This window comes from Streptomyces sp. ISL-36, assembly GCF_018614205.1.
Classification (GTDB): domain Bacteria; phylum Actinomycetota; class Actinomycetes; order Streptomycetales; family Streptomycetaceae; genus Streptomyces.
This window is the reverse complement of sequence record NZ_JAGGOS010000001.1, coordinates 1-54,775: the sequence shown is the minus strand read 5'-3', so window position 1 is coordinate 54,775 and position 54,775 is coordinate 1. Positions and strand designations below refer to the sequence as shown.

At 71.3% G+C, this 54,775-nt stretch carries 51 protein-coding genes, 1 tRNA gene and 1 riboswitch; of the genes, 18 read left to right on the top strand and 34 right to left on the bottom strand.

Annotation, left to right across the window (positions count from 1 at the left end; all coding sequences use genetic code 11):
- Positions 1 to 228: acyl-CoA dehydrogenase family protein (locus J7E93_RS00260; protein WP_215064911.1), on the bottom strand; the 228-nt coding region annotated here is incomplete at its 3' end.
- Between the two features lie 123 nt (positions 229 to 351).
- On the opposite strand from J7E93_RS00260, the gene J7E93_RS00255 reads away from it, so the two are divergent.
- Positions 352 to 1,680 (top strand): UDP-glucose/GDP-mannose dehydrogenase family protein, encoded by a 1,329-nt coding sequence (locus J7E93_RS00255; RefSeq protein WP_215064909.1) that lies wholly within the window; start codon positions 352 to 354, stop codon positions 1,678 to 1,680.
- A 257-nt stretch (positions 1,681 to 1,937) separates the two neighbouring features.
- On the opposite strand, the gene J7E93_RS00250 is transcribed toward J7E93_RS00255, so the two are convergent.
- The 4 genes from J7E93_RS00250 to J7E93_RS00235 all read right to left on the bottom strand — a co-directional run bounded on the left by J7E93_RS00250 (position 1,938) and on the right by J7E93_RS00235 (position 6,006).
- Complete coding sequence (locus tag J7E93_RS00250) at positions 1,938 to 2,873, bottom strand: membrane dipeptidase (RefSeq protein ID WP_215064907.1); 936 nt, start codon at positions 2,871 to 2,873, stop codon at positions 1,938 to 1,940.
- A gap of 258 nt (positions 2,874 to 3,131) precedes the next feature.
- The gene (locus J7E93_RS00245) at positions 3,132 to 4,334 is read right to left on the bottom strand and encodes a dipeptidase (RefSeq protein WP_215064905.1); all 1,203 of its coding nucleotides are present in this window, start codon (positions 4,332 to 4,334) and stop codon (positions 3,132 to 3,134) included.
- The gene (gene purE, locus J7E93_RS00240) at positions 4,331 to 4,870 is read right to left on the bottom strand and encodes a 5-(carboxyamino)imidazole ribonucleotide mutase (protein ID WP_215064903.1); all 540 of its coding nucleotides are present in this window, start codon (positions 4,868 to 4,870) and stop codon (positions 4,331 to 4,333) included. Before purE ends, J7E93_RS00245 begins: the two co-directional genes overlap by 4 nt.
- Complete coding sequence (locus J7E93_RS00235) at positions 4,867 to 6,006, bottom strand: 5-(carboxyamino)imidazole ribonucleotide synthase (protein ID WP_215064901.1); 1,140 nt, start codon at positions 6,004 to 6,006, stop codon at positions 4,867 to 4,869. Before J7E93_RS00235 ends, purE begins: the two co-directional genes overlap by 4 nt.
- A gap of 165 nt (positions 6,007 to 6,171) precedes the next feature.
- Here J7E93_RS00235 and J7E93_RS00230 point away from each other — a divergent pair, with 165 nt between their 5' ends.
- Positions 6,172 to 6,687: a GtrA family protein gene (locus J7E93_RS00230; RefSeq protein WP_215064899.1), complete on the top strand. Its 516-nt coding sequence runs from the start codon at positions 6,172 to 6,174 to the stop codon at positions 6,685 to 6,687.
- Between the two features lie 48 nt (positions 6,688 to 6,735).
- Here J7E93_RS00230 and J7E93_RS00225 read toward each other — a convergent pair whose 3' ends face one another.
- Positions 6,736 to 8,001 carry an ATP-binding protein gene (locus J7E93_RS00225; RefSeq protein WP_215064897.1) on the bottom strand — a complete coding sequence of 422 codons (1,266 nt, stop codon included), beginning with the start codon at positions 7,999 to 8,001 and terminating at the stop codon, positions 6,736 to 6,738.
- Positions 8,002 to 8,066: 65 nt separating this feature from the next.
- Positions 8,067 to 8,744, bottom strand: a complete 678-nt coding sequence (locus tag J7E93_RS00220; protein WP_215064895.1) for a response regulator transcription factor — start codon at positions 8,742 to 8,744, stop codon at positions 8,067 to 8,069.
- 426 nt (positions 8,745 to 9,170) lie between these two features.
- On the opposite strand from J7E93_RS00220, the gene J7E93_RS00215 reads away from it, so the two are divergent.
- A complete protein-coding gene (locus J7E93_RS00215; RefSeq protein ID WP_215064892.1) occupies positions 9,171 to 10,691 on the top strand; it encodes a peptide MFS transporter in 1,521 nt (506 codons plus the stop codon).
- A gap of 104 nt (positions 10,692 to 10,795) precedes the next feature.
- Here J7E93_RS00215 and J7E93_RS00210 read toward each other — a convergent pair whose 3' ends face one another.
- The 6 genes from J7E93_RS00210 to J7E93_RS00185 form a co-directional block, all read right to left on the bottom strand.
- A complete protein-coding gene (locus J7E93_RS00210) occupies positions 10,796 to 12,127 on the bottom strand; it encodes a hypothetical protein (RefSeq protein WP_215064891.1) in 1,332 nt (443 codons plus the stop codon).
- Positions 12,128 to 12,141: 14 nt separating this feature from the next.
- Positions 12,142 to 13,269, bottom strand: coding sequence for a hypothetical protein (locus J7E93_RS00205; protein ID WP_251065808.1), 1,128 nt, complete (start codon positions 13,267 to 13,269; stop codon positions 12,142 to 12,144).
- Positions 13,266 to 14,231 (bottom strand): hypothetical protein, encoded by a 966-nt coding sequence (locus J7E93_RS00200; protein ID WP_251065807.1) that lies wholly within the window; start codon positions 14,229 to 14,231, stop codon positions 13,266 to 13,268. The genes J7E93_RS00205 and J7E93_RS00200 overlap by 4 nt, the downstream gene beginning before the upstream one ends.
- A complete protein-coding gene (locus J7E93_RS00195; protein ID WP_215064890.1) occupies positions 14,231 to 14,935 on the bottom strand; it encodes a peptidase in 705 nt (234 codons plus the stop codon). Before J7E93_RS00195 ends, J7E93_RS00200 begins: the two co-directional genes overlap by 1 nt.
- A 222-nt stretch (positions 14,936 to 15,157) precedes the next feature.
- A complete protein-coding gene (locus tag J7E93_RS00190) occupies positions 15,158 to 15,655 on the bottom strand; it encodes an ATP-binding protein (protein WP_251065806.1) in 498 nt (165 codons plus the stop codon).
- Between the two features lie 90 nt (positions 15,656 to 15,745).
- Positions 15,746 to 16,129: an STAS domain-containing protein gene (locus J7E93_RS00185; protein WP_215064889.1), complete on the bottom strand. Its 384-nt coding sequence runs from the start codon at positions 16,127 to 16,129 to the stop codon at positions 15,746 to 15,748.
- 210 nt (positions 16,130 to 16,339) lie between these two features.
- Between J7E93_RS00185 and J7E93_RS00180 the strand changes: the two genes are divergently transcribed.
- Positions 16,340 to 17,254, top strand: coding sequence for an RNA polymerase sigma factor SigF (locus tag J7E93_RS00180; protein WP_215064888.1), 915 nt, complete (start codon positions 16,340 to 16,342; stop codon positions 17,252 to 17,254).
- Between the two features lie 74 nt (positions 17,255 to 17,328).
- Here the strand turns inward: J7E93_RS00180 and J7E93_RS00175 are convergent, their stop codons facing one another.
- The 7 genes from J7E93_RS00175 to hutU form a co-directional block, all read right to left on the bottom strand.
- Complete coding sequence (locus tag J7E93_RS00175) at positions 17,329 to 18,819, bottom strand: endonuclease/exonuclease/phosphatase family protein (protein WP_215064887.1); 1,491 nt, start codon at positions 18,817 to 18,819, stop codon at positions 17,329 to 17,331.
- A 121-nt stretch (positions 18,820 to 18,940) separates the two neighbouring features.
- Entirely contained in the window at positions 18,941 to 19,630 is a 690-nt protein-coding gene (locus tag J7E93_RS00170; protein WP_215064885.1) for an aspartate/glutamate racemase family protein, read from the bottom strand.
- Positions 19,631 to 19,756: 126 nt separating this feature from the next.
- Positions 19,757 to 20,347: a hypothetical protein gene (locus J7E93_RS00165; protein ID WP_215064883.1), complete on the bottom strand. Its 591-nt coding sequence runs from the start codon at positions 20,345 to 20,347 to the stop codon at positions 19,757 to 19,759.
- A 154-nt stretch (positions 20,348 to 20,501) separates the two neighbouring features.
- Positions 20,502 to 21,752, bottom strand: a complete 1,251-nt coding sequence (hutI, locus tag J7E93_RS00160) for an imidazolonepropionase (protein ID WP_215064881.1) — start codon at positions 21,750 to 21,752, stop codon at positions 20,502 to 20,504.
- 17 nt (positions 21,753 to 21,769) lie between these two features.
- Positions 21,770 to 23,134, bottom strand: a complete 1,365-nt coding sequence (locus J7E93_RS00155; RefSeq protein WP_215064879.1) for a formimidoylglutamate deiminase — start codon at positions 23,132 to 23,134, stop codon at positions 21,770 to 21,772.
- Positions 23,125 to 24,315: an allantoate amidohydrolase gene (locus J7E93_RS00150; RefSeq protein WP_215064917.1), complete on the bottom strand. Its 1,191-nt coding sequence runs from the start codon at positions 24,313 to 24,315 to the stop codon at positions 23,125 to 23,127. The genes J7E93_RS00155 and J7E93_RS00150 overlap by 10 nt, the downstream gene beginning before the upstream one ends.
- A gap of 17 nt (positions 24,316 to 24,332) precedes the next feature.
- Positions 24,333 to 25,997, bottom strand: coding sequence for a urocanate hydratase (gene hutU, locus J7E93_RS00145; protein WP_215064877.1), 1,665 nt, complete (start codon positions 25,995 to 25,997; stop codon positions 24,333 to 24,335).
- Between the two features lie 139 nt (positions 25,998 to 26,136).
- On the opposite strand from hutU, the gene J7E93_RS00140 reads away from it, so the two are divergent.
- The 7 genes from J7E93_RS00140 (at position 26,137) to J7E93_RS00110 (ending at position 31,742) form a co-directional block, all read left to right on the top strand.
- Positions 26,137 to 27,465 carry a diaminopimelate decarboxylase gene (locus J7E93_RS00140; protein WP_215064875.1) on the top strand — a complete coding sequence of 443 codons (1,329 nt, stop codon included), beginning with the start codon at positions 26,137 to 26,139 and terminating at the stop codon, positions 27,463 to 27,465.
- Between the two features lie 23 nt (positions 27,466 to 27,488).
- Positions 27,489 to 27,953 (top strand): SRPBCC family protein, encoded by a 465-nt coding sequence (locus J7E93_RS00135; RefSeq protein ID WP_215064873.1) that lies wholly within the window; start codon positions 27,489 to 27,491, stop codon positions 27,951 to 27,953.
- A 101-nt stretch (positions 27,954 to 28,054) separates the two neighbouring features.
- Positions 28,055 to 29,413, top strand: a complete 1,359-nt coding sequence (locus J7E93_RS00130) for an APC family permease (RefSeq protein WP_215064871.1) — start codon at positions 28,055 to 28,057, stop codon at positions 29,411 to 29,413.
- A gap of 136 nt (positions 29,414 to 29,549) precedes the next feature.
- Positions 29,550 to 30,080, top strand: coding sequence for a hypothetical protein (locus tag J7E93_RS00125; protein WP_215064870.1), 531 nt, complete (start codon positions 29,550 to 29,552; stop codon positions 30,078 to 30,080).
- Positions 30,077 to 30,835, top strand: a complete 759-nt coding sequence (locus J7E93_RS00120; RefSeq protein WP_215064868.1) for a transcriptional regulator — start codon at positions 30,077 to 30,079, stop codon at positions 30,833 to 30,835. The genes J7E93_RS00125 and J7E93_RS00120 overlap by 4 nt, the downstream gene beginning before the upstream one ends.
- Positions 30,835 to 31,269: a roadblock/LC7 domain-containing protein gene (locus tag J7E93_RS00115; RefSeq protein WP_215064866.1), complete on the top strand. Its 435-nt coding sequence runs from the start codon at positions 30,835 to 30,837 to the stop codon at positions 31,267 to 31,269. The genes J7E93_RS00120 and J7E93_RS00115 overlap by 1 nt, the downstream gene beginning before the upstream one ends.
- Positions 31,270 to 31,370: 101 nt before the next feature.
- Positions 31,371 to 31,742 (top strand): hypothetical protein, encoded by a 372-nt coding sequence (locus J7E93_RS00110; protein WP_215064864.1) that lies wholly within the window; start codon positions 31,371 to 31,373, stop codon positions 31,740 to 31,742.
- 18 nt (positions 31,743 to 31,760) lie between these two features.
- On the opposite strand, the gene J7E93_RS00105 is transcribed toward J7E93_RS00110, so the two are convergent.
- A complete protein-coding gene (locus J7E93_RS00105) occupies positions 31,761 to 32,621 on the bottom strand; it encodes a MurR/RpiR family transcriptional regulator (RefSeq protein ID WP_251065804.1) in 861 nt (286 codons plus the stop codon).
- A gap of 95 nt (positions 32,622 to 32,716) precedes the next feature.
- On the opposite strand from J7E93_RS00105, the gene J7E93_RS00100 reads away from it, so the two are divergent.
- Positions 32,717 to 33,148, top strand: a complete 432-nt coding sequence (locus tag J7E93_RS00100) for a hypothetical protein (RefSeq protein WP_215064860.1) — start codon at positions 32,717 to 32,719, stop codon at positions 33,146 to 33,148.
- A gap of 416 nt (positions 33,149 to 33,564) precedes the next feature.
- On the opposite strand, the gene J7E93_RS00095 is transcribed toward J7E93_RS00100, so the two are convergent.
- Positions 33,565 to 34,962, bottom strand: coding sequence for a cystathionine beta-synthase (locus J7E93_RS00095; protein ID WP_215064858.1), 1,398 nt, complete (start codon positions 34,960 to 34,962; stop codon positions 33,565 to 33,567).
- 104 nt (positions 34,963 to 35,066) lie between these two features.
- Here J7E93_RS00095 and J7E93_RS00090 point away from each other — a divergent pair, with 104 nt between their 5' ends.
- The 3 genes from J7E93_RS00090 (at position 35,067) to J7E93_RS00080 (ending at position 38,859) form a co-directional block, all read left to right on the top strand.
- On the top strand, positions 35,067 to 36,122 hold the full coding sequence (locus J7E93_RS00090; protein ID WP_251065803.1) for an SGNH/GDSL hydrolase family protein: 1,056 nt from the start codon (positions 35,067 to 35,069) through the stop codon (positions 36,120 to 36,122).
- 209 nt (positions 36,123 to 36,331) lie between these two features.
- Positions 36,332 to 37,552, top strand: a complete 1,221-nt coding sequence (locus tag J7E93_RS00085) for an acetyl-CoA C-acetyltransferase (protein WP_215064856.1) — start codon at positions 36,332 to 36,334, stop codon at positions 37,550 to 37,552.
- 464 nt (positions 37,553 to 38,016) lie between these two features.
- A complete protein-coding gene (locus J7E93_RS00080) occupies positions 38,017 to 38,859 on the top strand; it encodes a hypothetical protein (protein ID WP_215064913.1) in 843 nt (280 codons plus the stop codon).
- Positions 38,860 to 38,969: 110 nt separating this feature from the next.
- On the opposite strand, the gene J7E93_RS00075 is transcribed toward J7E93_RS00080, so the two are convergent.
- Positions 38,970 to 39,299 carry a hypothetical protein gene (locus tag J7E93_RS00075; RefSeq protein WP_215064854.1) on the bottom strand — a complete coding sequence of 110 codons (330 nt, stop codon included), beginning with the start codon at positions 39,297 to 39,299 and terminating at the stop codon, positions 38,970 to 38,972.
- Between the two features lie 101 nt (positions 39,300 to 39,400).
- Between J7E93_RS00075 and J7E93_RS00070 the strand changes: the two genes are divergently transcribed.
- Positions 39,401 to 39,631 carry a DUF4287 domain-containing protein gene (locus J7E93_RS00070; protein ID WP_215064852.1) on the top strand — a complete coding sequence of 77 codons (231 nt, stop codon included), beginning with the start codon at positions 39,401 to 39,403 and terminating at the stop codon, positions 39,629 to 39,631.
- A 146-nt stretch (positions 39,632 to 39,777) separates the two neighbouring features.
- On the opposite strand, the gene J7E93_RS00065 is transcribed toward J7E93_RS00070, so the two are convergent.
- Together J7E93_RS00065 and J7E93_RS00060 are read right to left on the bottom strand one after the other, a co-directional pair.
- The gene (locus J7E93_RS00065; protein ID WP_215064850.1) at positions 39,778 to 40,659 is read right to left on the bottom strand and encodes a Bax inhibitor-1/YccA family protein; all 882 of its coding nucleotides are present in this window, start codon (positions 40,657 to 40,659) and stop codon (positions 39,778 to 39,780) included.
- Positions 40,660 to 40,790: 131 nt separating this feature from the next.
- Positions 40,791 to 40,872, bottom strand: a tRNA-Leu gene (locus J7E93_RS00060).
- 400 nt (positions 40,873 to 41,272) lie between these two features.
- Here J7E93_RS00060 and J7E93_RS00055 point away from each other — a divergent pair.
- Positions 41,273 to 42,043: an ABC transporter ATP-binding protein gene (locus tag J7E93_RS00055; protein ID WP_215064848.1), complete on the top strand. Its 771-nt coding sequence runs from the start codon at positions 41,273 to 41,275 to the stop codon at positions 42,041 to 42,043.
- Positions 42,044 to 42,121: 78 nt separating this feature from the next.
- Entirely contained in the window at positions 42,122 to 44,656 is a 2,535-nt protein-coding gene (locus tag J7E93_RS00050) for an ABC transporter permease (protein WP_215064846.1), read from the top strand.
- 67 nt (positions 44,657 to 44,723) lie between these two features.
- Here the strand turns inward: J7E93_RS00050 and J7E93_RS00045 are convergent, their stop codons facing one another.
- From J7E93_RS00045 to J7E93_RS37725, 9 genes are all read right to left on the bottom strand, one after another.
- Positions 44,724 to 45,947, bottom strand: a complete 1,224-nt coding sequence (locus J7E93_RS00045) for a phospholipase D-like domain-containing protein (RefSeq protein WP_308367404.1) — start codon at positions 45,945 to 45,947, stop codon at positions 44,724 to 44,726.
- Between the two features lie 114 nt (positions 45,948 to 46,061).
- Positions 46,062 to 47,375, bottom strand: coding sequence for a cyclopropane-fatty-acyl-phospholipid synthase family protein (locus tag J7E93_RS00040; protein WP_215064840.1), 1,314 nt, complete (start codon positions 47,373 to 47,375; stop codon positions 46,062 to 46,064).
- Between the two features lie 227 nt (positions 47,376 to 47,602).
- Positions 47,603 to 48,994 carry an NAD(P)/FAD-dependent oxidoreductase gene (locus tag J7E93_RS00035; protein ID WP_215064838.1) on the bottom strand — a complete coding sequence of 464 codons (1,392 nt, stop codon included), beginning with the start codon at positions 48,992 to 48,994 and terminating at the stop codon, positions 47,603 to 47,605.
- A 368-nt stretch (positions 48,995 to 49,362) separates the two neighbouring features.
- Positions 49,363 to 50,277, bottom strand: a complete 915-nt coding sequence (locus J7E93_RS00030; RefSeq protein ID WP_215064837.1) for a Ppx/GppA phosphatase family protein — start codon at positions 50,275 to 50,277, stop codon at positions 49,363 to 49,365.
- Positions 50,274 to 50,810 carry a DUF501 domain-containing protein gene (locus tag J7E93_RS00025; protein ID WP_215064835.1) on the bottom strand — a complete coding sequence of 179 codons (537 nt, stop codon included), beginning with the start codon at positions 50,808 to 50,810 and terminating at the stop codon, positions 50,274 to 50,276. Before J7E93_RS00025 ends, J7E93_RS00030 begins: the two co-directional genes overlap by 4 nt.
- A 196-nt stretch (positions 50,811 to 51,006) precedes the next feature.
- Positions 51,007 to 51,480 (bottom strand): septum formation initiator family protein, encoded by a 474-nt coding sequence (locus J7E93_RS00020; RefSeq protein ID WP_215064833.1) that lies wholly within the window; start codon positions 51,478 to 51,480, stop codon positions 51,007 to 51,009.
- Positions 51,481 to 51,581: 101 nt separating this feature from the next.
- Entirely contained in the window at positions 51,582 to 52,868 is a 1,287-nt protein-coding gene (eno, locus tag J7E93_RS00015) for a phosphopyruvate hydratase (RefSeq protein ID WP_215064831.1), read from the bottom strand.
- 290 nt (positions 52,869 to 53,158) lie between these two features.
- Positions 53,159 to 53,860 (bottom strand): transglycosylase family protein, encoded by a 702-nt coding sequence (locus J7E93_RS00010; RefSeq protein ID WP_215064829.1) that lies wholly within the window; start codon positions 53,858 to 53,860, stop codon positions 53,159 to 53,161.
- 3 nt (positions 53,861 to 53,863) lie between these two features.
- Positions 53,864 to 54,036, bottom strand: a riboswitch (cyclic di-AMP (ydaO/yuaA leader).
- Between the two features lie 258 nt (positions 54,037 to 54,294).
- The coding region (locus J7E93_RS37725) for a LysM peptidoglycan-binding domain-containing protein (protein ID WP_215064827.1) at positions 54,295 to 54,775 on the bottom strand (481 nt) is incomplete at its 5' end.

Below are 54,775 nucleotides of genomic sequence, written 5' to 3'. Positions count from 1 at the left end.
CGTCGCCAGCGCGTCCGCCCCAGCACCCCCGTACGACTCCGGCACGTGCACCGCCTGCAGATCCGCCGCCACCAGCGCCTCCAGCGCCTCCTGGGGGAACCGCGCCTCCTCGTCGACCGCCGCCGCGAACGGCACGATCTTCGCCTCCGCCAGCGCACGGACCGTCTCCCGGAGCATCTCGTGCTCCTCCGACGGGCGATACAGGTCGAAATCAGCAGAACCCGCCACGCTCATTCACTCCCACGCATGCTAACTACCGTTAAGTAACTGAAATGGTAGGGCGTGACCAGGCACCGGGCCAGGCCCCGACTATGCTCGGGCAGGCATTCCGCCCGACCTCCTGGAGACCGCATGGCCCTCAAGATCACCGTGATCGGCACCGGCTACCTCGGCGCCACGCACGCAGCGGCCATGGCGGAGCTCGGCTTCGAAGTCCTCGGCCTCGACGTCGTCCCCGAGAAGATCGAGATGCTGGCCGCCGGCCGGGTGCCGATGTACGAGCCCGGGCTCGAGGAGCTGCTCGCCCGGCACGTCGCCGGCATCGAGGGATCCACCGGGCGGCTGCGCTTCACCACCTCCTGGGAAGAGGTCGGCGACTTCGGCGACGTCCACTTCGTCTGTGTGAACACCCCGCAGAAGCACGGCGACTACGCCTGCGACATGCGCTACGTCGACGCGGCCTTCGCCTCGCTCGCGGGCGTGGTGCGGTCGGGCTCGCTGGTCGTCGGCAAGTCGACCGTGCCGGTCGGCTCGGCCGAGCGCCTGGCGGAGCTGCTGCCGGAGGGCGTCGAGCTCGCCTGGAACCCGGAGTTCCTCCGGGAGGGCTTCGCCGTGCAGGACACCCTGCGCCCGGACCGCCTCGTGGCCGGCGTGCGCAGCGAGCGCGCGGAGAAGGTGCTGCGCGAGATCTACGCCGGGCCGATCCAGGCGGGCTCGCCGTTCGTGGTCACGGACTTCCCGACGGCGGAGCTGGTGAAGACCGCGGCGAACTCCTTCCTCGCGACGAAGATCTCCTTCATCAACGCGATGGCGGAGGTCTGCGAGGCCGCCGGCGGTGACGTCGCCAAGCTGGCGGAGGCGATCGGCTACGACGAGCGGATCGGTTCCAAGTTCCTGCGGGCCGGGATCGGCTTCGGCGGCGGCTGCCTGCCCAAGGACATCCGCGCCTTCATGGCGCGGGCGGGCGAGCTGGGCGCGGACCAGGCGCTGACCTTCCTGCGGGAGATCGACTCCATCAACATGCGGCGGCGCGGCCAGATGGTCGACATGGCGCGCGACGCCCTCGGGGGCGGCTCGTTCCTGGGCAAGCGGGTGGCGGTGCTCGGCGCCACCTTCAAGCCGGACTCGGACGACGTACGGGACTCGCCCGCGCTGAACGTGGCCGGACAGATCCATCTCCAGGGCGGTCAGGTCACGGTCTACGACCCGAAGGGCATGGAGAACGCCCGCCGGCTCTTCCCGACGCTGGAGTACGCGGAGTCGGCGCTGGAGGCCGTGCGGGGCGCGGACGTGGTGCTGCACCTGACGGAGTGGCGCGAGTTCCGGGACGCCCTGGACCCGGCGGAGCTGGGCGAGGTCGTGACCTCGCGGGTGATCCTGGACGGCCGCAACGCGCTGGACGCGACGCTGTGGCGCGAGGCGGGGTGGATGTACCGCGCGATGGGCCGTCCGCGCATGTGAGGAAGGGCCGGGACATGCCGGTGCCCCGCCGCCCCCGGACAGGGGGCGACGGGGCACCGGCGTGTCAGGGCACCGGCGTGTAGGCAAACGCCGCGCCAGGCGACCGGCGCGTCAGGGCACCCGGCACGTCAGGGCACCGGCGTGTAGGCACCCGCCGCGTCAGGCGACCGGCACGTCAGGGCGACCGCCGCGTCAGCGCACCGGCGCGTCAGGGCACACGCCGGTGCAGGGCACCCGCCGCGTCAGCGACCGGCACGTCAGGGTGACCGGCGCAGCCGTGCGGCCCGGGAGAGGAACTCGGCCTCGCGCAGTGCGCGGGTGGCGTTGACGTGGGCGAGGCCGGCCAGGTCGTCGGCGTCCCAGCCGCGGCGCAGCAGCTCGGCGAAGAGCGGCGCGTAGCCGGCCGTCGGGTCCGCCGCACCGGAGAGGCCGACGCAGAGCGGGCCCGCCAGGGCGTGGACGCGGTCCAGTGCGTCGGCCGCGACGGCGGGATCGTCGGCCACCGGGACCATGCAGACGGCGCCGTTCCGGCCGAGCAGGCGCAGGGCGTCGTCCGGCAGGGTCTCGGGATCGGCACGGGTCAGCACGGCTGGGGCCTTGCTGACGGCGAGCGTCTGGCAGACGGTGTCGAGGTCGGCGCCGGAGAGGTCCACGAGGACACCGAGGCGGTTCATCTCCCGTACGGCCTCGCGGGCGAAGCGGTCGAACCGGGTGAGGTTCACCGCCCGGACACCGAGCACCTGGTACGACCGGAGGATGGCCAGCGAGCCGCCCAGCGCGCCCCAGCTCACCGGGCCGAGCAGAGCGGCGACCCGGCCGCAGTTGCGGGCGTCGGCCATCTCCGCCGTGGAGTGCGCCAGGCGCAGCTCCTCGGGGCAGGCGGCGACGACGGCGCGGATCGCGTCGATGCGGCGCAGGGTCCCGACGACCCCGTCCTCGGCGTCGCCGTGCAGGGACCAGAACTGCGCCCCCGCCTCCGCCGTACGGACGGGCGGGAGATCCTCCGGGGCCAGTTCGTCGGCGTCGAGCTCCTCCGACAGGGCGGCCCGCCCCTCGACGACGGGGTGCGCGGCGAGCAGCGCACGGGCGCCTTCCCACTCGTCGGGAGCCGGGGGAGGCGCAGGGGCGTCCCGCTCACCGGCGGCGGAGCAGGTCGCAGAGAGGGCAGGGGGATCGTCGAGCAGATCTGCCATGGTGGCGACTCCGAACTCGGTGCGGCAGTACCACCTCGCCGAGTTCGGTGAGGCAGTACCGTCCACCGTGCCACCGGCATCGTCCGGGTTCGCGGTGGACTGGTCCGTTCGGGCCCCCGGAACACTCGACGGGCCTCGTCGCACGCGCGACGAACCGCGCGCGACGAACCTCACGGCATGCGTCACGGGGCACGCGCGACGGGACGCGTGCCGGGACGTGCGACGGCCCCGCCGAAGCGGGGCCGGCGCCACGCTCCGTCAGGAGGACGGTCCGTCGAGGGACTCGATCGTCGCGTTCGAGGGCCCCTTCGTCGCCCGCAGGTCGCGGGAGACCGCCTCGGCGTCCCGCAGTGCCCTGACCGCGTTGGACCAGGTCAGCCGGGCGAGGTCGGCGCGGGACCAGCCTCGGGTGAGCAGCTCCGCGATCAGGTTCGGATAGCCGGCGACATCGTCGAGGCCGTCCGGCGTGAACGCCGTACCGTCGTAGTCGCCGCCGATGCCGATGTGGTCGATGCCGGCGACCTCACGCATGTGGTCGAGGTGGTCGGCGACCGTCGCGGCGGTGGCGATCGGGCGCGGGTTCTCCGCCTCGAAGGCGCGGTGGATCTTCATCGCCCGCGGGGTGGTGTCGAGGTGGTGCAGCCCGTGCGCCCGCATGTTCTCGTCCGCGCGGGCCGTCCACTCCACGGCTTCGGGAAGGATGAACTTCGGTACGAAGGTGGCCATCGCGACGCCCCCGTTGGCGGGGAGCGCGGCGAGCACGTCGTCGGGGATGTTCCTCGGGTGGTCGCAGACCGCCAGCGCGGAGGAGTGCGAGAAGATCACCGGCGCGACGGAGGTGGCGAGCGCGTCCCGCATCGTCGTCGCGGCGACGTGCGAGAGGTCGACGAGCATGCCGATCCGGTTCATCTCCCGGACGACCTCGTGGCCGAAGGGCGAGAGCCCGCTGACACCCGGCTCGTCGGTCGCCGAGTCCGCCCACGCCGTGTTGTCGTTGTGCGTGAGCGTCATGTAGCGCACGCCGAGGGTGTGCAGCGCGCGCAGGGTGGCGAGGGAGTTGTTGACGGAGTGGCCGCCCTCGGCGCCCTTCAGGGAGGCGATCCGGCCCTGCCGCCGGGCCGACTCCATGTCGTCGGCGGTCAGGGCGGGCGCGAGCTCCCCCGCGTACCGGACGAGGAGCTGGTCGACGATGTCGATCTGCTCCAGGGTCGCGCTGACCGCCTCGTCCCCGGTCAGGTGGCAGGGGACGTACACCGACCAGAACTGGGCGCCGACGCCGCCCGCCCGCAGCCGGGCCAGGTCGGTGTGGAGCGCGCCGGTCTGGTCGGCCGCGATGTCGAGGCGGTCCAGGTCGTAGCGGACATGCTCGCGCAGCGCCCACGGAAGGTCGTTGTGACCGTCGACGACGGGCGCGGACCTGAGCAGTTCGCGCGCCTCCGCGAGGCGGTCAGCGGCGGTCACCGGGCGAATCCGAAGGACTCCGAGCCCTCGACCTTGGTCCGCAGCCGCTTGCCCTTCTCGCTCGCCTGGTCGTTCAGCTCCTGCTGGAAGTCGCGCATCCGGCCGAGCAGTTCGGGGTCGTGGGCGGCGAGGATCCGGGCGGCGAGCAGGCCCGCGTTGCGCGCGCCGCCGACGGACACCGTCGCCACCGGCACACCGGCCGGCATCTGCACGATGGACAGGAGCGAGTCCATGCCGTCGAGGTACTTCAGCGGGACCGGCACGCCGATCACCGGGAGCGGGGTGACCGAGGCGAGCATGCCCGGCAGGTGGGCGGCGCCGCCCGCGCCCGCGATGATCGCCTTCAGGCCGCGCTCGGCGGCCTCCTCGCCGTACGCGATCATCTCGCGCGGCATGCGGTGCGCGGAGACGACGTCGACCTCGTACGCGATCTCGAACTCGTCCAGGGCCTGTGCCGCGGCCTCCATGACGGGCCAGTCGGAGTCGGATCCCATGACGATGCCGACGAGGGGGCTCGCGTCGTGGCTGGTGCTCATTCGGTGATCGTTCCTCGCAGATAGCCGGCGGCGTGGCGCGCGCGCTCCAGCACGTCGTCCAGGTCGTCGCCGTAGGTGTTGACGTGCCCCACCTTGCGGCCGGGCTTCACATCCTTGCCGTACATATGGATCTTCAGCTGAGGGTCGCGGGCCATGCAATGCAGGTACGCGTAGTACATGTCCGGGTAGTCCCCGCCCAGCACATTGCACATGACCGTCCACGTCGCGCGCGGGCGCGGATCGCCGAGCGGCAGGTCGAGGACGGCCCGGACGTGGTTGGCGAACTGCGAGGTGATCGCGCCGTCCTGGGTCCAGTGGCCGGAGTTGTGGGGGCGCATGGCGAGCTCGTTGACGAGGATCCGCCCGTCGGTGGTCTCGAAGAGCTCGACGGCCAGATGGCCGACGACGTCGAGCTCCTTGGCGATCCGCAGCGCCAGCTCCTGCGCCTGGCCCGCCAGCTCGTCCGAGAGGTCCGGCGCCGGTGCGATGACCGTGTCGCAGACCCCGTCGACCTGCCGGGACTCGACGACCGGGTAGGCGACGGCCTGGCCGTGCGGGGAGCGGACGATGTTCGCGGCGAGCTCGCGCGCGAAGTCGACCTTCTCCTCCGCGAGGACCGGCACACCGGCCTGGAACGGGTCGCGGGCGTCCTCCTCGGTCCGGACGAACCAGACGCCCTTGCCGTCGTAGCCGCCGCGCACGGTCTTGAGGATGATCGGGAAGCCGCCCACCTCGGCGGCGAAGGCGGCCGCGTCCGCCGGATCGGCGACGATCCGGTGGCGTGGGCTCGGCGCCCCGATCTCGTCGAGTCTGGCGCGCATCACCCCCTTGTCCTGGGCGTGCACCAGCGCGTCGGGCCCCGGACGGATGGGGATGCCGTCCGCCTCCAAGGCCCTCAGGTGTTCGGTCGGGACGTGTTCGTGATCGAAGGTGATCACGTCACATCCGCGCGCGAAGTCACGCAGCGTAGCCAGGTCGCGATAGTCGCCGATGACGACCTCGCTCACCACCTGCGCCGCCGAATCCTGCGGGCTGTCACTGAGCAGCTTGAACTTGATGCCGAGGGGGATGCCCGCCTCGTGGGTCATACGGGCGAGCTGACCGCCACCGACCATGCCGACTACCGGGAACGTCACCCTCTTAGGGTATCCGCACGACGCGGCGACCTTCGGCCGCCTGTGCTTTGCCACAGTCGACCCCTCCCCTGTCCCGCTGGTTTACGACGTCCCCAGGCGGCTGCCGGACGGGCTGGTTAGCATGGCTTGGTTGACATCGTCCGAATGGCAGGGGCTGCAATCACCATGAGTAAACGAAGCGTGCTGCGCGTGCGGCTCGACCAGCTCGCACGCGAGTTCGCCAAGTTCGGCGCGGTGGGTGGTGTCGGGCTCTTGGTGGACCTCGGAGTGTTCAATCTCGTGCGCCACTTCACGGAAGTGCCGGTGGTGCGGGCGAGCATCATCGCCACGGTCGTGGCGATCGTCTTCAACTACCTCGGCTTCCGGTACTTCACATACCGGGACCGCGACAAGAGCAGCCGTACGAAGGAGCTGAGCCTCTTCCTGCTCTTCAGCGTCGCCGGGCTGGTGATCCAGAACGGGATCCTGTACGCGGCGACGTACGGGTTCGGCTGGGACACCCCGCTGCAGAGCAACTTCTTCAAGTTCTTCGGCATCGGCGTCGCGACGCTGTTCCGTTTCTGGTCGTACCGGACCTGGGTGTTCCGTACGCTGCCGGCCAAGGAAGCCGTGCAGACCGCCGAATCGTTCCTGGAGCAGACGCCTCGCCAGGCGTCCAGGAAGCAGCCGGACCGGGTCTGACCCTCCCCCGCTCCCCCTCCCCGCCTCACCTTCAGCGCCCGGCCGCCCCTAGCGGACCGGGCGTTCCTGGTCCCTGCGGCTTCTGACCTCGCGGCCCAGGAAGAGCGCGAACACCGGGGGCTGCTGCTGCAGCAGCTCCAGCCGGCCGCCGTCCGCCTCCGCCAGGTCGCGGGCCACGGCGAGGCCGATGCCCGTGGAGTTGCGGCCGCTGATGGTCCGCTCGAAAATACGCGCGCCGAGATCGGCCGGGACGCCCGGGCCCTCGTCGGTGACCTCGATCACGGCCTGGTTGCCGGTGACCCGGGTACGCAGGGCGACGGTGCCGCCACCGTGCATGAGCGAGTTCTCGATCAGCGCGGCCAGGACCTGGGCGACGGCGCCCGGGGTGCCGACCGCGCGCATGCCCTGCTTGCCGGAGTGGACGATGGCCCGGCCCGCGCTGCGGTAGGCGGGGCGCCACTCCTCGATCTGCTGCTTGACGACCTCGTCGAGGTCGAAGGCGATGGCGGAGCCCGTGCGCGGGTCGCGGGCGTTGGTGAGCAGCCGCTCGACGACGTCGGTGAGCCGCTCGACCTGCGTCAGCGCGATCGTCGCCTCCTCCCTGACCGTGTCGAGGTCGCCCGCGACCGCCACCTCCTCCAGGCGCATGGAGAGGGCCGTCAGCGGCGTACGGAGCTGGTGGGAGGCGTCCGCGGCCAGCCGGCGCTCGGCGGTGAGCATCCGGGCGATCCGCTCGGCCGAGGCGTCCAGGACGTCCGCGACCCGGTCGAGCTCCGGCACCCCGTACCGCTTGTGGCGCGGGCGGGGGTCGCCCGAGCCGAGGCGCTCGGCGGTCTCGGCGAGGTCCGTCAGCGGGGACGCCAGCCGGTTCGCCTGCCGTACGGCGAGCAGGACGGCGGCCACGACGGCCAGCAGCGCCACGGCCCCGATGATCAGGAGCGTGCGGCCGACCTCGGCCGTGATCGTGGAGCGGGACTCCTCGACGGTCACCGTCTCGCCGCGCTCGCCCTGCGCGGTGGAGCGGATGACGCTGCCCTCGGGCCGGACGCCGATCTCGATGGGCTCGCGGCCGGGGATCTCGATCAGGGCGTACCGCTTGGCGCCGCTCTGCTCGGAGAGGATGTCCGGGTTGACGGGCTCCCCGCCGATGAGCCGGCTGTCGACGATGGAGACCAGGCGCAGGGCCTCGGAGTCCACGCTCTCCTGGGCGCTGCTGGAGATGGTCCGCGTCTCGACGATGACGAGGGAGACCCCGAACACCGAGATGACGACGAGCACCACGGCGAGCGTGGAGTTGATCAGACGGCGACGCACGGGGGCCCTCCGGGCGGGCGGGGTGACACGACGGACGCGTCGAGCCTACGGGGCCCCGCCGCTCGTCAGCTCTTCTCGAAGCGGAAGCCGACGCCCCGGACCGTGGCGATGTAGCGCGGGTTGGCGGCGTCGTCGCCGAGCTTCTTCCTGAGCCAGGAGATGTGCATGTCGAGGGTCTTGGTCGACGACCACCAGGTGGTGTCCCAGACCTCGCGCATCAGCTGGTCCCGGGTGACGACCCGGCCCGCGTCGCGGACGAGGACCCGCAGCAGGTCGAACTCCTTCGCCGTGAGCTGGAGCTCCTCGTCGCCCATCCAGGCGCGGTGGGACTCGACGTCGATGCGGACCCCGTGCGTCGCGGGCGGGGCGGCCGGCTCGGTGGCGCCGCGCCGCAGCAGGGCCCGGACCCGGGCGAGCAGCTCGGCGAGGCGGAAGGGCTTGGTGACGTAGTCGTCGGCGCCGGCGTCGAGCCCGACCACGGTGTCGACCTCGTCGGCGCGGGCGGTCAGGACCAGGATCGGAACCGTGTGCCCCTCGGAGCGCAGCCGCCGGGCGACCTCCAGGCCGTCCATGCCGGGCAGGCCCAGGTCGAGGACGACGAGGTCGACCCCGCCCTGGAGTCCGGCGTCGAGGGCGGTGGGTCCGTCCTCGCGCACCTCGACCTCGTACCCCTCCCGCCGCAGGGCGCGGGCCAGCGGTTCCGAGATGGATGCGTCGTCCTCGGCGAGCAGTACACGGGTCATGGGGTGATGGTAGTCCGCACGGGGGACGGCCCGGGGCAAGATCCACAGGGTGCCCGTCTACCCTGGGGATCAAGGCGGCCAACCTGCACATGACCTTCGATTGACGGTCAGTGGTTCCATCGTCACCTGTGATCCATCTCTCAAGTCCTTCCATATCCGCCACTGTCGTGTCGTATGGTGGCGAGACGTCTGTAGCGGTAAACGGGGACCTTTGGCACGCTTCGTGCGCCAAAGGTCTCTTCTCTGCGCGAGGTCGGCTCCGCCAACCTTGAGGACGGTGAACGACCTGTGGGCCGGGTCCCGTGGCATGAAGGTGCGCGCGGGGCGTGGATCCCGGCGAGGTGCAAACACTTCCGTCGGTGCCGGCCTCCCCCACCGGGCGCACCACGCTCACAAAGCGCGCGTCCCGACAGAGCAAGGATCGACATGGCGTCCAGCCTGACGAAGGCTTCGTCCGGAACCCCCGGTTCCGAGAAGACGTTCTTCGGCCACCCCCGCGGCCTGGCCACTCTCTTCATGACCGAGATGTGGGAGCGCTTCTCCTACTACGGCATGCGCGCCCTTCTCGTGTACTACATCGTGTCGGGCGGCGTCGACGCCGCCAAGGGCAGCCAGGGCGGCGGCCTGGCGATGGACGCGGCGATGGCCACGGCCATCTACTCGGTGTACGTCTCCATGGTCTACCTGATGGCCATGCCCGGTGGCTGGTTCGGCGACCGCGTCTGGGGCGCCCGCAAGACCGTCGCCATCGCCGGCTTCGTGATCATGGGTGGTCACGTCGCGCTGGCCCTCCCCGGCCAGGCGATGTTCTTCGTCGGACTGGCGCTGGTCGCGGTGGGCTCCGGTCTGCTGAAGGCCAACATCTCCACGATGGTGGGCCACCTCTACGACGGTCCCGAGGACCCGCGCCGTGACGGCGGCTTCACCCTCTTCTACATCGGCATCAACCTCGGTGCCTTCGTCGCTCCGTTCGTGATCGGCACGGTCGGCAAGGAAGTCAACTGGCACCTCGGCTTCGCCCTGGCCGCCGTCGGCATGGGTCTCGGCCTGGTCCAGTTCCTCTTCGGCACGAGGCACCTGAGCCCGAAGAGCAGCCTGGTCCCGAACCCGCTCTCCTCCGAGGAGCGCCGTGGCATCCTGACGAAGGTCGCCCTGGTGACCGCCCTGATCGCCGTCTTCTACGGCGCCGTGGTCGCCCTCGGCATGTACACCCTGAACTGGGCGCTGGTCCCGCTCACCCTCGCCGGTCTGATCATCCCGATCGCCGTCCTGGTCCGCATCAAGCGGGACAAGGACCTCAGCGCGGGCGAGCAGTCCAAGATGAACGGCTACATCTGGTTCTTCGTCGCCGCGGCGATCTTCTGGATGATCTACGACCAGGGTGGCTCGACCCTGTCGCTCTTCGCGGACGACAAGACCGCGGGCAGCGTGTTCGGCTTCGGCTTCTCCGCCACCTGGTACCAGTCGCTCAACCCGCTCTACGTGATGGCGCTGGCCCCGGTCTTCGCCTGGCTGTGGCTGTGGCTGGCCCGTAAGAACCAGGAGCCGAGCACCATCGTGAAGTTCGCGATGGGTCTGGTCCTCGTCGGTGCGTCCTTCTTCGTCTTCATCGTCCCGATGAACATGGCGGGCGACGGCACGCTGGTCTCCCCGATGTGGCTCGTCACGATCTACATGATCCAGACCATCGGTGAGCTGTGCCTCTCTCCGGTCGGCCTCTCCGTCACGACGAAGATGGCGCCGCAGAAGTACGCCTCCCAGATGATGGGTGTCTGGTTCCTCGCCGTCACCGCGGGCGACTGCACCACCGGTCTGCTCTCGCTGGCCGGTGTGGACCTCAACGGCACGGGCATCATCGCGATGCAGGCCACCCTCGCGGTGGCCGCCGGATTCGCGATCTACATGTACCGCAAGAAGGTCCAGACGCTGATGGGCAACGTCCACTGACGTCCCCGTTCGCACGGAGGGCCGCCGCACCGGGTTTCGGTGCGGCGGCCCTCCGCCGTTTCGGCACTGGGGAGTGTCCGGAGACCTTCCGGACACGACCTGGGTCAGCGCCGCAGCCGCGCCCACGGGGTGAAGGTGAACACCGCGCCGCCGAGGAGGATCACCGTGCCGGCCACCAGGGCGAGCGCGCGCAGGGCGCCCTCGTCCTCCGCGCCGGTCTCGGCGAGCCCGCCGCCTGAGCCGCCGGAGCCGGAGCCGGAGCCGGAGGCCGTGCCGCCGCCGCCCGAGGCGCCGCCGGCCTGCTTGGTCGTGTCGAGTTCCAGGGACGCCTGGACGCTGCCCTTGACCTCGCAGGGGATGACGATCGGCGAGCCGCCCAGCGAGACGTTGATGGTCAGCTTCCCGGGGCTGAGCGTGGCTTTGCCGCTGGCCCCGGGCTTGTAGGTGCCGGTCATGTCGGTCAGGTCGACCGGCTTGCCCGCCTCCAGGGGCGCGGGGTTGGGCGGTCCGGTGACCGTGACCGTACCGCTGTCGGCGCCGCCGATCTTCACGGCCATCGAGGGCTTGAGGGCCCCCTTGGGGAGGGCGGCCGGGCTGTCCATGACACCTTTGGCGGTCTTGACGGTGAGGGCGTAACTTCCGCCGCTCTTCTTTGCGTTGATGGTCACCTTGGACGTGATGTTCGCCGGGCCGGGGGCCTGGCAGGAGAACTGGACCGCGACCTCCTTGCCGGCGAAGTCGGTCTGCCCTCCGCCGCCACCGGAGGAGCCGCCGGAAGTGGTGCCACCGGACGTGGAGCCGCCGGCCGTGGAACCGCCCGAGGTGGTGCCGCCCGAGGTGGTGCCGCCGGACGTACTCGTACCGCCACCCGACGTGCTCGTACCGCCGCCCGACGTGGTGCCGCCCCCGCCGTCCGTCACCTTGATCGTCGCGCCGACCGCCACCGTCTCCTTCGGCGAGCACTTCGTGTCCGTCGACATCGGCTTGGAGACGTTGATGTTGTACTTGTCCGGCGTCAGCGTGATCTCGCCCGCCTTCTCCAGCTTCAGCCTGCCCTTCATGTCCGACAACACCATCGGGCTGTTCTTCGGGATCGGCGGGTTCTGCCGCGGCCCCTCCATGGCCAGCGTCCCGCTCGCCGCGCCACCCACCTTGATGACACCGGTCGGCTTCACCGTGTCCTTCTCCAGGTCGATGACGTCGGGGTTCTTGGAGGCGGCCTCGACCGTCTTCCACACCACCTCGACCTCGTCGCCGACCTTCGCCTCCGCCGGCGCCGTGATCTGCACCTTGGTCGTGCCCTGCACCGGCGGCAGACCGGAGATGGACGGCGGGATGCACTCCGTCCTGAACGAGACCTCGGCGGCCTGGGCGGGGCTGGCGGCCAGCAGGATCCCCGCGCCGCCGAGCATCAGCGCGACTCCCGCCGCGCTCATCCTCCGTTGCGTGCTCACGAATGTCCCTTCGTCGTCGGGCTGTTCTCTGACGGTGCGGAGTCCGGGGTGAACCACGGCAGGACCGTGGTGGTGGGGCCGTCCCGGTCCGGGGCGGCTCCGGGGGCGTGTGCGGCGGTACGGCGCCGGCGGTGGCCCGTACCGGCGCCGGTGGCGCCCGGCCTGACCCGGTCCACCACCGCCATACCGATCCGGAAGAGCGCCGCCGGGACGACCACGGCGAGCAGCAGCCAGAACAGCGTCACACCCCAGGGCCGGCCGACCCCCCACGGCTGGTCGACCAGGACTTTGCCGGCGTACTTCACCGACACCTCGTAGTCGCCGTGCGCGCCCGCGGACAGCTCGACGGGGAGCCTGATCAGGGCCTTCCTGCCGGGCTCGATGGTGCCGCGCCACTGGCGTTCCTCGTACTGCGGCGCGAAGACGCCGTGGCTGGTGCCGACCTGGAAGACCGGGTCCCTGACGGGGGTCTGGCCGAGGTTGCCGACGGTGAAGACGACCTCGCGCCGGGCGGGGGCGCCGAACCAGACCAGAACGCCGCTGGACCCGTCGAGGCGTACGGAGGCGAGCACGGCGAGCCGGCCCTCGCCGGACGCCTCGGGCAGCGGGGCGGTCGGGTGGCCGGCGACTGTGAACTCCACGTCGACGACGTCCTGTTGGCCGGTGAACCCGGCCACGTGCACCACGCACGGGCAGGGCTTGGGCGGCTCGGCGACCGGCATCTTCTGGCTGAAGCCGCCCGTGGCGTCCACGGTGGCGGCCCGGCCCTCGGTGTTGGCGCAGGAGTTGGTGCCGCCGATGACGCCCTTGCCGGGGGCGGACTGACCACAGATCAGCAGCATGAGCAGTGCCCCCGGTTTCCACCCGGCCCCGCTCACGGTGATCTCACCGCCCTTGCCACCCTCCTGCTGCGACAGGGCCACGGTGGGCCCGGGTGCGCGTGCGGGTGCGGGTGTGGCGGCGGCCGGGGCGGCGGGGAGGAGGGCGAGAACGAGCGCGGCGAGGGCGACGACGAGGCCGAGGGGGGCGAGGGCGGGGCGCACGGCCGTACCGTCCCCGCGCGGACTCGGGTACCGGACACCGGAAGCCGGCCGCCCGCCGGCCGACGTGACCGTCACGCTCATCGCTTCGCTCCTGCCGTCGCCTCGGTCATCTGGCGCTCCCCCGACCGTTCCGCGGACCTCGACTCCGCCTCCGGGTCCGGGTCCGGGTCCGGCTCCGGGTCCGGGTCCCGGTCGCGGTCCGACCTCGGCTCCGGGTCCATGCCCGGGCCCGGGCCCACGTCCGAACCCGGCTCCGGGCCGGGCCGCGCCCTTCGGCGGATCCTGTACGTCACCACCGCCGCCGCCGCGAGGAGCACACCGGCCACGGCGACCGGCGGGCCCAGGGGCAGGAACAGCCGCTCGGCCCGGGCCGTCGCGGGAGCGGCGCCCGGGGCCGTGGCCCGCAGGTGGACCGTCACCGAGTCGAGGGCGGGCGGGTCGGACCACGGTTCGCTGCGGGTGATCCGTTCGCCGGGCCGGAGGGTGAGCGGCAGGGCGCGGGCAGGGCGGTCGAGGACGGTCCCGAAGGCGCCTTCGGCGCGGACGGACAGACGCGGGGCGAGGAGCGTGTTGCCCCGGTTGACCAGGGTGTAGTGCAGGGTGCCCGAGCCGTCGAGCCGTACCTTCTCGACGGTGAGCGCCGCCAGGCTCGGCCCGCTCACCCGCAGGTGCACCGCCACCCGCACCTCCCGCCCGGCCGCCTCGGCGCGCACGGCGCCCCGGTGTTCGCCGGGCGCGGTGTCGGCCGTCACGGTCAGGGCGAACGGCACGTCGGCCCGGGTCCGCGCCGGTACCGTCACCGTCCTCGCGGCGAAGGCGAGCGGAGTGCCGCCCTGCCCGCTCAGCCGGACCGTGAGCGGTTTCGCGCCCGGGTTGGTCAGGGAGAGGGTGTCCTCCAGGACGCTGCCGGCCGGGCCCTCGAGGTAGACGTACGGCCGGCCCGCGGCGGGGGTCGCCGTCCACGCCGGCGAGGGCGCCGCCGCCGCCGTTCCGGACAGGCCCATGAGGGCGGCGGCCGCGATCCCCGCCCACGCCCCCCGCATCAGCGCGCCGTGCGCCGCGTGAGCCAGAGCACCCCGGCCGCGCCGGTCAGCAGCACCGTGCCGCCGAGGGTGCCGAGCGCCGTCGCGGAGTCGAGCGGGCCGGTCCTGGGCAGTTCGCCGCCGCTCGCGGGCGGGGTGTCCCCGGAGCCGCCCCCCGAGTCACCGGAGCCGCCGGAGCCGCCCGCGGCCGTGACCTCCAGCTCCAGCGAGGGCTTGGGGCTGTTCGTCGGCTTGCAGACGGCGGCGTCCATCCCCAGGGCGTGGACGGTGAGCACCCCGGCCGTGAAGGTGACCTTGCCGCTCTTCTTCGGGGTGTACGTGCCGGTCAACCGGCCGATCTTGATGGGGGTGTCGGGCGGGATCGCCGCCGTGTTCGGCGTTCCCTTGACCTTCACCGTGCCGTCGTCCGCGCCGCCGAGGACGAGCTCGGCGCGTGGGGTCATGACGCCCTTGGGCAGTTCGACGGGGCTGTCGGAGACGCCCTTCTCGAAGGACATGGTGATCGTGTAGGCGTTTCCGCTCCTGACGGCCTTGATGTCGACGGGCGAGACGGCGCTCTTGGGCCCGATCTTCGTCTCGCAGGCGTAGTTCACGTCGACGACGGCGGCCTGTGCGGCGGGGGCGGAGGCCAGCACCGCCGAGCCCGCCGCCGCCGCTACCGCCGCCGCTGCCAGCGCGAGAGCTGTTCTCCTCCGGTACGGCACCTCAAGCACCCCTCACCGCAAAGTTACTGACGGCTTATCAGATTGGGCGTCAAGGTACGCCTGGGGCGTTGAGGAGGGAAGACACAAGGACGGCCGAATACGTGCTCCGTCGACGAGGACCGCCGACGGCCGCACAGGTGCCGCCCCGTCGCATACCAGGGGGCAGCGGGTTCCGACCGTACGAGGGACGAGGGCCGATTCGGGCGGAGGCGGCGGAAGAACCTACGCGGGTGCGGCCAGTTCCGCCCAGACCGTCTTGCCGGGCGCACCGGGCCTGCGCTCGATACCCCAGTCCAGGCAGAGCCGCTGCACGATGAACATGCCGTGGCCGCCGGGCCGTCCGGAGCGGTGCGGGGTGCGGGGTGCGGGCTGCCCCGCGCCGCGGTCGGCGACCTCCAGGCGCAGCACCTTGGCCCGGCGCAGGACGCGCAGCAGCTCGGGGCCCTCGGCGTGCAGGCACGCGTTGGTGACCAGCTCCGAGACGACGAGCAGGACATCCTCCGCGGCGGCCCTGGCGTCGGCGGTGGAGGCCGGCAGCCAGCCCCAGTCGTAGAGCGCCGATCTGGTGAAGTCACGGGCGAGCGGAACGGTGCCACTGGTGGCACCGAGCGCGAGCGTCCGTACGTCGACATCGGCCCCGGTGGCGGCATCGGCGGCTGCGCCCGCGACGGGGTGCACCGACCCCTCGGCCTCCCTGCCACCGGCAGCAGCAGTGTCCATCAGCGCTTTCACCTCACCGATTCAACCGATACACCCGACACAACGGACCAAACCGGGGCTCTCCTGCCCGGCCTTTTCGAGCCAACACCTTCACTCGGTCGGGGAGCCGTCGGAGAGCGCCGCCTCGAGCGAGTCGTGCACGGTGAAGACGACGTCCGCACCGGTGATCTCGAAGACCCTCGCCACCACCGGACGCATTCCGGCGAGATGGACCCCTCCTCCCGCGGCGTCGGCCTTCAGCCGGGCGCCGAGCAGGACGTTCAGCCCCGTGGAGTCACAGAATTCGAGGCGTGAGCAGTCGACCACGAGCCGTGAGCGGCCCGCGTCGAGCGCGTCGTCGAGTGGCGCACTCAACACCTCCGCGGTGTGGTGATCGAGCTCACCCACCGGAGTGAGGATCTCGCTCGTCCCCACGGTCCGGACCTCGACGCGCAGCCGTCCCGACTGCGTGCTGCCGATGCTCTGGCGGTCCATGGCCGTGCCTCTTCTCGCTCTCGCGGATGCCGGTTGACGTCGTCGCACCCTACAAGTTCGACACTCCTTCGCGCACCCGAACACCGCTACAGACCCTCGCAAACAGGACAAATGACACTTGCAACGAGCCAGGTCGAGCGGGTAGGCCTAGTAGGGAACATCCGACACGGCCGGCTTTGGAGGCGCCGCAAACCGCAGCAGGAAGAAACGATGGAGGAGACCATGTCACCCCGGCTCGACGCTCCGCGTACCCACGACGCGCCGTCGACAGCAACTCCGCCCCCCACCCTCGGCCTGCCCGAAGGCCTTCCCGAGGACCTCACCGAAGGCCTCACGGACATCGGGCCCTTCGACCGCGCCGACCCCCTCGACGCGCGGGCGCTCTCGAAGACCCTGTTCGCCCGGCTCGACGCCCTCGAAGAGGGCACCCACGAGTACGCGTACGTCCGCAACACCCTGGTCGAGCTCAACCTCGCCCTGGTCAAGTTCGCCGCCTCCCGGTTCCGTACCCGAAGCGAACCGATGGAGGACATCGTCCAGGTCGGCACCATCGGCCTCATCAAGGCCATCGACCGCTTCGAGCTCTCCCGGGGCGTCGAGTTCCCCACCTTCGCGATGCCGACGATCGTCGGCGAGATCAAGCGCTTCTTCCGCGACACCTCGTGGTCCGTGCGCGTGCCGCGAAGGCTCCAGGAGCTCCGCCTCGACCTCGCCAAGGCCGGCGACGAACTGGCCCAGCGACTCGACCGCGCGCCGACCGCCGGTGAGCTCGCCGAGGAGCTCGGCCTGAGCCGCGAAGAGGTCGTCGAGGGCATGGCCGCCAGCAACGCGTACACCGCGAGCTCGCTGGACGCCCAGGCCGAGGAGGACGACAGCGAGGGCGCGCTCGCCGACCGGATCGGCTACGAGGACCACGGCCTGGAGGGCATCGAGTACGTCGAGTCCCTCAAGCCGATGATCGCCTCGCTGCCGTCCCGCGAGCGGCGGATCCTCTCCCTCCGCTTCGTCGCCGGCCTGACCCAGTCGGAGATCGGCGAGGAACTGGGCATCTCCCAGATGCACGTCTCCCGGCTGCTCTCCCGCACGCTGGGCAGGCTGCGCAAGGGGCTGACGCTGGAGGAGTGAGCTCCGCCACCCCCAAGCGCCTTGCGGAAAGGGCCCGTTCCTCCACGGACGGGCCCTTCCGCGTTGTCGCCTGCCTACGCGGCGGGCAGCCGCACGTGTGCGGAGATCGGGTAGTGGTCGGACGACCCTGCGTCGGCCGTCACCCCGCACGAGACGATCTGGGCGGCGGCGGGGGCGAAGATGTAGTCGATCTTGATCTCGCGCCCGTCGAGCGGCTTCGTCGTCCTGCCGTCACGGGGCCGCTCCGCCCAGAGACCCTCGTCGCACTCGCGGTCGGCCGCGTAGAGGCCGGTGAGGGCCTCCTTGGGGCCGTCGGGCGCCGTCGAGTCCGGCGGTACGACGTTGAAGTCGCCACCGAAGACGGTGCGGTAGCCGGCCGGGGTCTCGGAGTGCACGATGCTCTCCAGCTCCTTCGCCTGCTTCACGCGGTACGTCCCGTCGGCGTCGTCCGTCGCCAGGCCGGAGCTGAGGTGGGCCGAGCAGAACTGGACGGCACGCGCCGCGATCGTGGCGCACAGGACCGCGCGCTGCTCCATCCTCGTCCAGGTCGTGCCGACGGTCCGGTTGACCGGCGAGGTCAGCGCGTAGGCCTTGGACCAGGTGCTCGCCTCGGGCACGGCCAGGCCGATGCCGTACGCGCCCCGGTCCACGTTGTAGACGCCGCCGGTGCCCGTCTTGGCGCAGCTCCTGGCGGCCTTGACCGTCGAGCCGTCGACGGCGTACTGGATGGGCGCGAACCGGACGTGCCATCCGGTCTTCGTCGCCGCCTCCAGCTTGGCCTCGATGGCGCCGGTGTGCTTCTCGCATATCTCCTGGAGGAAGAGCGCGTCGTAGTCGGCGGCCGCTCCTCCCAACCGGGCCACGATCTGGTCGCCGAGTACATCGCCGGTGACACGGTTGTTGCCGCACGCCTCGTTGGCGTTGGCGCAGACGTTCCACGACATGACCTTGAAGTCCTCGGCCGTGGCGGGCGTCGTGGGCGCGGGACGGGCCGGGCCCCCGAGGGCGTCGAGGTCGACGAGCGTGAAGCGCTCCCACGAACCGGGCGTGGTGGCGCCGCGGGCGCGGAGCATGGCCTGGTCCGTGCCCGAGTCGTTGATCTCCGCGGTCACGTACAGGCCGTTCGCCTTGGACTTCAGGGCGTACGTGCCGTTCGACTGCACCTCCAGGTGGAACTTCTGCCAGTCGCCGAGGGTGGTCCCCCGGGCGCGGAGCAGACCCGCGTAACCGCCGGTGTAGTTCACCTCGGTGGTGACATAGAGCCCGTTCGCCTCGGAGCGCAGGGCGACGGTCACCCCCTTGTCGTCGGTGTGCAGGGTGAACTTCTCCCAGGAGCCCAGGCTTTCCGGCCCGCCGGCCGTGCGGGCCCGCAGCTTGCCCGCCTGAGTGCCCGGGTCGTTGATCTCCGCGGCGACGAACAGGCCGTTGGCCTCGGAGCGCAGGGCGTACTTGTGCCCCGCCGTGAGCGGGGAAGCCTCCGCCGCGCGGGCTTCGCCCGGCGGGAGAGCCACCACGGCGAACAAGGCGGCGCAGAACGCCGCGAGATGGCACACAAGTCGTTTCATTCAAGATCCTTCGGTCGGAGGAAAGGCGCAGGAGCTTAACCCGCCCGGCGACCGGACCGGCCATCCCCACCTGGCCGATCCTTCGAGACCGGCTGCTGGGAGGAGGCGTCCTGAGCCCTTGTCAGCCGAGGGCGTCCACGATCGCAGCCTCGGCATGGATCCGGGTGGTCGGGAAGATCACCACCGGGCTGTCCTGGGGGCGCACCAGCAGCTCGATCTCGGTGCAGCCGAGGATCACCCCCCGGGCACCGGCGGCGACGAGCCGGTCGATGACCTGCCGGTACGTGGCCCGGGACTCCTCGCGCACGACGCCGAGGCACAGCTCCTCGTAGATGATCCGGTGCACGGCGGCGCGGTCGTCGGCGCCGGGCACGAGGACGGTGAGGCCGTGGGAGGCGAGCCGGTCGCGGTAGAAGTCCTGCTCCATGGTGAAGGCCGTCCCGAGGAGGCCGACGGTGGTGAGGCCCTGGGCGCGGACGGCACGGGCGGTGGCGTCGCCGAGGTGGAGCAGGGGCACCTCGACGGCCCGCTCCACCTGGTCGGCGACCTTGTGCATGGTGTTGGTGCAGATGAGAAGCAGTTCGGCACCGGCCGCTTCGAGCCCCTGCGCGGCGGTGGCGAGCACGTCGCCGGCCTTCTCCCACTCTCCGGCGACCTGGAGCCGCTCGATCTCGGCGAAGTCGACGGAGTACAGGACACACCGCGCGGAGTGCAGCCCGCCGAGCCGTTCCCGGACGAGCTCGTTGAGAAGCCGGTAGTACTCGGCGCTGGACTCCCAGCTCATGCCCCCGATGAGGCCGATGGTCTTCATGGGCCTCAGGCTAGGGGCAGGGGGCCGGTGACGACCGAGGGTCCTCGGCAGGCCTCGGGGTGACCCTGCCGGCCTCTGCCTCGGTGAGCTCTCGGCCGGGGACGCCGTCCTGGCACGGGACGCGGCTCACCAACCGATCCGCGCCTCCCCCAGCACCTCGCCACCCACCCGAGCGGCGAGCATCCGAGCCCGGTCCGGACCGCACCGTTTGTCGACGTGCACGAACACCGTGTGCAGAGCCGTCCACCGGAGCAGCTCGGGGTCGTCACCGTGGAACACGACCTGAACCCCGTCGTACTGCGCCGACCCCACGAGACCGCGCTCCGCGTCCTCCGGCCACAGACCGTGCCAGTCCATCGAGGCCGACATCGTGCCGACAGCGCTCAGGAAGGGCCTTTCGACGTCCCCTCGGGGCACCCATGCCGACATGCTCAGCGGAAGCTCCGCCTCCAGCTCGGCCTCGTCCGCCGCCGCGACGTCAATGTCACAGGACAGATAGTCGCCGGTCACCGGATCCCGACGGGCCTCCGCATGGTCGAAGGCCGCCCCCGGCACGATCGAGGCCATCCGGCGAGCCTCCCCGGGCGTACGCAGCTCGGCCTGCACCCACATGTCGTCATCGATCCGCGCCAGGTACCCGCACAGGCGCGTCGCAAGCGCGTGCGCCTCCGCGGCGTCGGTCGTTTCGAAGACGGGGTACGCCCTGGAGTGGCCCATGGTCCGCACCGTCACATGCCCTCGCCGACGGGCGCCACCTGATTTCGCCCGCGCTCCCACCGATCCCGCTCTCCGGCGTCTCTCCGGCGTCGCGGGACTTCCGAGCCACGGCAGGTTCTCGACACTCGCGTGACCATGAGCCGGGAGCGCGGCCTCAGGAGCTGATCCGCGTTCCCCGGCGCCACACCTCGCTCACCAGCGGGACCCCCGGCCGGTACGCCAGGTGTACGTGCGAGGGGGCGTCCAGGATCGAGAGGTCCGCGAAGGCGCCCGGGGAGAGGCGGCCGATGTCCGTGCGGCGGAGGGCTGCCGCGCCGCCCGCCGTGGCGGACCAGAGGGCCTCGTCGGGGGTCATCCGCATGTCCCGTACCGCGAGCGCGATGCAGAAGGGGACGGACGAGGTGAAGGACGAGCCCGGGTTGCAGTCCGTGGACAGGGCCACGGTGACGCCCGCGTCGAGGAGGCGGCGGGCGTCGGGCCACTCGGCGCGGGTGGAGAACTCGGCGCCGGGGAGGAGCGTGGCGACCGTCGAGGAGTGCGCGAGGGCGTCGACGTCCGCGTCCGTCAGGTGTGTGCAGTGGTCGGCGCTGGCCGCGTCGAGCTCGACGGCGAGCTGGACACCGGGGCCGTACGAGAGCTGGTTGGCGTGGACCCGGGGGTGCAGGCCCTTCGCCTTGCCCGCGGTGAGGATCGCCCGCGCCTGGTCCCCGTCGAAGGCGCCCTTCTCGCAGAAGACGTCGATCCAACGGGCGTACGGGGCGCAGGCGTCGAGCATCTCGCCCGTGACGAGGGCGACGTAGCCGGCCGGGTCGTCGGCGTAGTCGGGAGAGACGATGTGGGCGCCGAGGTAGGTGACCTCGTCGGTGTGGGCGGCGGCGATGCGCAGGGCGCGGGCCTCGTCCTCGACCGTGAGGCCGTAGCCGGACTTGGTCTCGAAGGTGGTGGTGCCCTGGCGGAGCGCCTCCGTCAGGTAGTGGGTGACGTTGCGCTCCAGATCCGCGTCCGAAGCGGCCCGCGTGGCCGCCACCGTCGTGCGGATGCCGCCCGCCGCGTACGCCTGACCGGACATCCGGGCGTTGAACTCGGCGGTGCGGTCCCCCGCGAAGACGAGGTGCGAGTGGGAGTCCACGAACCCGGGGATCACCGCCCGTCCGCCCGCGTCGACCCGGTTGTCAGTGGCGGGTGCTTTTCTTGATTCACCGACCCAGACCACGCGGTCGCCGTCGATGACGACGGCCGCGTCCTGGATCAGGCCCAGGGGGGTTCCATCACCGAGGGAGGGATCGTTGGTGACGAGACTGGCGATGTTGACGATGGCGGTGGCGGCCGTCGCCACGGCGCTGTTCGCGCTCGTGGGGGCGGAGATCGCCGCCGGGCTGTTCGTCGCCGCGGGGCCCGTGTTCATGGTGAGAGGTGTCTCCTTCAGCCGCGCAGGGCGGCGATCGAGTCCGCGAGGGCCAGGGGCACGTCCGGTACGGAGTCGTGGACCCCGTCGCGCACGACATGACGGCCGCCCACGACGGTGTGCCGGACGTCCGAGGCCGACGCTGCGAATACCGCCGTCTCGGCTGCCAGACGCGGCACCGGTCCCGCTGTCCTGACCGAGTCGAGGGCGATCGTCGTGAAGTCGGCGAGCGCGCCCGCCTCCAGGCGGCCCGCCTCGTCCCAGCCGAGGGCGGCGTGGCCGTCGGCGGTCGCGGCCCGGAGCAGGGCCGCGGCGGTCCAGTGGCCGCGGGTGCGGGAGCGCAGGCGCTCGTTCAGCTCCATGGCCCGCGCCTCCTCCAGGAGGTCGATGACCGCATGGCTGTCGCTGCCGAGCGACAGCGGGGACCCCGCGCGCTGGAGGGCGACCGCCGGGCCGATGCCGTCCGCGAGGTCGCGCTCCGTCGTCGGGCACATGCAGGTGCCCGTCGTCGAGGTGCCGAGCAGAGCGATGTCGGCGTCGGTGAGGTGGGTGTTGTGGACGCCGGTCGTCCGCGGGCCGAGCACGCCGTGGTCCGCGAGGAGCTGGGTGGGGGTGCGGCCGTGGGCGGCGAGGCAGGCGTCGTTCTCGGCCGTCTGCTCCGAGAGGTGGACGTGGAGCGGGGCGCCCTGTTCCGCGGCCCAGGAGGCGACCGTGGCGAGCTGGTCCGCCGGGACGGCCCGTACGGAGTGGATCGCCGCCCCGATCCGTACGCCGTCGCCCGCGCGGCCCTTGAGCTGGGACACCCGATCCGCCCAGGCGTCGGCGGTGCCGTCGGAGAAGCGGAGCTGGTGCTGGTCGGGGGCGGCGCCGAAGCCGGAGGACAGGTAGGCCGTGTCGAGGAGGGTGATCCGGATGCCCGCTTCGGCCGCGGCCGCGATCAGCGCCTCGCCCATCGCGTTGGGGTCGGCGTAGGGGGTGCCGCCGGGAGCGTGGTGGAGGTAGTGGAACTCGCCGACGGCCGTGATGCCGGCGAGCGCCATCTCCGCGTACACCGCCCGTGCCAGGGCGTGGTACGTCTCCGGTGTGAGGCGCGAGGCGACCTGGTACATCACCTCGCGCCAGGTCCAGAAGGTGCCGGAGCCGACCTGGACCGTGCCGCGCAGGGCGCGGTGGAAGGCGTGCGAGTGGGCGTTGGCGAGGCCGGGGATCGTCAGGCCGCGCAGGGCGACGGCGCCGGGCGGCGGGGCGTCGACCCCGGTCCGTACGGCGTCGATGCGGCCGTCGGCGCCTCCGGCGGAGCCGCTGCTCGACACGGTCAGGGCGACGCCCGGCTCGACGTGGGTGTCGAGCCAGGCGTGCTCCAGCCAGTACGTCACGCGCACGCGAGGCCCTCCAGTACGTCGGCGAGTGCGAGGACCCCGGCCACGCAGTCGTCCTCGGCCGCGAACTCGGCCGGGGAGTGCGAGACACCCGTGGGGTTCCGTACGAACAGCATGGCGGTCGGGACTGCGGCGGAGAGGATTCCGGCGTCGTGTCCCGCGCCCGTGCCGAGAATCGGGGTCTTCTCCCCGAGGATCCCGGCCAGCTCGTCCCTGAGCGCGTGGGCGAACTCCACGACCGGGGTGAACGACTCCTGGACGACGGTGAGGTCGATGCCGTGGCGGGCGGCGTGGTCGCGGGCGGCGGTCTCGACGCCGGCCGTCACCCGGTCCAGGGCTCCCTGGTCGGCCGCGCGGGCGTCCAGCCAGCCGCGGACGAGGGACGGGATGGCGTTGACGCCGTTGGGCTCGACCGCGATCTTGCCGAAGGTGGCCACGGCGCCGGCGAACTCGGCCTCGCGCCGGGCGGCGAGGACGGTCTCGGCGTAGGTGAGCATCGGGTCGCGGCGGTCGACGAGGCGGGTGGTGCCGGCGTGGTTGGCCTCGCCGGCGAAGTCGTACCGCCAGCGGCCGTGCGGCCAGATCGCGGAGGCGATGCCGACGGAGTCACCGGACAGGTCCAGTGCCCGGCCCTGTTCGACGTGGAGCTCGACGAAGGCGCCGATCCGGGCGAGACGCTCGGGGTCGGGGCCGATGGCCTCGGGGTCGAGGCCGGCCGCCTCCATGGCCTGGGGGAGGCTGATCCCGTCGGCGTCGCGGAGCTCGTACGCCTTCTCCTTGGTCAGCTGTCCGGCGGTGAGGCGGGAGCCGACGCAGGCCAGGCCGAAGCGGGCGCCTTCCTCGTCGCCGAAGTTGGTGATGGCGAACGGCTTGGTGAACACCACTCCACGGCGGCGGAGTTCGTCGAGCGCCGCGAAGGCGGAGACGACGCCGAGGGGGCCGTCGAAGGCGCCCCCGTCGGGCACGGAGTCCAGGTGCGAGCCGGTGACGACCGCGTCGCCGGCCGTCGGGTCGCCGAGCCAGGCCCACTGGTTGCCGTTGCGGTCGACCTCGTAGTTCAGACGGCGGGCCTCGGCCTGCATCTGGAACCAGAGCCGGCAGTCGGCGTCGGCGCCGGTCCAGGCGTAGCGGCGGTAGCCGCCCGAGGCGTCGCTGCGGCCGATCGGCCGCAGCGAGCGCCACATGGCGTGGAAGGTGTCGCTCACGCAGAGCCGTCCTCGCGCATGGGCACGCGCACGCCCTTTTCGTCCGCGACCGACTCCGCGATGTCGTAGCCCGCGTCGACGTGACGGATGACGCCCATGCCCGGGTCGTTCGTCAGGACACGGCGGATCTTCTCGCCCGCCAGCGGGGTGCCGTCGGCGACCGTGACCTGGCCGGCGTGGATGGAGCGGCCCATGCCGACGCCGCCGCCGTGGTGCAGCGACACCCAGGAGGCGCCCGACGCGACGTTGACCATGGCGTTCAGCAGCGGCCAGTCGGCGATCGCGTCGGAGCCGTCGAGCATGGCCTCGGTCTCGCGGTACGGGGAGGCCACCGAGCCGCAGTCGAGGTGGTCGCGGCCGATGGCGAGCGGGGCCGCCAGCTCGCCCGAGGCCACCATGTCGTTGAAGCGCTCGCCCGCGCGGTCCCGCTCGCCGTAGCCGAGCCAGCAGATGCGCGCCGGCAGGCCCTGGAAGTGGACGCGCTCGCCGGCCATCTTGATCCAGCGGTGGAGGGACTCGTTCTCCGGGAAGAGCTCCAGCATCGCCTTGTCCGTCTTGGCGATGTCCGAGGCCTCACCGGAGAGGGCGGCCCAGCGGAAGGGGCCCTTGCCCTCGCAGAACAGCGGGCGGATGTACGCCGGCACGAAGCCGGGGAAAGCGAACGCCCGGTCGTACCCGGCGAGTTGGGCCTCGCCTCGGATGGAGTTGCCGTAGTCGAAGACCTCGGCGCCCGCGTCCATGAAGCCGACCATGGCTTCCACATGGCGAGCCATCGACTCGCGGGCGCGGGTCGTGAAGCCCGCCGGGTCCTTCGCCGCGTACGTCGCCATGTCGTCGAAGGCGACGCCCACCGGCAGGTACGAGAGCGGGTCGTGGGCCGAGGTCTGGTCGGTCACGATGTCGATCGGGGCGCCTTCGGCGAGCATCTGCGGCAGCAGCTCCGCCGCGTTGCCGAGCAGGCCGATGGAGAGCGGCCGGCGGGCGTCCCGGGCCTCGACGGCCAGCGCGAGGGCGTGGGCGAGGTTGTCGGCCTTGACGTCGAGGTAGCGGTGCTCGATACGGCGCTCGATCGCGCGCGGGTCGACGTCGATGCAGATCGCGACGCCGTCGTTCATCGTCACGGCGAGCGGCTGGGCGCCGCCCATGCCGCCGAGGCCGGCGGTGAGGGTGATCGTCCCCGCCAGGGTGCCGCCGAACTTCTTGGCCGCGACGGCGGCGAAGGTCTCGTAGGTGCCCTGGAGAATGCCCTGCGTGCCGATGTAGATCCAGGAGCCGGCCGTCATCTGGCCGTACATGGTGAGACCCAGCTGCTCCAGGCGGCGGAACTCCTCCCAGTTGGCCCAGTCGCCGACCAGGTTGGAGTTGGCGATGAGCACGCGCGGCGCCCACTCGTGCGTCTGCATGACGCCGACCGGGCGGCCGGACTGGACGAGCATCGTCTCGTCCTGCTTCAGGGTGCGCAGGGTGCGGACCATGGCGTCGAAGGAGCGCCAGTCGCGGGCGGCCTTGCCGGTGCCGCCGTAGACGACGAGCTTGTCGGGGTGTTCGGCGACCTCGGGGTCGAGGTTGTTCTGCAGCATGCGGAGGGCGGCCTCCTGCTGCCATCCCAGGGCACTCAGTTCCGTACCGCGCGGGGCCCGTACGGGGCGGGGTCCTGACATGGGGGTGCCTCCTCCGGCAACTTCTCCGATGTGACGCCATGACGACGTGACGATGTGATGTAGATATTCACATCCTGGCCTGATGAATAGTTGTAGTCAACAGCTGCGGCTGCACCCGTGCCGGTGATGGGATGGACACATGGCTTCCAACCGCCGCGATCGAGCCGTCCGGGCCGCCGTCGAGCAAGGCCTCCTCTCCCCCGCCGAACCCGTCGTCGCCCTCCTCGACACCGCCGGCATCCGCGCCTCCGCCGCCGCCCTCGTCTCCGCCTTCGCCGCCGTCACCGACGCCCCCGTCCTGCACGCCTTCGCCGTGAAGGCCGCCCCCCTCGTGCCCGTCCTGCGCCTGCTGTACGCCTGCGGGCTCGGCGTCGAGGTCGCGAGCCCGGGCGAGCTGGCCCTCGCCCGGGCGGCCGGCCTCCCCCCGTCCCGCACCGTGCTCGACTCCCCCGCCAAGACCGCCGCCGAGCTGCGCCGGGCCCTGGCCCTCGGGATCGCCGTCAACGCCGACAACCTCCAGGAGCTCGCCAGGATCGACACGCTGGTCGCCTCCGCGCCGACCGCCAGCCCGATCGGCCTGCGGGTGAACCCGCAGATCGGGGCGGGCACGATCGGCGCCCTGTCCACCGCGACCGCCACCTCCAAGTTCGGCGTCGGACTGCGCGACGAGGGCGCCCGCGAGGCCGTCGTCCAGGCCTACCTCGACCGGCCGTGGATGCGCAGGCTGCACACCCACACCGGCTCCCAGGGCATCCCGCTCGCCCTGATGGCCGAAGGCGTCGCCGCCGCCCACGCGCTCGCCGAGGAGATCAACACCAAGGCAGGCCGGCAGCAGGTCGACACGATCGACATCGGCGGCGGACTGCCGGTGAACTTCGTCTCCGACGAGGAGACGCCCACCTACGCGGAGTACGCCGAGCTGCTCGCCGCGACCGCTCCGGGGCTCTTCGACGGGCGCTACGGCCTCGTCACCGAGTTCGGCCGCTCGCTGCTCGCCAAGCACGGCACGATCCTGGCCCGCGTGGAGTACACGAAGACCTCCGGCGCCCGCCCCATCGCCGTCACCCACGCGGGCGTGCAGGTGGCCACCCGTACCGTCTACGCCCCCGACTCCTGGCCGCTGCGCGTCCTCGCCTACGACGGGGCCGGGCTGCCCCGCACCGGGCCGGAGATCCCGCAGGACGTCGTCCAGGACGTGGCAGGGCCCGCCTGCTTCGCGGGCGACATGCTCGCCACCGCCCGGGCGCTGCCGCTGCTCCGGCCGGACGACATCATCGCCGTACCGGACACCGGCGCGTACTACTTCGCCCACCACTACGCGTACAACAGCCTGCCCCGGCCCGGAGTCCACGGCTTCACCGTCACCGACGCCGGCGCGGTCTCCTTCGCGACGGTCCGCAGGCCCCAGACCCTCGACGAGATCGTCGCCGAGTCCGGCGGGGAGCGGCCCGACGCGTTGCTGGAGTGACGTCCCGGTGGTTCCGTGGAGCCATGGCCACCAAGAGCGTCGTCGTCGAACGCCGGATCCAGGCGTCCCCCGGGCCGGTCTGGGAGACGCTGACCGACCTGAAGGACATGGAGCGGGTGCTCAGCGGGGTGAGCCGGGTCGAGGTGCTCACGGAGGGCGTCTTCGGGGTCGGCACCCGCTGGCGCGAGACGCGGAAGATGCTCGGCAAGGAGGCCACGGAGGAGATGACCGTGACCGAGAGCGAGCCGCCCGACCGCTATGTGACGGTGGCCGACTCCCACGGCATGCGCTACGTCTCGGAGATCGCGCTGCGCCCCGACGGGGCCGGGGCGACGACGGTACGGATGACGTTCTCGGCGAGCCCCTCCGCCGGCCGCTCCATGGGCCCGCTGGCCAGGCTCGTCAGCGGCCTCGGCGCCAAGGCCGTGAGCCGGGCCCTCGCCAGGGACCTGGACGACGTGGCCGCCTCGGTGGAGCGCCGGGGCTGACCGCGTACGCCGACCGGACGTACGAGTGACAGCGCCGTGGGCATCAGCCCGACGCCCGCGGGGCAGGGACCTTCCCATCGGCAAACGGGAAAGGGGTCCCCATGGCCACATCCGCGTCCACCACCGAACCCACCGAGCCCTCCCAGCCCCCGCTCAAACGCGCCATCGGGCCGAAGCTGCTGATCCTCTTCGTCATCGGCGACATCCTGGGCACCGGCATCTACGCGACCACCGGCAAGGTCGCGGGCAAGGTCGGCGGCGCGCTCTGGCTGCCGTTCGTGATCGGTTTCGTCGTCGCGCTGCTGACCGCCGCGTCGTACGTCGAGCTCGTCGGGAAGTACCCGAAGGCGGCGGGCGCCGCGCTCTACACGCAGAAGGCGTTCAAGGTCCCCTTCCTCACCTTCATCGTGGCGTTCATGGTGATGTGCTCGGGGCTCTCGTCCGCGAGCGCGGCGGCCCGCGCCTTCAGCGGGGACTACTTCCAGGAGTTCACGGACGCGATCCCGCCCACCCTCATCGCCATCGCCTTCATCGTCGCCCTCGCCTGCCTCGCGCTGCGCGGAGTCTCGGAGTCCGTGAAGACCAACGTCGTCCTCACCCTGGTCGAGCTGACCGGCCTGCTCATCATCCTCGCGATCGGCGCCTGGGCCGTCCTGTCGGGCGACGGGGAGCCCTCCCGGCTGGGCGAGTTCGAGGCGTCCGGCAGCGGATACGCCCTGATGACCAGCGTGCTGGGCGCCACCGCGCTCGGCTTCTTCGCCTTCGTCGGCTTCGAGGACTCGGTCAACATGGCGGAGGAGACCCAGGATCCGGTCCGCACCTTCCCCCGGGCCATCTTCACCGGGGTCGCCGTCACCGGCACCATCTACGTCCTGGTGGCCCTCGTCTCCTCGCTGCTCGTGGACCACGGGACCCTGGAGAAGTCCAGCGGACCGCTCCTGGAGGTGGTGAAGGCCGGCGGGGTCGACTTCCCGCCGAAACTCTTCGCGCTGATCGCCCTGTTCGCGGTCACCAACTCGGCCCTCATCAACATCATGATGGCCTCCCGGCTCTGCTACGGCCTCGCCAACGAGCGGGTCCTGCCGCGTGCGATGGGCAAGGTCCTCAGGAACCGCCGTACGCCCCTCACCGGGATCGTCTTCGTCACCCTGCTCGCGATCGGCCTGGTGTCCACGGGTGAGATCGAGGGCCTCGGCGACACCACCGCCTTCCTGCTGCTCTGCGTGTTCGCCGTGGTCAACGTCGCCGTCCTGGTGCTGCGCAAGGACCGGGTGGACCACGCGCACTTCCGTACGCCGACGGTGCTTCCCGTCCTCGGCGCGATCACCGCGCTGATCCTGGCCAGCCCGCTCGCGGACCGCTCGGCGGACGTGTACATCCGGGCCGGCGTCCTGCTCGCCATCGGGATCGGGCTGTGGATCGTCAACAAGATCGTCCTGCGGGTCCGGCAGGAAGGCTGACCTCCCGAGGGTCGAATTCAGGCAAGCCCCGGGCATGTTCCGGTGGAAAATGCCAGAACTCCTGCCCCGGACCGGAACGTTGAGTAACGTCACGGTCACTGCCGTAGCCGCACGCCGCATCGGGAGGGGAACCCGCGTGCCCGGAATCGACGAGTGCCTGCTGGAAGCCATGAGCTTGCCGGGCGCGCGGGGTGCCTCCCTGGTCGACTGGACCAGCGGGCTCGCCCTCGGCACGGCGGGTGACTCGCCGGTCGGCGACCACGAGACGACCGCCGCGGAGACGGCCGAACTGGCGCGCGCGGCGGCGGAGTACGACTCCTTCGCGCGCGACAGCGCACCCGGCGCGCCGCACGGGGCCGCGTCACGCGAGGGCGCGTTACCCGGGGGCGCCCTGTCCGGGGGCGCGTTACGCGGGGGCGCCTCATCCGGGGGCGCCCTGTCCGACGGACCGCCCGAGGGGCAGGGGCCGGCCGTCGAGGGATTCGAGGGGCCGCCCGTCGAGGACGTCATCGTCACCACCCGCGGCGGGTACCACATCCTCCGCTTCGTCGAGACGGCCTTCGACAGCAGCGTCTTCCTCCACCTGTGGCTCGACCGCGACCGGGGCAACCTCGCTCTCGCCCGGATCCGGCTGCGCGAGCTCGCCGAGAAGCTGGTCCTCGGATGACCGTCTCCCCCATGCTCGGCCGCCTCGCCGCCGAGTGCGCGACCGGCGCCCTGCTGCGCGACCACGGCACGCTCTACCTCGTCGACGGCCGTGTGGTGCACGCCGAGAGCCCCGCCGCCCCCGGCCTCGACGTCCTCCTGACCGCCGGCGGACGCCTGCCCCGCGAGGGGTGGGACGAGGCCGTCGACCGGGCCGGGGCGCGCCGCGAGGTCGGCCGGTTCCTGGTCGACAGCGGCCGGCTGCGCGACGGCGAGCTGGAGATCTGCCATCTCGGGGCCGTCTTCGACGCGGCGTTCTTCGCCCTCGCGCCCGCGAGCGGCCCGACCCGCTTCCGTTACGGCGTCGGCCACTGGCTCGGCACGGTGCGGCCGGTCTCCACCGAGGCCGTCGAGCGCGAGACCGTACGCCGCCGTGAACTGCTCGACAGCGTATGGCCGTACGGGGCCGTGGACACCGCCCCGGTGCTGCCCCGCCCCGCCGCTCCCGGCCAGAGCGTGACCCCGCGCCAACGTGTGCTGCTGGCCGCCGCCGACGGGGTCCGCACCCCGGCGGACATCGCGCGGCGGCTCGGCCGCCCCGCCTTCCACACCCTGCTCGACGTGCGCCGCCTCGCGGCCGCCGGCCTCGTCGAGACCCCGCTCGAACCCGTACCGGCAGCCCCGCGGGCCGTGCCCTCCTGGGTCGGCGAGGTCGCCGCGGATCCGGACATCGCCCTGCTGCGCCGGCTCCGAGACGCCCTGGAGGCAAGCCTGTGATGAGGCGTGCCCTGCGCATGCGCGCCGAGAGGAGACAACTGATGTCGGCAGAGGCCGAGGTACTCGGCGAGCTGAGACGGCTGCGGGCCCGACTGCCGCAGCTCACCGGGGCGCTGGCGGCGAGCGCGGACGGCCTGGTGCTCGCGCGGGACGCCGTCGACAGCGAGGCGGAGAGCGTCGCGGCGCTGACCGCGGCCGCGCTGGGCGTCGGACAGCGGCTGACCGAATCCACCGGACAGGGCGGCTTCCGCGAACTGCTGGTGCGCGGCGAGCACGGCTATGTCGCCACGTACGCGGCGGGCGGCTCGGCCGTTCTGACGCTGCTCGCGGAGCCCCGGATCAACGTCGGGCGGCTCCACCTGGAGGCCCGGCGGTCCAGCGCCCGGATAGGGGAGCTCGTCGACGGGGCGCTGGAACGCAGGGACCTGGACTGACAGAGACCTGGACCGACCCGGACACGCCCCACGCAAGCCACTCACAAGAGCTGTTCACGAGAGCTCACGAGAGCCACTCACGACAAGGAAGTGCGACACCCATGGCGAACACCGAGACCGCCCTCAAGGAAGCCACCGCGATCGACGGCGCCATCGGCGCCGCGCTGGTCGACTACACCAGCGGCATGGCCCTCGGCACCATCGGAGGCAGCAAGGAGCTCGACCTCAACGTGGCGGCCGCCGGCAACACGGACGTGGTCCGCGCGAAGGTCCGGGCGATGGAGATGCTCGGCCTCAGCGACGAGATCGAGGACATCCTGATCACGCTCGGCGGTCAGTACCACCTGATCCGGCTGCTCAAAGGGCGCGGTACGAACGGTCTGTTCCTGTACCTGGCCCTGGACAAGGAGCGGGCGAACCTGGCGATGGCCCGCCACCAGTTGAAGAGGATCGAGTCGGAACTGGAGGTCTGACCCGCCGCGGTGCGCGGCCTACTCCACGAACAGGCCGCGCACGGCCGCCTTCGTGTCGAACGCCTCGAGCCGCGCCTGTGCCTCGGGCAGTTCGTCCGCCATCGCCTCCAGGAGGACCCGGCCGAGCAGCATGGGCGCGCAGGCCGTGTCGAAGGCGAGGCCGGTGCCGACGGCCGCCGGGATCAGCAGGTCGCTGTGGGCGGCGACGGGGGCGAACGCCGATTCGGCGACCGTCACCACGGTCAGTCCGGCCGCCCGCGCGTACTCCAGGGCCTCCACGACCTCTCTGGGGTGGCGGGGCAGCGCGAAGCAGAGCAGGGCCGTGGCCCCGGCCCGTACGGCCGCGTCGACGCGGTCGGTGAGCATCGACCCGCCCTCGTCGAGGAGGCGGACGTCGGGGTGGACCTTGGCGGCGAAGTACGCGAAGCCGCGCGCCTGCGAGGAGGCGGCCCGCAATCCGAGCACGAGCAGCGGCCGGGAGGCGGCGAGCAGCCGCCCGGCGCGCTCGACGGGCGCGGGGTCGGCGAGCAGCTCGGCGAGGTGGCGGAGGTTCTCGATCTCGGCGAGGACGGCCTGCTGGTACTCGTTGTGCTCGCTGCCGCCCGCCGCCTGCGCGGCGGGCGCGACCTCGCGCAGATGGCGGCGGAGCGCGGGGTAGCCGTCGAAGCCGAGGGCGACGGCGAAGCGGGTGACGGAGGGCTGGCTCACGCCGGCGAGCTCGGCCAGCTCCACACTGGACAGGAACGGCACGTCGCCGGCCCGCCGCACCATGCAGTGCGCGATCCGCCGCTGTGTCGGTGTCAGCCGGTGCCCTTCGAAGAGCGCCTGCAGCCGTCCGGCCGGGCTGTCGCTCACGCCGTCCCCCTTCTGCTTATTCATCCACCTCGAACTCTGCATGAAGATATGCAGCAGGGCAAGGAAACGGGGGATAGCCCCACTGACGTACGGGTCCGGCGCTCCCTACGGTGGCGAGTATGGACACCCGCGATTCCGCCCGCACGGACGAGCTGAAGAACGAGCTCGACGCCACGCTGCACGCCCGCCGCGAGCTGGGCACGGAGTACGAGTCCGCCCTGATCGAGTCCTTCCTCGGCAAGGTGGAACAGAGCCTGGACGCCTCCGTCGACCGCCGGGTACGGCGCCGGCTGGCCGAGCAGCGGGTCGCGGTGGCCCGGGGCGAGCGGGCTCCGGCAGCCGAGGGCTTCGGTGAGCGGTTCGGCTTCGGGATCATCTCCCTGATCGTCGCCGTCCCCCTGTCGGCCATCGCGGCCCACCAGGCGCATCTGGAGGGCCTGATCGTGACCTGGCTCGGCATCGTCGGCGTCAACGCCGTCCACGCCTTCCGGGGCCGCCTGCCGCATCGCCCTGCGGACAGCGACGGCAACGACGACAACAACGGCTTCTAGACCGGCGCGCCCGTCTCGGTCCCCCCAAGCCTGGCGAGTGAGCCGAAGGGCGCCGCGGGCGTCGAAAGGGAGAACGCGCACAGGTCCCGAGGAACGAGGGACCGAGCACGATCGACCGTCGACGCCCGCACAAGGCGCCCGGAGGCGAACCGAGCCGCAAAAAAATACGCGGGGACCGCCGCACCCCCATCGCTGGGGGGCGGGACGACGGCGGTCCCCGCGGGGGACACGGGCCCGGGTCAGGGCCGGTCTCCGCGTCCGCGGCGTCTGTAGGAGGTCCGGGAGCCGCTCCGTTGTCCTTGACGCCGACAACGACCAATGTGCCGGACCCGTGTTAAGCGGGTGCTGCGGCTACGTGTCGCGCTCGTACCGTTTGCGCGAACGCCCGAACAGCCCCCGAGCGAACCGGAGGCGGGCTACTTCGTGACGCCCTTGGCACCGCCGCCCGCGAGGAAGGCGAGCAGGTCCTGACGGCTCACCACACCGGTCGGCTTGCCCTCGACCAGCACGATCGCCGCGTCCGCAGCGCCCAGCACGGACATCAGGTCGGCGACCGGCTCGCCGGAGCCGACCTGCGGCAGCGGCGCGCTCATGTGGCGCTCCAGCGGGTCCTCCAGGGAGGCCCGCTGAGTGAACAGCGCGTCGAGGAGCTCGCGTTCGACGACCGAGCCGACGACCTCGGCGGCCATGACGTCGGGGTGTCCGGCGCCCGGCTTGACGATCGGCATCTGGGAGACGCCGTACTCCCGCAGCACCTCGATGGCCTGACCGACCGTCTCCTCGGGGTGCATGTGGACGAGCGAGGGCAGGCCGCCCTCCTTGTGGCGCAGGACATCGGCGACGTTGGCGGAGGAGGTGTCCTCCAGGAAGCCGTAGTCGGCCATCCACTCGTCGTTGAAGATCTTGGAGAGGTAGCCGCGGCCGGAGTCGGGCAGCAGGACCACCACGATGTCGTCGGGGCCGACCTCCCGGGCGACCTCCAGGGCGGCGACGACCGCCATGCCGCAGGAGCCGCCGACCAGCAGGCCCTCCTCCTTGGCGAGGCGGCGGGTCATCTGGAAGGAGTCCTTGTCGGAGACGGCGACGATCCGGTCGGTGACGGTCGCGTCGTAGGCGGTGGGCCAGAAGTCCTCGCCGACGCCCTCGACGAGGTACGGCCGGCCGGAGCCGCCGGAGTAGACCGAGCCCTCGGGGTCGGCGCCGATGATCTGGACCGCGCCGCCGCTGGCCTCCTTCAGGTACCGGCCGGTGCCGGAGATGGTGCCGCCGGTGCCGACGCCGGCGACGAAGTGGGTGATCTTCCCGTCCGTCTGCTCCCAGAGCTCGGGGCCGGTGGTCTCGTAGTGCGAACGGGGGTTGTTCGGGTTCGAGTACTGGTCGGGCTTCCAGGCGCCGGGGGTCTCACGGACGAGCCGGTCCGAGACGTTGTAGTACGAGTCGGGGTGCTCGGGGTCGACGGCGGTCGGGCAGACGACGACCTCGGCGCCGTACGCCCGCAGCACGTTGATCTTGTCCGTGGACACCTTGTCGGGGCAGACGAAGATGCACTTGTAGCCCTTCTGCTGGGCCACGATCGCGAGGCCGACGCCCGTGTTGCCGGACGTGGGCTCGACGATGGTGCCGCCGGGCTTGAGAGCACCGCTCTCCTCGGCCGCTTCGATCATGCGGACGGCGATGCGGTCCTTGACCGAGCCGCCCGGGTTGAAGTACTCGACCTTGGCCAGGACGGTCGCCTGGATGCCCGCGGTGACATTGTTGAGCTTCACCAGCGGGGTGTTGCCGACGAGGCTGATCATCGAGTCGTGGAATTGCACCGTAATCTCCGGGGTCTCCGTAATGGTGAAGCCAGCGTATGCGTAGTCGGAGCGGGTTACGGGGCAGTTAGATCCTGAACGGCTTGAAGGAGGTGACTGCCCACATGTCGAGGGCGAGGGTGGCACGGCGGATCGCGGCGGGCGCGGCGTACGGAGGCGGGAGCATCGGGCTGCTCGGGGTGGCTGCGGTGGGTGTGCTCCTGGCCGAGGTGCAGCTGGCGAAGAGGTCGGTGGGGGGCGGGGCGGCACCGCTGCCCCCGGGGGCGGAGGGGCTGTACGGCCGCTCGTTCGCCACGTCGGAGCGTGGCACGGGTCCTGCCTCCGATCCTGCCACGGCTCCCCTTCGGCTGGCCCTTCTGGGTGATTCGACGGCGGCGGGCCAGGGAGTGCGCCGCGCGGGTCAGACGCCCGGAGCGCTGCTGGCCTCGGGGCTGGCGGCGGTGGCCGAGCGTCCGGTGATCCTGCGGAACGTGGCGCTGCCCGGTGCGCGGTCGGACGATCTGGAGCGCCAGGTGTCGTTGCTGCTGACGGCTCCGGCGGGGCCGCCGGACGCGTGCGTGATCATGATCGGCGCGAACGACGTGACGCACCGGATGTCGCCGACGGAGTCGGTGCGGTATCTGGCGGCGGCGGTGCGGCGGCTGCGGACGGCGGGGGCCGAGGTGGTCGTGGGGACCTGTCCGGACCTGGGGACGATCGAGCCGGTGTACCAGCCGCTGCGGTGGCTGGCGCGGCGGGTGTCGCGGCAGCTGGCGGCGGCGCAGACGATCGTGGTGGTGGAGCAGGGCGGGCGGACGGTGTCGCTGGGCGACCTGCTGGGGCCCGAGTTCGCGGCGAACCCGCGGGAGATGTTCGGGGCGGACAACTACCACCCGTCGGCGGAGGGGTACGCGACGGCGGCGATGGCGGTGCTGCCGACGGTGTGCGCGGTGCTGGGCGTGTGGCCGGAGACGGACCGCCTGGAGCCGGACCGCCACGAGAACATGCTGCCGGTGGCGAAGGCCGCGGCGGAGGCGGTGAAGGAAGCGGGTACGGAGGTCACGGGCGCGCGGGCGCCGTGGGCTCTGCTCAAGCACCGGCGCCGTCGGCGCCTTCCGGAGGCGGCGGCCACCACCCCGGACCCGGCGCCGTCGTCCTCGGCGGACTCGCCGCGCCCGTGAGGTACGGCGGCGACGTACCGTCGGGAGTACGGCCCCGACGTGGGCCGCGACGCAGACCGCGACGTCGGCCGCAACGCTTACCCAACTGAGCGCTCGCTTAGAAAAGAGTCCCGCATCACACCGTCAGGCCGGTGACCACCGCGATACGTACGGGTAACTTCCCCTTCAGTCCTGCCAGAATCGCACCGCACACCCCTCATGGAGCCGTGATGCCCGAAGCCGTCATCGTCTCGACCGCCCGCTCCCCCATCGGCCGGGCCTTCAAGGGCTCCCTGAAGGACCTGCGCCCGGACGACCTCACCGCGACCATCGTCCAGGCCGCGCTGGCCAAGGTCCCCGAGCTCGACCCGCGCGACATCGACGACCTGATGCTCGGCTGCGGCCTCCCCGGTGGCGAGCAGGGCAACAACCTGGGCCGTATCGTCGCCGTGCAGATGGGGATGGACCACCTCCCCGGCTGCACGATCACCCGCTACTGCTCCTCCTCGCTGCAGACCTCCCGCATGGCGCTGCACGCGATCAAGGCCGGCGAGGGCGACGTCTTCATCTCGGCCGGTGTCGAGATGGTCTCCCGCTTCGCGAAGGGCAACTCCGACTCGCTGCCGGACACGCACAACCCGTTCTTCGCCGAGGCCGAGGCGCGCACCGCCGCCGTCGCCGCCTCCGAGGGCTCCACCTGGCACGACCCGCGCGAGGACGGCCTGGTGCCCGACGCGTACATCGCCATGGGTCAGACCGCCGAGAACCTGGCGCGCCTCAAGGGCATCAGCCGCCGGGAGATGGACGAGTTCGGCGTACGGTCGCAGAACCTCGCCGAGCAGGCCATCAAGAACGGCTTCTGGGAGCGCGAGATCACCCCGGTGACGACCCCGGACGGCACCATCGTCTCCGCCGACGACGGCCCGCGCGCCGGCGTCACCCTGGAGGGCGTCGAGGGTCTCAAGCCGGTCTTCCGCCCCGACGGTCTGGTCACCGCGGCCAACTGCTGCCCGCTCAACGACGGTGCGGCCGCGCTCGTGATCATGTCGGACACGAAGGCGCGCGAGCTGGGTCTGACCCCGCTCGCCCGGATCGTGTCGACCGGCGTCTCGGGTCTCTCCCCGGAGATCATGGGCCTCGGCCCGGTCGAGGCCTCCAAGCAGGCCCTCCAGCGCGCCGGCCTGACGATCGGCGACATCGATCTGGCCGAGATCAACGAGGCCTTCGCCGCGCAGGTCATCCCGTCCTACCAGGAGCTGGGTCTGGACCTGGACAAGGTGAACGTCAACGGCGGCGCCATCGCCGTCGGCCACCCCTTCGGCATGACCGGCGCCCGCATCACCGGCACGCTCATCAACAGCCTGCAGTTCCACGACAAGCAGTTCGGCCTGGAGACCATGTGCGTCGGCGGCGGCCAGGGCATGGCCATGGTCATCGAGCGGCTGAGCTGAGCCGTAGCGGAGGGTAGGGGTCGCCCGAGGAACGAGGGCGGCACCTGCCCGCAGCGGTGGCGAAGCTCAGCGCGACCGAAGAACCGAGCGGCTGAGCTGAGCCGTAGCGGAGGGTAGGGGTCGCCCGAGGAACGAGGGCGGCACCTGCCCGCAGCGGTGGCGAAGCTCAGCGCGACCGAAGAACCGAGCGGCTGAGCTGAGCCGTAGCGGCAGCGCTCCCATGGACTTCTGACGCGGATCCCAACCGTCCCGCGTCCGAGCCGTGACCGAATCTCCCCCAGGATGTGACCTACATCCCTAGGGAGACCGTTCCCCCAGGTCACGGCAGTTCCAGGACTAAACACCCGGCACAAATACCTGTCCATTTCGTGACGTAATGCACTGACAGGACGCGCACTCCCAGGACAAGCTGATGTAGGAAGTCGGGGGATCGACTCGGAATCGGGAGTACGTCAGTGAGCGCCATGTCTCTTGCCCTGCTGGTGACCACGGCCGCCGCCACGGCCGTGGGCGCCGCCGCCCTGCACGCTGCCCACGGTCTCCGTAAGCAGGTCACCGCTCTCCGTAGCGAACTGGCTGTCGCGCACGGGGTGTCCGTCCCTCAGGCCCGCCAGACTCCGGCCGCCGAGATACGCGCCGCCGTCGCCGAGGCGCTGGCCGAGGAGCGCGAGCGCGAGCTCGCCGAGGCGCGGGCCTTCTGGGCGGCGCAGGAGGCCCGGGACGCCGCCGACGCCCCGTCCGCGCTCGGCGGCCTGGCCGGGCCGGCCGAGGACGGTCCGTACTTCGTGCCGCGCCAGGCCGACTTCGCGGGTCTGGAGGCCATGGCCCTGGAGGCGATGGAGGCCGAGGCCGCCGCGCTGGACGGCGTCGGCACCGACAGCGTCCTGGACGAGTTGCCGGAGTTGACCGAGTACGCCGAGGACTCCCCGGAGCTCGCGGCGGCCCGCCGCCGGCACCCGTCGCACCCGGACTTCGTCCCGGTCCAGACACCCGTCGTCACCGACCATGAGCGCACGGTGGCGCGCCTGGAGGACCTCGCCGAGACGCGGACGGCGCTGACCGACGTACGCCCCGGCCCGCTCGGCACGCTCGACGTGTACGTCTTCGCCGACGGCACCACGCTCTGCATGACGCCGGGTCACCGGGAGACCGCGGAGCGTCTCGCGGAGGCTCTGCGCGCCGGCCACGCGCCGGTCCTGCTGGGCGGTTCGGGTGTCTCGGGCGCGTACGCCCTGACGTTCTCCTGCGGGGACGCGGAGGACGGGAGCGTCTACATCCTCGCCGACCGCGTGATCGCGTCTCTCTGACCCCGTGAGCGGCCTTCACGGGCCGCCGCACCGGCCCCCGGCCCGGGGACCCAAGGGCCAAGCCCTTGGAGGCAGTCCCGGCGACAGGCCCTCAAGACCGGCCCCCCGGGCTACAGACCCGCCCGCCCCGCCGCCTCCCGTACGAGATCCACGGCCTCGCCCAGTTCCCGTTCCCGGGAGCCCGCCGGGGCCGTTCGCAGAATCTCCGCCAGATCGTTTCCTGCGACCACAAGTTGGTCGGCGACCGTGAAGACACCGGCGTCCGGCATGATCCGCGCGGACCCCTCCGGCTCCTCGATCCGCTGCGCCCGAAGTGCCAATTCCCTTGCCAGCGCCAGTCCTTCGGCGGCGGCGCCGCGCTGGAGGCGGCTCTGCGGGGCGGCCCTGAGGCGGTCGGCGAACCGCTCGACGGCGGCGGTCAGTTCACTCGTATCAAGCACTCCGCGACCCTATGCGCCGTCCGGGGACTGTTGCCAACGGGCCCGCGCTCGGGCACGGTGACGGGAAGGAGCACACGGCAATACGCGTCCGGAGGCGCCGAATGTCCCACGTCTTCTCCGAAGAGACCCACCGCAATCTGCTCGCCCGTATCCCCCATTGCACCGGTCGTGAAGTCTCCGACTGGCTCCGCACCGTCGAGGAAGGCCCCTCCCTCGTCCGCTTCGAGGAGAAGGTCAGCTGGCTCCGGGGCGAACACGAGCTCTCGTACGGCCACGCGAAGGCGATCATCCACGAGTACGACCTCCGCCGAGCGGCCCGCCGGCTGCTCTGACCTCCGTGGGGTCCGCCGCGGCGGGCCCCACGTCCCACCGCACGGGCCGGACGTGGCGACATGCCTGTCGACCGACTCACCCCGGTGACGCGGAAGGGCCCGCCGACACGAAGCCGGCGGGCCCTTCCTCACGTACGGGTGAAGCGTCAGTCGTCGCCCTGCAGGATCGACAGCAGACGCAGCATCTCCAGGTAGATCCACACCAGGGTCAGGGTGAGGCCGAAGGCCGCCAGCCAGGACTCCTCGCGCGGGGCGCCGTAGGTGACGCCGTCCTCGACCTGCTTGAAGTCGAGGGCGAGGAAGCAGGCACCCAGGATGATGCCGATCACGCCGAAGAGGATGCCGAGGCCACCGCTGCGGAAGCCCAGACCGTCACCGGCGCCGTCGAAGAGCGAGAACAGCGCGTTGACCGCCATCAGCAGGATGAAGCCGATCGCGGCCGCCATCACGAAGCCGTAGAAACGGCGGGTGACACGGATCCAGCGCATCTTGTAGGCGATGAGCACACCGGCGAAGACCGCCATCGTGCCGAGCACCGCCTGGGCGACCACACCGGGAGAGATGTAGGTCGAGACCGCGCTGGAGATCACCCCGAGGAAGACACCCTCGAAGGCCGCGTAGGCCAGGATGATCGCCGGCGAGGCCTTGCGCTTGAAGGACTGCACCATGGCCAGGACGAAGGCCACCAGGGCGGCGCCGATGGCGATGCCGTAGGACTTGGCGATGTTCGACTGGTCGACGGGCAGGAGCACCCACGACAGGGCGGCGGTGACCACCACCGTGCCGAGCGTCATGGCCGTACGGCTCACGACGTCGTCGATCGTCATCACATTGCCGCGGGCCTGCGGCGGGGCGCCCAGCTGGGTGTCCTGGGCGTACGGGTTGGTCGCGTACGGGTTGGTCGCGCCCTCGGCATACGGGCTCGTTCCGACGGCGGGGCCCCCGGCCTGCGGCTGCTGCGCGTTGAAGCCGGCGGCGTTGTCGCGGCTGAACCCCCGTCGCGAGAAGACCGGGTTGCTGCTCCTCATCTCACTCCTCCATGGCCGCACTGCGCGGCCTTGCGTCAAGAGTAATGCGGAAGCAAAAGAAACTCCCTAGTGCTCGGGGAGGATCTTTCCACGATCGTTAAGGAAGCCCGGCGGGGAGCAGGGGGGAGCTGTGCCCGGAACCGGACTCGAACCGGTACGGCCCGAAGGCCAGCGAGGTTTAAGCTCGCCGTGTCTGCATTCCACCATCCGGGCATGGCGCGCGGCTCCGCGTCGGCACATGAGCCTATCGGGGAGCTTCCCCCGTTCAGCCGAACGAAGGCCCGATGTTGTCTTATTTTATTGAGGCCTGAGGGTGTGTCAGTGCAGGTGGGGCCCCCATCTGACGAAGTGTGACGGGGCTCGCAGGCGCAAAGACGCACACTTGGGAATGACGGAAAGTCGCCGCACCCGTGACGCGTTCCCCCACGGCGTGCCGGCCGCCCGGACCCCCACGGACGCCTCAGGGCTCCCGTCATACCTCAGGAGGACGGTCGGGCCCCCCGGTCCGACTCCAGGCTGCCCCCGGAACGGGCATGTGGACGGACGCCCGGCGCCTCAACGCTCGACACGATGGAGTGGTTCCCGAACGCACCGTCCCGACAGGAGTCCCCTCGTGACCACCACCCCCACCGTGTCCCGCGCCACCGCGGTGGCCGCCCGCGCCCAGGATCTTTCGAAGGTCTACGGACAGGGTGAGACCCAGGTGGTCGCCCTGGACCAGGTCACCGTGGACTTCCGGCAGGGAGAGTTCACCGCGATCATGGGCCCCTCGGGCTCCGGCAAGTCGACCCTGATGCACTGTGTCGCCGGCCTGGACTCCTTCAGCTCCGGCTCGGTCCGCATCGGCGAGACCGAGCTCGGCACCCTGAAGGACAAGCAGCTCACACAGCTGCGCCGGGACAAGATCGGCTTCATCTTCCAGGCGTTCAACCTCCTTCCGACGCTGACGGCGCTCGAGAACATCACGCTGCCGATGGACATCGCGGGCCGCAGGCCCGACAAGCAGTGGGTGGAGCGGGTGATCGACATGATCGGCCTCTCCGGCCGGCTGAGCCACCGCCCCGCGCAGCTCTCCGGCGGCCAGCAGCAGCGGGTCGCCGTGGCCCGCGCGCTGGCCTCCCGCCCCGAGATCATCTTCGGCGACGAGCCGACCGGAAACCTGGACTCGCGCTCGGGCGCGGAGGTGCTGGGCTTCCTGCGCAATTCGGTGCGCGAGCTGGGGCAGACCGTCGTCATGGTCACCCACGACCCGGTCGCCGCCTCCTACGCGGACCGCGTGATCTTCCTGGCGGACGGCCGGATCGTCGACGAGATGCTCAGCCCGACGGCGGACGGCGTGCTCGACCGCATGAAGGCCTTCGACGCCAAGGGCCGCACGAGCTGACGCGCCCGGGGTCCCCGGCCCCGGTGACCCGCCTCCTTCGACGTTCGCCCCTCAGGGGCCCCACTCCAGGACACCTCCATGTTCCGTACCGCCTTGCGCAACGTGCTCGCGCACAAGGCCAGGCTGCTGATGACCGTGCTCGCCGTGATGCTCGGCGTGGCCTTCGTCTCCGGCACCCTCGTCTTCACCGACACCCTCTCCCAGGCCTTCCGCAACCAGTCGGCCAAGAGCTACGACGACGTGGCCGTCGCCGTCACCTCGACGGCGGACCGCGACGACCCCCGGCAGGCCCCCGGCCTCTCCGAGCGGACCCGGCAGAAGATCGGCGCCCTCGACGGGGTCGCCTCCGCCACCGGCCGCGTCAGCGGCTTCGCCGGGGTGCCCGACAAGGACGGGAAGCTGATCGGTCTCGGCTGGTCCAACAAGGGCACCAACTTCGCCCCCGGCAAGGACGGCAAGGACCCGGCGTACGACTTCACCGAGGGCGCGGGCCCGGTCGGGGCCGGACAGGTCGCCCTCGACGAGGACACCGCCGCCAAGGGCGGCTACAAGGTCGGCGACCCCGTACGGGTCGCGACCAACGGCCCGGTGAAGGAGTACCGCCTCGCGGGTGTCTTCACCACCGAGGACGGCGCCGTGAGCGCCGGTGGCAGCCTGATCCTCTTCGACACCGAGGCGGCCCAGCGGCTCTACCTGAAGCCGGGTTACTTCCAGGAGATCACGGTCGGCGCCGACCGGGGCGCCGACGCCTCGAAGATCCTCGACGCGGTGCAGCCGCTGGTCGGGAAGGACGCCGAGGCCCGCACCGGGCAGGCGCTCGCCGACGAGCAGGCCCGCATGATCGAGTCCGGCCTCAGCAGCCTCAACAAGCTCCTGCTCGGCTTCGCCGGCATCGCGCTCTTCGTCGGTGTCTTCCTGATCTCCAACACCTTCACCATGCTCGTCGCGCAGCGCACCAAGGAACTGGCGCTGATGCGCGCGGTCGGTGCCTCGCGTAAGCAGATCACCCGCTCGGTGCTGGCCGAGGCCGGTGTGGTCGGTCTGGTCGCCTCCGCGGTCGGCTTCGGTCTCGGTGTGCTGCTCGCCCTGGGGCTGCGCTCGGGCATGGCCGCCTTCGACATGAAGATGCCGGAGGGGCCGCTGGTCCTGACCGCCACCCCGGTCGTCTCCGCGTTCGCCGTCGGCGTCCTGATCACGATGCTGGCCGCCTGGCTGCCCGGCCGGCGGGCGGCGAAGATCCCGCCGGTCGCGGCGATGAGCAGCGTCCACGCGGTGGCCACCACCAAGTCGCTGGTCGTGCGCAACTCCATCGGCGCGGCGATCACCGCCCTCGGCGCGGCGGGGATCATCGCCGGTGCCGGTTCCGGCGGCGACGAGGGCCGGATGCTGATCGGCGCGGGCGCCTTCCTCACCCTCATCGGCGTGATCGTACTGATCCCGCTGCTGTCCCGCCCGGTCATCGCCCTCGTGCGCCCCGTCCTGAAGGCCTCCGGCGTCGCGGGCAAGCTGGCCGGCCAGAACGCGGTCCGCAATCCGCGCCGTACCGGCGCCACCGCCTCCGCGCTGGCCATCGGTCTCACCCTGGTCACCGGTCTTTCGGTGCTCGGCGTCACGGTCGGCACGGCCCTGGACAAGATGACCGTCGACCAGATCAAGGCCGACTACATGATCACCATGGCCGCCGGCGCGGGTGGCGGCCTGGACGGCACGGCGCTCACCGCGCTGGAGAAGACGCCCGGCGTCACCGCCGTGTCGCCCCAGCAGGCCGGCTACCTCGAGATCGAGGGGGACTTCACGTCCGCCTCCGGCGTCACCCCCGGCGACATCGAGAAGGTCCTGAACCTCCACCTGGTCGGCGGGTCCTTCGCCTCGCTCGGCCAGGGACAGGTCGCGGTCGCCGACGAGACGGCAGACGAGCAGGGCTGGAAGGTCGGCGACTCGCTGCCGGTCACCTTCGGCGACAAGAAGAAGGGCACCCTGAAGGTCGGCGCGATCTACGAGGAGAGCGAGTTCACCTCGCCGATCGTCCTCGATGCGAAGATCCTCACCGCTCACGACGCCATGCCGTACATCCCGCAGATCTACGTGAAGACGGACGGCGGCGAGTCCGCGGCGCACGAGAAGGCGCTCGTCCAGGCGCTGGGCGACAATCCCGCGATCACGGTGATGGATCACAAGGACATCCGTGACGCCTTCGGCGGCCAGATCAACCTGATGCTGAACATCATGTACGGCCTGCTCGCGATGGCCCTGATCATCGCGATCCTCGGAGTCGTGAACACCCTGGCCATGTCGGTGTTCGAGCGTCAGCAGGAGATCGGCATGCTGCGGGCGATCGGTCTCGACCGGCGCCGGGTGAAGCGGATGGTCCGTCTGGAGGCGGTGGTCATCTCGCTGTTCGGCGCGGTGGTCGGCATCGGACTCGGGGCGTTCCTCGGCTGGGCGCTCGGCGAGACCGTCAGGAGCAGCCTGCCGGGCTACGCGCTGGTGCTGCCATGGGACCGGATCGGGATCTTCCTGGTCCTGGCCGGTCTGGTCGGTGTGCTGGCCGCGATGTGGCCGGCCCGCAGCGCCGCCAGGCTGAACATGCTGAACGCGATCAAGGCCGAGTGACCTCAGCCGTACGGCGAAGGGCCGGGCTCCCCGAAGTGGGGAACCCGGCCCTTCGCCGTGGCTGGGGTCAGCTACCGGCGCAGTAGCTCATCAGCCGCTCGTGGTTCGCCTTGTACTGGGAGAAGAGCGTCGCGTTGTCGATCTTCAGCAGCGTCTCGTCGTTGGCCCGCAGCGCGGGGTAGGTGTAGTTGTGGCTGCCCGTCCACACCAGCTTCTTGCCGGCCACACCGTCGTACGTGCCCTCCACGAGCAGGTACTTGGAGTGGAGGCCGGCCTTGGCGACGCCGGTGCCGCGGTCCTCGTAGCACTCGACCCGCTGGGTGAGCTTGCCGGAGATGATCGACTCGACGCCGGAGCCCATCGAGCCGGGGTAGCCGTCGGCGGCGAGGATCACCGAGCAGCCCGCGTTCTTGAGGGCGACGAGCTCGCTGGCGACCTCGTCACGGGTGAAGAGGTTGGCCGCCATGCGCACCTGGGTGCCGCCGGCACAGCTGACCTTGTCGAGGATCAGCTTGATGGTGTCGGTGGAGGCGTCGTTGTCGTACGAGGTGCCCGCGGCCTCCTTGCGGGGGAAGAAGTACGTCTTGTACGCGCCGTTGATCGGGGTCTTGTAGTAGTGGTCGAGCCCGGTGGAGGTGCCGTACGTGACCATGTCGCCGAAGTACGTCTGGTAGCTGCCGTAGAGGCCGGTGTCGACGATGGTGACGGCGTTGTTGAACAGGTCGGTGCGCTGGACACCGGTCATGTTGGCGGAGGACTGCACGACCACGTCGCTCGCGCCGCCGGTGGAGGAGAACAGGAAAAACTTGTTGTGGTTGATGGCGCCGTCGGTGTCGCTGGGCAGCTTCCGGCTTCCGATGCAGCCGCGGCCCGCGGGGCACGCGAGGACCCAGGATCCCTGGGTGCGGTCCGTGCCGAGGCGGGTGACGAGGCGGTCGTACTCGCCGCCGGTCATGGTCACGGAGGTGTGGTCGACGATCACGCGGACGTCGACGCCGCGGGTCTTGGCGGCGCCCAGGGCGTCGGTCACGGTGTCGTCGGTGAAGGTGTAGAGCCCGGCGGAGATCCGCGAGCCCGCCGGGGCCTGGTTGATCAGGCTCAGGATGTGGTCGCGGACCCGGTTCTGCGCCGTGGCGTCGCCGCCGGGGTCGTTGAACGTGGCGGTGGTGGTGACGGCAGCCGCCTCGACCGTGGGGGCAGCGGTGGGGGTGGCGCTGCCCGGCACGGCGGCGAGGCCGAGCAGACCGGTGGCGGCGGCCAGGGCGAGAAGGAGGCGGGTGGGTCGTTGCACGGGGGTGATTCTCCGTCCGAATGGCATATCCATGACATATCGGACCCATGAGAAGTGGGCGGGACACCGGTCGTACCGGCGCCCCGCCCACACGAGCCCGAAGGCCCGAAGGTATCAACGCTCCGTGCGCTCGTTCCACACCCGTGGGCGCAACGCCACCCCGGACGCGCCCCCTTCGGGCGTCTTCACGGCGAGGAACTGGTTCACGCCGATCCGGTTGCGCTCGAAGGAGACCGCGGAGGCGGCCATGTAGAGCCGCCAGATCCGCGCGCGGCCCGGCGAGACCATCCGGACGGCCCGTGACCAGTCGCGCTCCAGATTGGCCACCCAGCGGCGCAGGGTCAGCGCGTAGTGCTCGCGGATGGCCTCCACGTCACGGACCTCGAAACCGGCGTCCTCCAGGGTGGTGAGGGTGCGCCCCATCGGGGCCAGTTCGCCGTCCGGGAAGACGTAGGCGTCGATGAACACGTCGACCTGGTACTTCTCCTCGTCCGGCTCGGGACGGCGGGAGATCTGGTGGTTCAGCAGCCGGCCGCCCGGCTTGAGGAGGGCGTACAGGGTGTCCGCGTACTCGCGGTAGCGGACCTTGCCGACGTGTTCGGCCATGCCGATGGAGGAAATCGCGTCGTACGGGCCGTCCTTGACGTCCCGGTAGTCCTGGACGCGGATCTCGATCCGGTCGGTCAGGCCCTCCTCGGCGATCCGCTTGCGGGCGAAGGCCGCCTGCTCGCGGGAGAGGGTGACGCCGACGACATGGGCGCCGTACTCGCGGGCCGCGTGGATGGCCATGGATCCCCAGCCGCAGCCGACGTCGAGGAGCCGGTCGCCCTCCTTCAGGTTCAGCTTGCGGGCGATGAGGTCCAGCTTGTCGCGCTGGGCGTCCTCCAGGGTCCCGGCGGCGCCCGAATCGGACCAGTACGCGCACGAGTAGACCATCGAGGGTCCGAGGACCAGCTCGTAGAAGTCGTTGCCCACGTCGTAGTGGTGACTGATCGCCTGCTTGTCCCGGCGCTTGGTGTGCAGGGCGCCGCTGCGCCGTCGCATCTCCTCGGCGGGCGGCGGCGGGGGCGGCAGCGGGCCGGCCAGCTTCAGCAGGGTGCGGGCCGCGGCGCGCAGCTTCGGGTCGCGTACGGCCTCCAGGGCGCTCCTGGTCTCCTCGTCGCGCTCCCAGATCAGTCCGGCGAGCCGGTCGAGGACCTCGTACAGATCGCCCTCGACGTCGATCTCACCGGCCACCCAGGCGCGGGTGAGGCCCAGTTCGCCGGGCTTCCACAGCAGCCGGCGCAGGGCGCGGCGCTGCCGGACGATCAGGACGGGGCCGCCCGCGGGGCCGGATTCGCTGCCGTCCCAGGCCCGCAGCCGCACCGGGAGCGGGGCTCCCAGAAGATCCTCCGCGAGAGTGGTCAGCCGCAATGCGGCGTCGGCCATGGTGCACACCTCCGTGATGTCGTGCCCCAGAAATGCTCGTCACCACGTAAACACCCTCGGTAGGCGAATACAGTCCCGCCGTCGCGCAACGAGTCGGCAAAACACCCGGGCGGACATGCCGAAGGGCCGTCCGCACCACGGATGGCGGACGACCCTTCGGCATTTACGGTCCTGCGGGTACTGCGAGTCCTACGGTTCCTGCGGGTACTGCGGGTACTGCGGTGGAACTAGGAGGCCTTGGCCTTCTCCTGGCCGGCGGGGGCCTTGGTGGCGGCGGGCGCCGGGGCGGGCTTGGCGGCCTCGTAGAACTCCTCGCGCGGCGTCTCCATCGCACCGAGGGAGACGACCTCACGCTTGAGGAACATCGCGAGGGTCCAGTCGGCGAAGACACGGATCTTGCGGTTCCACGTCGGCACGGCCATGCCGTGGTAGCCACGGTGCATGTACCAGGCGAGACGGCCCTTGAGCTTGATCTTCATCTTGCCCATGACGATCATCGCGACGCCCTTGTGCAGACCGAGGCCCGCGACCGCGCCCTTGTTGGCGTGGCTGTACTCCTTCTGCGGGAAGCCCCGCATGCCGGAGACCACGTTGTCGCCGAGGACCTTCGCCTGACGCAGCGCGTGCTGGGCGTTCGGCGGGCACCAGGCGTTCTCCACGCCGGCCTTGCGGGCGGCGAGGTCCGGAACCTGGGCGTTGTCGCCCGCGGTCCAGATGTAGTCGGTGCCGGTGACCTGGAGGGTCGGCTGGGCGTCCACGTGGCCGCGCGGGCCGAGCGGGAGGCCGAAGCGGGACAGCGCCGGGTTGGGCTTGACGCCCGCGGTCCACACGATCGTGTTGGAGTCGACCTCCAGGCCGTTCTTCAGCACGACGTGACCGTCGACGCAGGAGTCCATCGACGTCGAGAGGTAGATCTCGACACCACGGCCCTCGAGGTGCTCCTTGCCCCAGCGGCCCAGCTCCGGGCCCACCTCGGGAAGGATCTTGTCGGCGGCGTCGACCAGGATGAAGCGCATGTCCTCGCGCTTCACGTTGGTGTAGTACTTCGCCGCGTCACGGGCCATGTCCTCGACCTCACCGATGGTCTCCGCGCCGGCGAAGCCGCCGCCCACGAAGACGAAGGTCAGCGCCTTGCGGCGGACCTCCTCGTCGGTCGTCGAGTCAGCCTTGTCCAGCTGCTCCAGGACGTGGTTGCGGAGGCCGATGGCCTCCTCCACGCCCTTCATGCCGATGCCCTGCTCGGCGAGGCCGGGGATCGGGAAGGTGCGGGAGACCGCGCCCATCGCGATGACCAGGTAGTCGAACGGGAGGTCGTAGGCCTCGCCGACGAGCGGCGCGACCGTGGCGACCTTGCGGTCCTGGTCGATGCTGGTGACGCGACCGGTGAGCACCTCGGCTCCACGCACGACGCGTCGCAGCGGGACGACGACGTGGCGCGGCGAGATGCTGCCTGCGGCGGCTTCGGGGAGGAAGGGCTGGTACGTCATGTACGAGCGCGGGTCGACGACCGTGACGGTCGCCTCGCCGAAACGCATCTTCTTGAGGATGCGTCGAGCTGCGTACAGGCCTACGTACCCACCGCCTACTACGAGGATCCTGGGACGCTCCGTGGTGCTCATGCATCGAGTATCCACCCCTCTCAGGGGGGTCGCTCGTGCGCCCCTTCACAAGCTCTCCGGAGACCTCTGCTACACTCCGCGGCCCACGTGACCCAGGTCATGGTGCAGCAAAGGAACCACGGTGTATCGGTGAACGTTGTTCACCCCTGTTGAACTGGCCTGGAGAGCGCTAGTTAACGCTGAACCACAGGCCCCGTTCACGCGATGGAAACATCGAGCGAACGGGCGTCCGGACCTGCGAAAGAGCCCCAACAGGGGCCCCGGAGCCCCTGAAGAGCCTCCAGAGCCCCTCTCGGGGCTCTTTTCCTTGTGAAGAACTTCACGAACTTTCCCGGCGGCGCTTCGGCGGCCGGGTCACGGGGCGCCCGTTATGCCACCGAGAGGGCGATTCCGTCGAGGATGTCGTGCTCGCTGACGACGACCTCCCGGGCCCCGGTCCGCTCCATGATCTCCAGCAGCACCAGCGCACCCGCGGCGATGACGTCGACCCGTCCGGGGTGCATCACGGGGATCGCGGCGCGCTCGTCGTGGGTCGAGGAGAGCAGCCGGCCGACGACCTCGCTGACCTGGTCGTAGGAGATCCGGGAGCGGTGGATCCGCTCGGAGTCGTACTCCTCCAGGCCCAGCGCGATCGCGGCGACGGTCGTGACCGAACCGGCGAGGCCGACGAGGGTGTCGGCCTCGGTGATCGGCACGGTCCGGGCGGCCAGGTCGAGCGCGGCCCGGATGTCGGCGCGGATCGCGGCGACCTCCTCGGCGCTCGGCGGGTCGTGGCGCACGTGCCGCTCGGTGAGGCGTACGCAGCCGATGTCGACCGAACGGGCCGCCTCGACGTGCTTGTTGCCGACGACGAACTCGGTGGAGCCCCCGCCGATGTCGACGACCAGGTACGTCTCGGTGCCGTGCAGTTCGACGGTGGCGCCGGTGAAGGAGAACTCGGCCTCCTGGTCGCCCGAGATCACCTCGGGCTCCACACCCAGGATGTCCAGGACCCCGGAGACGAACTCGTCCCGGTTCTCGGCGTCGCGCGAGGCGGAGGTGGCCACGAAGCGGAGCTTCTGGGCGCCCAGCTCCTTGATGACGGCCGCGTACTCGCGGCAGGCCGCGAAGGTCCGCTCCAGGGCCTCGGGCGCGAGCCGGCCGGTCCTGTCGACGCCCTGTCCGAGCCGGACGATCGTCATCCGCCGGTCCAGCTCGATCAGTTCGCCGGTCTCGGGGTGGACGTCGGCGACGAGGAGGCGGATGGAGTTCGTACCGCAGTCGATGCCCGCGACCCTGGTCATCGCGCCGTCTCCTCGTCCCCGCACGGGTTCACGCACGGCCCCTTGGCCCACCACTCCGGCAGCATCGCGATCGCCTCGTCGCCCAGCGGGTTCACGCCCGGGCCCGCGGCCAGCGAGTGGCCGACCAGGACGTGCAGGCACTTGACCCGGTCCGGCATGCCGCCGGCGCTGGGGAAGCCCTCCAGGACCTCGATGGCGTCGCGGCGGGCGATGTAGTCCTCGTGCGCGGCCCGGTAGGCGGCGGCCAGCTCGGGGTCGGTCCCGAGCCGGGCCTGCATCTCCTTCATGACCCCGTTGGCCTCCAGCGTGCCGATCGCCGAAGCGGCGCGGGGGCAGGTCAGGTAGTACGTGGTGGGGAACGGGGTGCCGTCCGGGAGCCGCGGGGCGGTCTCGACGACGTCCGGGTTGCCGCACGGGCAGCGGTGCGCGATGGCGCGCAGGCCCCGGGGCGGGCGGCCGAGCTGCGCCTCGAAGGCGGCGACGTCCGCCTCGGTCGGCTCGGTGCGGTCGGTCTGCGGAGGGGGCGTTTCCATGCGTGCGTCTTGTCTTCTCGTCGGGAGCGGTCGGTCGGGAGCGGTCAGTGGTCGGTCGGATCCGCCGGGGCCGGGGGACCCGGAGGCCCGCAGGGCCCACCAGGTGCGGCGGGTCCGGGCGGTGCGGCGGGCTCGCCGGGTGCGGCGGGTCCGGCCGGTGCGGCGGGTCCCGGAATCATCATCTCGCGCCCCCGCCTCAGCGGCGCGCGTCCGCCTGGTCGACGCCGTCCCAGAGGTCGGAGTACCAGGGGCGGTCGGCCGCGCCCTGTTCGGTGCGCCGGGCGCGTTCGGCGTCGGGGTCGTTCACGGTGAAGCCGGTCTCGCCCGGCATGACGTAGTGCAGGTGCTCGCGGGCGAGGCGGCGGATGTACGCCGGGTCCTGGAGCCGGGCCTTCTCGTCGCGCAGCTCCTCGACCCGTTGGGCGGCCTCCGCGGCCTGGCGCTCCTGGTCGGCGATCTCGCCGCGCTGGGAGACGTACTGCCGCATGGGGTAGGCGAGCGCCACCACCAGCGAGCAGACGACCAGGGCGAGGAAGGCCGCGCGGCCGGTGAGCCGGGAGCGGCGGGCCTGACGGCGGGTCTGGGAGCGGTAGACACGGGCGGCGGTCTGCTCGCCGATCAGCCTGATCCGGGTCGCGGTCGAGAACCGGTCCCGGTCCTTCACGGCCATGTCCTCCGCCTCCCGTCGTCTCCAGCGCTGCGTCGCGCCATGCAATACGTCCCCGCACACGGTACGGGACCGAGTGCGGGGACGTATGTACGACGGGGCGGTCAGCCCTTGAAGCGCGGGAAGGCGCTGCGGCCGGCGTAGACCGCGGCGTCGTCGAGGATCTCCTCGATGCGCAGCAGCTGGTTGTACTTGGCGACGCGCTCGGAGCGGGCCGGGGCGCCGGTCTTGATCTGGCCGCAGTTGGTGGCGACGGCGAGGTCGGCGATGGTGACGTCCTCGGTCTCGCCGGAGCGGTGGGACATCATGCACTTGAAGCCATTGCGCTGGGCCAGCTCGACGGCGTCCAGGGTCTCGGTCAGCGAACCGATCTGGTTGACCTTGACCAGCAGGGCGTTGGCCGCGCCCTCCTCGATGCCGCGGGCCAGGCGCTCCGGGTTGGTGACGAACAGGTCGTCGCCGACGATCTGGACCTTGGTGCCCAGCTTGTCGGTGAGGACCTTCCAGCCGGCCCAGTCGTCCTCGAACAGCGGGTCCTCGATGGAGACCAGCGGGTACGCGGCGACGAGCTCCTCGTAGTACTCGGTCATCTCGGCGGCCGAGCGGGACTTGCCCTCGAACGCGTACGAGCCGTCCTTGTAGAACTCGGACGCGGCGACGTCGAGCGCCAGCGCGATGTCCTTGCCCGGGACGTAGCCGGCCTGCTTGATGGCCTCCACGATGAGGTCGAGCGCCTCGCGGTTGGAGTCCAGGTTCGGGGCGAAACCGCCCTCGTCGCCGAGGCCGGTGGACAGGCCCTTGGTCTTCAGGACGGCCTTGAGGGTGTGGTAGACCTCGGTGCCCCAGCGCAGGGCCTCGGAGAAGGACTCCGCGCCGATCGGCGCGATCATGAACTCCTGGATGTCCACGTTGGAGTCGGCGTGCGAGCCGCCGTTCAGGATGTTCATCATCGGAACGGGCAGCAGGTGCGCGTTCGGGCCGCCCAGGTAGCGGAAGAGCGGGAGGTCGGAGGCCTCGGAGGCGGCGTGCGCGACGGCGAGGGAGACGCCGAGGATGGCGTTGGCGCCGAGCGAGGCCTTGTTGTCCGTGGCGTCCAGGTCGAACATCGCCTGGTCGATCAGGCGCTGCTCGGTGGCGTCGTAGCCGACGAGCTCCGGGCCGATCTGCTCGATGACGGCGAGGACGGCCTTCTCGACGCCCTTGCCCATGTAGCGGCTCTTGTCTCCGTCACGGAGCTCAATGGCCTCGAACGCTCCGGTGGAGGCACCGGACGGAACGGCAGCACGGCCGGTGCTGCCGTCGTCGAGGCCGACCTCGACCTCGACGGTGGGGTTGCCTCGGGAGTCCAGGATTTCCCGGGCTACGACGACGTCGATGGACGGCACGAGCATCTCCTTCTGGGATGTGACGCTAGATGTGACGAACGCGGTGCAGGGTCGCTTTGGCCTTGCGACAAGAGCCTAACCGGCTCCGGCGCTCCGGCCAGCCGGGCGCCCGCCCCCTGGGACGAAAAAGGACCCAAGGGCATGCATCTGGGCCCAAACGACCCCAGAACTACTCACTGGTAACAGCGGAAACCCCGGCCCGGCACGCACGGGGGAAGGGCATGCCGGGCCGGGGGGTCACCGCGGGAGGGTCGTGGGACCCGTGGGAGCCGCCGGACTCACACGGGCCGCCGGGCTCACTTCAGGTGAAGCTGCTGGCCCGGGTAGATCAGGTCGGCGTCGTCGACGATGTCCTTGTTGAGCTCGAAGAGCTTCGCCCAGCCGCCCTTGACGTCGTGCGCGGCGGCGATCTTGCTCAGGGTGTCGCCGGCGACGACCTTGTACTCGCCGTCACCCTTCTCGACCTTCTTGCCGGTCGGCGTGGTGACGGTCTTCTTCGGCGTCTTCGGCGCGGCCTTGGGGGCGGTGCGCTGCTCGCTGCGGGTCGTCGGCTGCTCGGCCTGACGCTCCTGCTGCTGCGGGGCGCTCTGCTGCGGCGCGCTCTCGGCGGCGCCACCGGTGTACGCGGCGCCGGACAGGCCCACGCCACAGCTCGGCCAGGCACCCTTGCCCTGGCCGGCCAGGACCTTCTCGGCGATCTCGATCTGCTGCGACTTCGAGGCCTGGTCGGCGGTGGAGGCGTACGCGGTGCCACCGTAGGCGGCCCAGGTGGAGGCCGAGAACTGCAGGCCGCCGTAGAAGCCGTTGCCGGTGTTGATGGACCAGTTGCCACCGGACTCGCACTGGGCGACGGCGTCCCACTCGGAGGCGGACGCGGCCGAGGCGGACCCGGCGGTCATCAGGGGGGCGGCGACGGCGACACCGGCGACACCGGCGAGAGCGACGGCGCGGGTGGCCTTGGAGGGACGACGGTGTTTACCCTTGGCGGAAAACAGCATGGGACTTCTCCTCACCGACGCCTACGAGGTGAGCTGTCGGGTTCGGGCGTGAGCTGCCCGGCCGCGCGACCTTGCGCGCGGCTTCACCCCAAGCCGTTCCGTCGGCCGTCTGTCTCAACGGCCGGGGACGGCACTTACCTTGGGTCCCCCGCTCCTGCCTTCGGCGCTGACGCGACGACTGTTCCCATCGGCCGACGGCAGGATTCGGCGTACCGGTCGACGGGGCCCGCGGTGGCGAGCGGTGACGACCGTAGACACAGACCCCTCGGAAGTTCAAAGACGTCCATTGGGGATAAATCACCCCTACTCGCATGCGAAGAAGGGGTGTTTGCGCAGGTGAGAGCTGACGTCAGCAAAGTTTGCGGACGTGACATGCCAGTTGGGGCGAAGAGACCCATGTCTCACTTGCGCAGAACCGGACATACGGCCCCGAACTACCCCTGGGGCTGGGTGAGTCCGATCGTCAGATCGAGGCTCTGGCCAGGGAGGATGAGATCCGGATCGGCGCCCACCGTCCCGCGGTTGGCGTCGTAGAGGGAGGTCCAGCCGCCGGGCAGCTCGTTCTCCTGAGCAATCCCGGAGAGACTGTCGCCGGGCTTGACGGTGTATTCGCCCGAGGTGTCCGCTGTGTCCGTGGTGCCCGTATTGCTCGAACCATCGGCCGAGCCCTCACCGGCTGCCGATCCGTCAGTCGGCGAGGCATGCCGACCGGTTTCCTGGCTGTTGTCCGTATTGCCCGTCTCTTCCGGGGCCGCGTCGCCACGGTGCTTGCCGGTACCCGGGGCCGCCGGCGCGGAGGGCGCGGTGGGCGTCTCGGAGGTGGCGGGCGTCTCGGGCGTGGCGGTCGGCGACGGCGTCCCGGTGGTCGCCCCGGCGTCCGGCGTCGCCGGCGCGGTGGGCGTGACGGGCGCGGTC

Excerpts from the sequence above, each read along its gene's own strand:
- J7E93_RS00250 (WP_215064907.1), bottom strand. The coding sequence starts at position 2,873 with ATGGCAGATCTGCTCGACGATCCCCCTGCCCTCTCTGCGACCTGCTCC.
- J7E93_RS00215 (WP_215064892.1), top strand. The coding sequence starts at position 9,171 with ATGGCGTCCAGCCTGACGAAGGCTTCGTCCGGAACCCCCGGTTCCGAG.
- J7E93_RS00115 (WP_215064866.1), top strand. The coding sequence starts at position 30,835 with ATGAGGCGTGCCCTGCGCATGCGCGCCGAGAGGAGACAACTGATGTCG.
- J7E93_RS00190 (WP_251065806.1), bottom strand. The coding sequence starts at position 15,655 with ATGGACACTGCTGCTGCCGGTGGCAGGGAGGCCGAGGGGTCGGTGCAC.
- J7E93_RS00090 (WP_251065803.1), top strand. The coding sequence starts at position 35,067 with ATGTCGAGGGCGAGGGTGGCACGGCGGATCGCGGCGGGCGCGGCGTAC.
- J7E93_RS00180 (WP_215064888.1), top strand. The coding sequence starts at position 16,340 with ATGGAGGAGACCATGTCACCCCGGCTCGACGCTCCGCGTACCCACGAC.
- purE (WP_215064903.1), bottom strand. The coding sequence starts at position 4,870 with ATGAGCACCAGCCACGACGCGAGCCCCCTCGTCGGCATCGTCATGGGA.
- J7E93_RS00220 (WP_215064895.1), bottom strand. The coding sequence starts at position 8,744 with ATGACCCGTGTACTGCTCGCCGAGGACGACGCATCCATCTCGGAACCG.
- J7E93_RS00020 (WP_215064833.1), bottom strand. The coding sequence starts at position 51,480 with ATGGCCGTGAAGGACCGGGACCGGTTCTCGACCGCGACCCGGATCAGG.
- J7E93_RS00230 (WP_215064899.1), top strand. The coding sequence starts at position 6,172 with ATGAGTAAACGAAGCGTGCTGCGCGTGCGGCTCGACCAGCTCGCACGC.
- J7E93_RS00035 (WP_215064838.1), bottom strand. The coding sequence starts at position 48,994 with ATGAGCACCACGGAGCGTCCCAGGATCCTCGTAGTAGGCGGTGGGTAC.
- J7E93_RS00040 (WP_215064840.1), bottom strand. The coding sequence starts at position 47,375 with ATGGCCGACGCCGCATTGCGGCTGACCACTCTCGCGGAGGATCTTCTG.
- J7E93_RS00210 (WP_215064891.1), bottom strand. The coding sequence starts at position 12,127 with ATGAGCGCGGCGGGAGTCGCGCTGATGCTCGGCGGCGCGGGGATCCTG.
- J7E93_RS00200 (WP_251065807.1), bottom strand. The coding sequence starts at position 14,231 with ATGCGGGGGGCGTGGGCGGGGATCGCGGCCGCCGCCCTCATGGGCCTG.
- J7E93_RS00175 (WP_215064887.1), bottom strand. The coding sequence starts at position 18,819 with ATGAAACGACTTGTGTGCCATCTCGCGGCGTTCTGCGCCGCCTTGTTC.
- J7E93_RS00120 (WP_215064868.1), top strand. The coding sequence starts at position 30,077 with ATGACCGTCTCCCCCATGCTCGGCCGCCTCGCCGCCGAGTGCGCGACC.
- J7E93_RS00140 (WP_215064875.1), top strand. The coding sequence starts at position 26,137 with ATGGCTTCCAACCGCCGCGATCGAGCCGTCCGGGCCGCCGTCGAGCAA.
- eno (WP_215064831.1), bottom strand. The coding sequence starts at position 52,868 with ATGCTCGTGCCGTCCATCGACGTCGTCGTAGCCCGGGAAATCCTGGAC.
- J7E93_RS00205 (WP_251065808.1), bottom strand. The coding sequence starts at position 13,269 with ATGAGCGTGACGGTCACGTCGGCCGGCGGGCGGCCGGCTTCCGGTGTC.
- J7E93_RS00065 (WP_215064850.1), bottom strand. The coding sequence starts at position 40,659 with ATGAGGAGCAGCAACCCGGTCTTCTCGCGACGGGGGTTCAGCCGCGAC.
- J7E93_RS00085 (WP_215064856.1), top strand. The coding sequence starts at position 36,332 with ATGCCCGAAGCCGTCATCGTCTCGACCGCCCGCTCCCCCATCGGCCGG.
- J7E93_RS00135 (WP_215064873.1), top strand. The coding sequence starts at position 27,489 with ATGGCCACCAAGAGCGTCGTCGTCGAACGCCGGATCCAGGCGTCCCCC.
- J7E93_RS00130 (WP_215064871.1), top strand. The coding sequence starts at position 28,055 with ATGGCCACATCCGCGTCCACCACCGAACCCACCGAGCCCTCCCAGCCC.
- J7E93_RS00100 (WP_215064860.1), top strand. The coding sequence starts at position 32,717 with ATGGACACCCGCGATTCCGCCCGCACGGACGAGCTGAAGAACGAGCTC.
- J7E93_RS00025 (WP_215064835.1), bottom strand. The coding sequence starts at position 50,810 with ATGGAAACGCCCCCTCCGCAGACCGACCGCACCGAGCCGACCGAGGCG.
- J7E93_RS00165 (WP_215064883.1), bottom strand. The coding sequence starts at position 20,347 with ATGGGCCACTCCAGGGCGTACCCCGTCTTCGAAACGACCGACGCCGCG.
- J7E93_RS00050 (WP_215064846.1), top strand. The coding sequence starts at position 42,122 with ATGTTCCGTACCGCCTTGCGCAACGTGCTCGCGCACAAGGCCAGGCTG.
- J7E93_RS00170 (WP_215064885.1), bottom strand. The coding sequence starts at position 19,630 with ATGAAGACCATCGGCCTCATCGGGGGCATGAGCTGGGAGTCCAGCGCC.
- hutI (WP_215064881.1), bottom strand. The coding sequence starts at position 21,752 with ATGAACACGGGCCCCGCGGCGACGAACAGCCCGGCGGCGATCTCCGCC.
- J7E93_RS00080 (WP_215064913.1), top strand. The coding sequence starts at position 38,017 with ATGTCTCTTGCCCTGCTGGTGACCACGGCCGCCGCCACGGCCGTGGGC.
- J7E93_RS00185 (WP_215064889.1), bottom strand. The coding sequence starts at position 16,129 with ATGGACCGCCAGAGCATCGGCAGCACGCAGTCGGGACGGCTGCGCGTC.
- J7E93_RS00255 (WP_215064909.1), top strand. The coding sequence starts at position 352 with ATGGCCCTCAAGATCACCGTGATCGGCACCGGCTACCTCGGCGCCACG.
- J7E93_RS00070 (WP_215064852.1), top strand. The coding sequence starts at position 39,401 with ATGTCCCACGTCTTCTCCGAAGAGACCCACCGCAATCTGCTCGCCCGT.
- hutU (WP_215064877.1), bottom strand. The coding sequence starts at position 25,997 with ATGTCAGGACCCCGCCCCGTACGGGCCCCGCGCGGTACGGAACTGAGT.
- J7E93_RS00150 (WP_215064917.1), bottom strand. The coding sequence starts at position 24,315 with ATGTGGCGCTCGCTGCGGCCGATCGGCCGCAGCGACGCCTCGGGCGGC.
- J7E93_RS00030 (WP_215064837.1), bottom strand. The coding sequence starts at position 50,277 with ATGACCAGGGTCGCGGGCATCGACTGCGGTACGAACTCCATCCGCCTC.
- J7E93_RS00110 (WP_215064864.1), top strand. The coding sequence starts at position 31,371 with ATGGCGAACACCGAGACCGCCCTCAAGGAAGCCACCGCGATCGACGGC.
- J7E93_RS00105 (WP_251065804.1), bottom strand. The coding sequence starts at position 32,621 with ATGAATAAGCAGAAGGGGGACGGCGTGAGCGACAGCCCGGCCGGACGG.
- J7E93_RS00010 (WP_215064829.1), bottom strand. The coding sequence starts at position 53,860 with ATGCTGTTTTCCGCCAAGGGTAAACACCGTCGTCCCTCCAAGGCCACC.